We start from the raw sequence: 55,708 nt of genomic DNA on the forward strand, positions 1-55,708 counted from the left end.
AGGAGGTGCGCGCCGAGGTGCTGCGCGCGAGCCGCGCGCAGAAGATGCTGCTGACCGCCACCACCGCGAAGGAGCGCGACGACTTGGGCGCGGAGGTCGGCGCGGGGCTCGCGTCGATCGGCCAGGCGCTCGCGACGCTTCAGCGGTACGCGGATCCGGCCGATGCGGACGATTCCGCGCGACTGCGCGCATTCTCGATGGCGGTCGGCACGTGGAGCGGCCATTTGCGCGATTTCGTCGCGCTCGTGCAGGCGCAGCCGCTCGACCTGTCGCAGATGAACTGGCAGGTCGGCACGCAGGACGTGTCGCTGCTGGTCGAAACCGGCAAGCTCGAGAAACTCGTCGCGATGCTCGTGAAGACGCGCGGCGCGAAGTCGAAGGCGACGCTCGATGCGTCCGCAACGATCTTCTCGTCGTCGTTCGCGATGATCGCGGCGATGACGGCTGCGCTGATCGTGCTGGCGATCGCGATTGCCGAAGGGGTCGTGCGCCGCCTCGCGTCGCAGCTCGGCGGCGAGCCCGCGGAGGCGAAGGCGATCGCCGCCGACATCGCGCGCGGCGACCTCGCACGGCCGATATCGCTCGGCCGGCACGACCGCGACAGCATGGTGCGTGCGCTGTCCGACATGCAGACCGGGCTCGCGGCGACCGTTGGCGAGATCGCCGTCAGCGCCGAGGCGATCGCGGCCGCGTCCGGCGAGATATCGACCGGCAACCTCGACCTGTCGCGGCGCACCGAGCAGCAGGCCGTCGCGCTCGAGCGCACCGCGGCCAGCATGGAGGAACTCACGTCGACGGTGCGGCAGAACGCCGAGAACGCGCGGCAGGCGAGCGCGCTCGCGGCCAATGCGTCGGCCGTCGCGGAGGCGGGCGGCGAAGTCGTCGGACGCGTGGTCGCGACGATGAGCGAGATCGACGACAGCGCGAAGAACATTCGCGACATCATCGGCACGATCGAGGGGATCGCGTTCCAGACCAACATTCTCGCGTTGAACGCCGCGGTCGAGGCGGCGCGCGCGGGTGAGCAGGGACGCGGTTTTTCGGTGGTCGCGGGCGAGGTGCGGCTGCTCGCACAGCGCGCGGCGACCGCGGCGAAGGAGATCCGTGGGCTGATCGGCGCATCGGTCGAGCGCGTCGCGAACGGCGCCGCGCTCGCGCACGATGCGGGCCGCACGATGAACGACGTGGTGCGGGCGGTCAAGCGCGTGACCGACATCATCGGCGAAATTTCCGCGGCGTCGGACGAGCAGAGCGCGGGGATCGACGAGATCGGCCGCGCCGTCACGCAGATGGATGCCGGCACGCAGCAGAACGCGGCGCTCGTCGAACAGGCGGCCGCCGCAGCGAACGCGCTGGACGAGCAGGCGCAGGCGCTCAAGTCGCTGGTCGGACGCTTTCGGCTCGCGGCCTGAGCGTCGCATCGTCCCACTCCGTTGCGGGCCGTCCTGCCCGCGACGCGCAGGCCGGCGGGCTGCTGTCGATCGGTGACAAACCCGGCAGTCGGCCCGCGCGCAATCCCTTACAATGCGCCTCCACATAGCGGGGGGCCAGAACCCGCGGCGCATGCGCATCGTCTCCGGTGCGACCGCACGCCGAGCGGGTCACAACAATGACGATGACGATTTACCTGACGGGATACCTGTGGATGCTCGCGTCCGCGGCGATCGGCATGCGCACGCGCGTGGCCGCGTGGCGATGGCTCGCGGCGGGCATCGCGCCGGCCGCCGCGTTCGCCGTGCTGCGTGGCCGGACGGGCACCGACACGGCGATCTACCTCGACATCATTACCGGCATCTGGAGCGGCAACCTGAAGGTCGTGCCGCGCACGCTCGAACCGGGTTTCGTCTGGCTCGTGCGCGCGCTCGCGTGGCTCGGGCACGATCCGCACATCGCGATGGCGATCCTGTCGCTGCTGGTCGTCGTCGCGTGCGTCGCCGCGTTCGGCCGGAGCGCCGAGGACGCATGCGTGTTCGCCACGCTGATCTTTCCGCTGTTCTTCTACGACATGGCGATGAGCGGCGTGCGCTACGGCGTCGCGTTCTGTGTCGCGAAGCTCGCATCGGACGCATGGGCGCGCAGGCGGCACGGCGCGTCGTTCGCGTTCGCGGCCGCGGCGACCGCGATGCACGTGTCGGCGGCGCTGCTTGTCGTGCTGCTGCAGGTCCGACGGTTGCGCCTGCTGCGCTATGCGGGGCTGGCGGTCGCGATCGGCGGCGTGCTGTTCGCGATGCATCACGACGCGCTGCTCGCGAAGGTCGGCCTGTATGCGGCGTTCACGCCGCCCGCGCAGATGTCGGGCGGAGCACCGCTCGTGCTTGCGTTGCTGACGCTCGCCGCCGGCTGGATGCTGCTGGCGCGCATGCCGCGCACGCTCGTGTTCCTGTTCGTCTGCGAGATCGCGAGCTTCGCGCTCGCGCGGATCAGCTATGCGGGGCTGCGTTTCCAGTGGCTCGTGCTGTTCGCGATGGGCTGTCAGTTCGTGCCGCTGCAGCACGTGCCGGGGATCCGACGCCGGCACGTGATCGTCGCGTTGGTCGTCATCGGCGCCGTCGGCTTCGCGATGCGACTGCGCAACATGCTCGGCGAATACGGGCTCGGCCCGTCGCCGTTCCTGCCTTACCGGTTCTTCTGGGAATGACGCGGCCGGGCGGGGCGCCGCCCGGCCAGCGTTTCATCACGACTTTTTCTGCTTGTCCGGATCGATGATGACCGTGCAGGTCGTGCCCGCCGACAGCACCACGTCGGCCGGCACTTCGTCGATGCGGATGCGCACCGGCACGCGCTGCGCGAGGCGCACCCAGTTGAAGGTCGGATTCACGTCCGCGACGAGGTCGCGGCTTTGCGGGTTGTCGCGATCGTAGATGCCGCGCGAGATGCTCTCGACGTGGCCCTTCATCACGCCGCCGCTCATCAGCCGCATCTCGGCCGGTGCGCCGACCTTCACGCGCGGCAGCTTGGTTTCCTCGAAGTAGCCGTAGACCCAGAACGAATGGCTGTCGACGATCGCGAGCTTCGCCTGGCCGGCCACCGCGTAGTTGCCTTTGAACGTCTGCAGGTTCGTGATGTAGCCGTCGACCGGCGCGACCACGCGCGTGCGTTCGAGATTGAGCTTCGCGGCGTCGAGTGCGGCGATCGCCTGCTGGTACTGCGCGTCGGCGCTCGATGCGCTGTGCGCGGCGTTCTCGCGGTTTTCCTTCGACACGACGAGCGCGTCGAGGTCGGCACGGCGGGCCGCGTCGTCGCGGCGCATCTGCAGTTCCGCGCGGCGGGCGGCGACGGCCGCCTGCGCCTGCTCGACCGCGATCTGGTAGTGCGACGGGTCGATCTGCATGATCAGGTCGCCCTTTTTCACGAGCTGGTTGTCATGCACGGGCAGTTCGACGATCGCGCCCGACACGTCCGGCGCGACGTTGACGATCTCGGCACGGACGCGCCCGTCGCGCGTCCAGGGATCGTCCATGTAGTGCACCCACAGCGAGCGCCCGATCAGGATCGCGACGAGAAGGATGACGGCGGTCGCGACGAAGCCGAAGAGTTTTCTGAGAATCATGATGGTTCGGAATCAACGGTAAACGGCAAGACTCAGTCCGCCGCAAATGCAGACGAGAAGGCACGCGCGGAACAGCGACGGGTGCCAGACGAGACGGTAGAGGCCCGTGTAGGCGAGCAGGCGGTCGACGGCCCAGGTCGCCAGCGCGCCCAGGACGAACATCAGGACCACCGTGGGCATGTAGGCATCGAGAATGGCGATTTCACGCGGCATCATGACGAGGCTCCTTGTTGGGGACGCACGGGGCGGTTGCGGTTGAGCGGCTCGAGCGGCGATTCCGGATCGAGCAGCGCCGTGCGTACGAAATGCAGATGACTCAGGATGCGCTGCAGCCGATGGCGCTCCTCGCGCGACGGCGTGAACGCATCGAGCGTCTGCCGGGTCGCGTCGATCGCGGCGTTGACCGCGTCGAGCGTCGCGTCGAAGCGCGCCGCGTCCGGCTTGCGGAACAGCGCGGACAGCGCGGTGCGCATCGTCTCGATCGCGCGTCGCCACGGCGTCGTCGGCGCATAGCGCGGGTCGGACGGCAGCGTCGCCAGCTCGGTGCGCAGGTCGAGCGCCGCGTTGCCCGTCTCCAGCACCGCGAACATCCAGCGCAGCGCGTCGCGCTGCACGTCGGGCTGGTCGGCCGACAGCGTGTGCGCCTGATACATCAGGTCGCGCGCGCCGCTCTCGAAGCGCGTGCGCAGTCCGGCAAGCCGTGCGTGGCATGCGGCGACCACCTGATGGCGCAGGTCGGCGAACAGCCGCTTCTTGAGCCACGGCGCGGTCGGCGGAAACAGCACCGCGAACGCGATCGCCGAGACGAGCATCGACAGCACCAGCGCGAGCGCATCGTTCATGAAGCTCATCGGGTCGTAGTGCGTGATGTTGTCGGGGCCGGCGAGGAAGCTGAAGAAGATCAGGTAGCCCATCCCGTAGCCCGCGAGCTTCGGCTTCATCGTCATGAAGATGCCGATCGCGAGCAGCGGCGCGAGGGCCGCGCACAGCAGCGGGAAGCCGTCGATGTGCGGGTAGATGCCGAACGTCAGCAGGAAGCCCGTGCAGACGGCCAGCGCGGTACCCATGCCCATCTGCGCGGACATCGCGGTCGGCCGCGGTGTCGACGACGCGAGCGCGCAGGTGGCCGCGGCCGTCAGCGTCATCGTGACGCCGCTTGGCCACGCGGTCTCGATCCAGAACCAGCCGAGCACCAGGATCACGGTCGCGGTGCGAATCGCCGCGATCACCATCGCCGTCGCGTTGGTGCGCGGCTCGTAGCGCTCGATCCAGCGTTCGCGCTCGTGCGTCGCGGTCGACAGCGACGCATAGGTCGCCGCGTATTCGTGCAGGTCCGTGATGAAGCGGTACAGCAGCTCGGTGGCCGTGTCGAAGTCGAGCAGCGGAAAATCCGGCTGCGTCTCGAGCGCGGCGCGCGTCGCGCGAATGCGGCGCGGCAGCGCGTCGCGCCACGCGAGCAGCTGTTCGGCCGCGAGCGCGGCGTCGGCCGACGAGCGCACCGGTTCGCCATTGCGCGTCAGAAGCGGCGCGATCTCGCGGAAGTACGGCTCGATCGCATCGATTGCGGCCTGCGCGCCGGCCGCGCGCAGCCGGTTCATCAACTGATGCAGCGCGTGAAAGCGGCTCGATACGCTCATGAACTCGCTGTTCAGACGCGCGAGGCGGCCGCTGCGCATCCGCGTGTCCGGATCCTCGAACACGGCCATGCTGCGTGCCGCTTCGAAGCCCACCACGTCCGCGACGAAGCGCGTATGGATGGTTTCGATGTGCGCGCGGTCGAGCTGGCCCGACAGCGCCGCCGCGACGTAGTCGACGAAGCTGCTGAAGCGCTTGCGTACCGTCGTGCGCATCTGCTCGCCGGTGTACTGCGGAAACACCAGCGCGCTGACGACGCCTGCCGACACGATCCCGACCATGATCTCGGCGACCCGCGTCATCGCGCTCATGAACGCGCCGTCCGGGTGTTGCGATGCCGGCAGGCCGATCAGCGCGGTCGTGTAACCGGCGAGCAGGAAGCCGTAGCTGCGGAAGTTGCGGTTGCGCGCGGCGCCGGCCGTGCACAGCGCGACCCACAGCGCGACGGCCAGCAGGAACAGCTGCGGCTGCTGCGGGAACAGCCCGACGAACGTGAGCGTCGCGATCAGCCCGAAGATCGTGCCGGCGACCCGGTAGAAGCTCTTCGCGAGCACCGCGCCGCTTTGCGGCTGCATCACGATGAACACCGTGGTCATCGCCGTCTTCGGCGCCGGCAGGTCGAGCCGCATCGACACGCCGGTCGCGATGAACGCGGCAAGCAGTGCCTTGAACAGATAGAGCCACGCGGCGCCGTCGCTGCGGGCCCAGTCGCCGAACGCGGCGGACCAGGCCGCGAGCGGGCCGGCGGCATGTGTGGAAGCGGGGGAGGAGGCGGACATGGCGGTCGCTCCGCGTTACCGTGCGGCCGGCGCGGCGGTCGCGGCGGCGGTTGCGACCTGCGCGGGCCGGACGGCGGCCACGGCGGGCTTCGCACCCGATGCGGTGGCCGGCGCGGCGGCGCTCGCGGCGGATTCGTCGTGCGGCGGATGGCCGGCCTGAACGTCCGTTTCCGGCTCGACGCCGCCGCCGAGCGCAGCCATCAGCTGCGCGTGCGCGGCGAGGCGCTCCGCGTCGATGCGGGCTGCCGTCTCCTGCGCGCGCAGCAGCTGCTGTTGCGCGACCAGCACGTTCACGTAATCGGTCAGGCCGCGGCGGAAGCCTTCGCGCGACAGCTGGTAGCTGCGGTCGTTGGCGGCCACCGAGCGCGCGGCGTCCTTCTTCTGCGTATCGAGCGAGCGGATCCGCACGACCTGGTCGGCGATGTCCTTGAGCGCGCCGACGACTGTCTGGTTGTAGCGCTCGACGGCCTGGTCGTAGCCGGCGTCGGCCGCGCCGAGTTGCGCGCGCAGGCGACCGCCTTCGAAGATCGGCAGCGACAGCGCGGGGCCGGCCGTCCAGCCGCCGTTCATCGCGCGCAGGAAGTCGGTGAACGGCGCGGTCACGCCGAAGCCGCCGACCGTCGCGAGCAGATCGATGTTCGGGTAGAACGCGGCTTTCGCGACATCGATGCCCCGTGCCTGCGCGTCGACCGTCCAGCGGGCCGCGACGACGTCCGGGCGGCGGCCGAGCAGGTCGGCCGGCATCGCGGACGGCAAGCCGGCCGGCGCGTCGAGCGACAGGCTCGGCCGCTTGATCGCATCGCCGGCGCCCGGGCCCTTGCCCGCGAGCGCGGCGAGTTGGTGGCGCGCGAGCTGGATCGCTTCTTCATAGCTGTCGATCTGGCGCTCGTAGTCGGGCAGCGTCGATTCGGCCTGGCTGACTTCGAGCTGCGTGCCGAGGCCGGCCTGCAGGCGCTTGCGCGCGAGATCGGCCAGCGAGCGCTGGCGTTCGAACGTTTCGTGCGCGAGATCGAGCAGCGCGTAGTTCATCGACATGCCGACATACGCGCGCACGACGTTGACCTCGAGCTCGAGCTTGGCCGCCCGTGCGTCGGCCGCGGTTGCATGCGCGGTGTCGAGCGCGCGCTCGGTCGCGTTCTTGTCCTTGCCCCACAGGTCGAGGTGGTACGACAGGCCGAGCGTGCCGGTGTTGTTCCACGTGTCGGTGTCGGCGAGCGGTCCGGGCCCGTAGTACACGTTGTCGGGCCAGTGCTGGCGCATCAGCGACAGGTTGCCGTTGATCTGCGGCAGTTCCGCCGAACGGGCCACGCGGGCCATCGCCTGTGCTTCGCGCACGCGGGCCTCGGCGGCCGCGAGGGTGGGGTTGCCGGCCTGCGCGGCGGCGATCCACGCGTCGAGTTGCGGGTCGCGGTACGCGCGCCACCAGTCGGACGCGGGCCAGCCCGCGTCGTGGTCCGCCGCGCGGATGGCGGCACCGGCATCGAGCGTGTTCGCTTCGATGCGCGCGGACTGCGGCTTGTTGTCGCCCATGCTCGCGCATCCGGCCATTATTAATGAGACTGCAAGAACCGCCAGTGCCAGCGTCCCTTTTGTTGCCGGAGACCGCACGATTTTCTCCCTTTCGGATATAGATGAGTCGGATGCGATTATATTTTTCAGTGATTCCTGAATAAATGGACAAGGGTGCAAGTCATTTTTACGAATCCTGAGATAATATTTGTTCGCCCCTGTGCAACAATCCCTCCGGATTCAAACGGGTAATGGGATGGATACGTTACAAAACATGCGGGTATTCGTCCGTGTGGTCGACGCGGGAAGCTTTACCGCGGCCGCCCAGCAGATGAATTCGACTACCGCCTATGCATCGCGCGCCGTGTCGGATCTCGAGGCGCACCTCCGCACGCGCCTCCTGAACCGGACGACACGCCGGATCGCGCTGACCGAGGCAGGCGAGCGCTACCTGCAGCGCTGCGAGCAAATCCTCGCGTACGTCGACCAGGCCGAAGCCGAAGCGGGCGACGCGCACGCGCGCCCGTCGGGCAAGCTGAAGGTCCATTGCTTCACGAGCCTCGGGCAGCACTACCTGGTGCCGGCCATCGCCCGCTATCGGCAGCGCTATCCGGACGTGCACGTCGAACTGACGCTCGCGCAGCGGATGCCCGACCTGCTCGACGAGGGGTACGACGTCGCGATCGTCGTGGGCCGCGACCTGCCCGATTCGGGGCTGGTGTCGCAGCGGCTCGGCGAGAGCTACAGCGTCGTGTGTGCGTCGCCGGGCTATGTCGACGCGCACGGCGTGCCGCGGACGCCCGCGGATCTCAAGCAGCACGTCTGTCTCGGGATGGTCGCGCCGGGCTTTCACTTCGACGAGTGGTCGCTGTCGGGGCCGCACGGCGACGAGGTGATTCCGATCACGGCGCCACCGTTCCGCGTGAACGTCGCCGAGGCGCTCGCGGTGGCCGTGCGGGAAGGGATGGGGATCGGCGGGTTGCCGCTCTATTCGGCGATCGGCGGGCTGCGCAGCGGACACATCGTGCGCGTGATGCCCGAATACCGGTCGCACGTGATGAACATCTACGCGCTGTATCCGTCGCGCCAGTACCTCGACGCGAAAATCCGCACCTGGGTCGATTTTCTGCGCGATGAGTTGCCGGCCACGCTCGAAGCCGACGAAGCCGCGCTCGCGCAGTTCACGGCTGCGACATGAGCGCGCGGTCGAGCCCGATCTGACGAGATTTGTCCTTCGCGCAACATTTTTTTACCCTCGGACGGCGGACAGTTTGATACTGTTCAAATCAGAGAGATTTGGATCTGCCCATACCCGGAGTCGCAATGGATACGCAACTGATGATCGGCCTTGGAGTTCTGCTTGGTGCGGCTGCCGCCGCCGCGGCGACGCGCGATCTGCTGCGCGCGATGAAGGCACGGATGAAGCCGGCGCCGGTGCGGGTACGCCCGTCGGCGAACGGATCGCGCCGCGCCGATCGCTGATCGGGCGGCCTTTCGGATCGGGAGGGCCGCATCACGCGGCCGGATGGCCCGGCGCTCAGCCGAGCTCGACCACTCTGTCCCACGCAAACGCGGGATTTTCCAGTTCGCCGGTGCGCCGGTGGATATAGCCGCGCGGGTTGCACACCACGCGCGTGCCGCTGTCGGTCACGTAATCGAATGAAGTATGCGTGTGGCCGTGGATCCACAGGTCCACGGGCGGCCGCACGAGTTCCGCCATGTCCGTGACGAATCCCGCCGACGCCAGGTCTTCCGCGTAACGCTCGGCGAGCGAGCGCAGGTGCGGCGCATGATGGGTGACGACGATCGTGCGGCCGTCGAACGGCGTCGCGAGCCGTGCTTCCAGCCACGCGCGGCCTTGCCGGTGCAGCGCGATCGCGTCGGCCGGCGTGAAATCCCGCTCCGGCGCTTCCGCCGCATGCAGTGCCGCATTGTGCGGCCACGTCACCTGGATCAAGCCCTTGAAATCGAGCATCACACGCATGCCGGCGTCGATCGCGCGTGCGATGCTCGCCTCGTCGGCGCCGAACAGCGAGAAATCGGACCACAGCGTCGTCCCCAGCACGCGAAAGCGCTGTGCCGGATCGACGTACACGCCGTTGTTCAGGTAATGCACGTTGTCGATCGCCTGCGCGGCGTCGCGCATCGCGGTTTCGAGCGCGCCGAATTCCCCGTCGTAGTACTCGTGGTTGCCCGGCACGTAGATCACCGGCACGTCGGGGGCGAACGTTTCGGCGGCCCAGCGCAGGCCTTCCGCGTGATTGTGGATGTCGCCGGCCAGCACGACGAGATCCGCGTCGGCATGTGCGATCGTGTCGGGCTGGTTGCTTTCGAGATGCAGGTCGGACAGGACGCGGACTCTCATGAACATCGCTCCGGGGTGGGGGGCTTCAGCGCAGGACCTTGCCGGGATTCATCAGCCCGCGCGGGTCGAGCGCGGTCTTCAGCGTGCGCATGAGCGCCGTTTCGACCGGCGACTTGTAGCGCTGGGCGTCGTCGATCTTCAACTGGCCGATCCCGTGCTCCGCGCTGATCGTGCCGTGGTGACGGTGCACGTTGTCGTAGACGATGCGATTGATCGGTTTCTGGAATTCCGCGAGGAACGCCTTCGGGTCACCGCCTTCGGGCGTCTGCACGTTGTAGTGCAGGTTGCCGTCGCCGAGGTGGCCGAACGTGACCATCCGCGCGCCCGGCGCGGCTTGCTGGATTGCTGCGTCGGTTTCGTCGATGAAGCGCGCGATCGACGAGATCGGCACCGCGATGTCGTGCTTGATGTTCAGTCCTTCGTCGGCCTGCGCGAGCGGGATGTGTTCGCGCAGGTCCCAGAACGCACGCGACTGCGCGAGATTTTCCGCGACCACCGCGTCGACCACGAGCCCGGCCTCGAACGCCTCTTCCATCAGTTTCTCGAACAGCGCGCGCGCATGCGTTTCGCTCTCGTTGTCCGACAGTTCGAGCAGCACCGTCTGCGCATGCGTGCGGTCGAACGGGTAGCGCAGTTGCGGATAGTGCTTGCCGACGAGCTGCATGCAGAAGTCGGACATCAGCTCGAAGCCGGTCAGCAGCGGGCCGGCCGCGCGCTGCGCGAGCGCGAGGAAGTCGAGCGCCGCGTGCGGCGACTCCAGCGCGGCCAGCGCGGTGACCTGCGCGGCCGGCAGCGGATGCAGCTTCATCACGGCGGCCGTGATGATGCCGAGCGTGCCCTCCGCGCCGATGAACAGGTCGCGCAGGTCGTAGCCCGTGTTGTCCTTGCGCAGACCGCGCAGGCCATCCCAGATCTCGCCCTGCGCCGTCACGACCTCGAGCCCGAGGCACAGCTCGCGCGCGTTGCCGTAGCGCAGCACCGCGGTGCCGCCCGCGTTGGTCGACAGGTTGCCGCCGATCGTGCAGCTGCCTTCGGCGGCGAGGCTCAGCGCGAACAGTCGGCCGCCTTCGCGGGCGCGTGCCTGCACGTCGGCGAGGATCACGCCGGCTTCGACCGTGATCGTGTTGTTGTGCGGATCGAGCGCGCGCACGCGGTTCAGGCGCGCGAGGCTCAGCACGGCCTGGCCGCCGCTTGCGTCAGGCGTCGCACCGCCGGCGAGGCCCGTGTTGCCGCCCTGCGGCACGAGCGCGACGCCATGCGTGTTCGCGAGCCGGACGAGCGCGGCGACTTCGGCCGTATCGGCAGGTTTGAGCACCGCGCACGCGCTGCCTTTGTAGCGGCGGCGCCAGTCGGTCAGGAACGGCTCGGTGTCGTGCGGATCGGTCAGCACGTAGATGGCGCCGATCGCGTCGCGGCAGGCGGATACGAAGGCTTCGGAAGAAATCATCACGTTCGGTCGCGTAAGGGTCAGGACGCGGCGCGCTGCCGCTTCGCCGCGCGCTTGAACGGCGCGACGTACACGAGCGCTGCCACGAAGAAGCCGACGGCGAGCGCGGTCTCGCACCAGCCGAGCGTCGCGGACAACCCGCGGTCGGACATGCCGCGCACGATGCCTTCGGCGAAATAGACGAGGATCAGCATGCTCGCCCACTGCATCGTATAGATGTTACGCCGCCACACGCCGGGCAGCGCGAGCGCGAGCGGCACGGCCTTGAGCATCAGCGCCGAGCCGCCCGGGCGCAGCGGCGCGAGCCACAGTTCCCACGCGAGCGACAACGCGATCAGCGCGACGAGGCACGTGGCCGCGGCCAGCGCGTAGCGCGGCCGGGCGGTGACGGCGGGGCGGGCGGGCGCGTTCATGCGGCTTCGGTGGCCTGGGCGGCGGACAGGGCGGCCGCCGCGCGGGCGAGCCGCACGCCGAGCGCGGCCGCGAGTGCCTTTTCGTCGGCCGACAGCCCTTCGGCCGCGCTGCGATCGTGCTGCGACACGTGCGATGCGCCGTAAGGGGTGCCGCCGGTGCGCGTCGTGCTGAGCGCGGATTCCGTGTACGGGATCCCGACGATCATCATCCCGTGGTGCAGCAGCGGCAGCATCATCGACAGCAGCGTCGATTCCTGGCCGCCGTGCAGGCTGCCGGTCGACGTGAACACGCAGGCCGGCTTGCCGGTCAGCGCGCCCGACAGCCATTGCGGGGTCGTGCCGTCGAGGAAATACTTGAGCGAGGCGGCCATGTTGCCGAAGCGGGTCGGCGAGCCGAGCGCGAGGCCCGCGCATTCCTCGAGGTCGCGGAGTTCCGCGTAGGGCGGGCCGTCGTCGGGGATGTCGGGGGCGGTGGCTTCGCAGACCGTCGAGACGGGCGGCACCGTGCGGATGCGGGCCTGCATGCCGGGCACGCTGTCGATGCCGTTCGCGATCGCGAGCGCGAGATCGCGCGTGGCGCCGTGACGGCTGTAGTAGAGGACGAGAATGTCTTTCATGGGCGGCGGAGCCGCGTGCGGCCGCGCGCATGCCCGGTGCAGTCGGCCCCTGCTGGATCGAGCGGCTATTATAGGGGCTGAAGTCGTCGCGCAGCGCGGCGGCGGCGCGCCATCGCGCGCGCCATCGAGAAGGAGAAGCCGTTTGCCGAAGTTGAGCGTCGATCTCGACACCCTCAAGCGCCTCGCGCAGTTCGCGGCCCGGCGCAGCGCCGAGGATCGCATCCCGCAAGTGGCGGGCAGCCTCACGTTCACGACGATGCTGGCACTCGTGCCGCTCGTGACGGTCGCGTTCGCGCTGTTTACCGCGTTCCCGATGTTCGCATCGTTCCAGATCTCGCTGCAGGGGTTCCTCGCGGATCACCTGATGCCCGCGCAGTTCAACGTCCAGATCTTCAAGTACCTGAACCAGTTCGCGTCGAAGGCCAAGGGGCTGACGACGGCCGGCCTGATCGCGCTCGTCGTCACGTCGGTGATGACGATGATGACGATCGAGTCCGCGTTCAACCTGATCTGGCGGGTGCGCAAGCCGCGGCCGTTCGCGCAGCGCGTGCTCGCGTACTGGGCGCTGATCACGCTCGGGCCCTTGCTGTTTGGCGTGAGCCTGTCGATCTCGTCGTACTTGTTTACGCAGTCGCTGGCGTTCACCGGCGCCGCGCCGTCGACGTCGATCGTCGAATGGCTGCTCGCATTCGTGTCGCTGCCGCTGACCGTGCTCGCGTTCACGTTGCTGTACGTGTATTTGCCGAACTGCACGGTCGCATGGCGCGACGCGGTGATCGGCGGGCTGTTCGCGGCCATCGCGTTCGAGCTCGCGAAGCGCGGCTTCGGCTATTACGTGCGGCGCATTCCGACTTATACGGCCGTATACGGCGCGTTCGCGGCGCTGCCGGTGTTCCTGTTATGGGTGTACCTGAGCTGGTTCATCGCGCTGCTCGGTGCGATGGTGGCGTCCGCGCTGCCGGCGATTCGCGTCGGCCAGTTCCATCGCATCCACTATCCGGGCAGCGACCTGCTCGACGCGCTCGAACTGCTGGCGAGGCTGGCCGAGGCGCGCGCGGTCGGCAAGGCGGGCTATACGGCGATGCGGCTCGCGACCATGTTGCGCTGCGACATGGAAACCGCGCAGCGGCTGCTGCTGACGATGGAGGAGCGGGAATGGATCGCGCGGCTGGAAAGCGGCGAACTCGCGCCGAGCTACATCCTGCTGGCGAATCCGGAGCACCTGACGCTGGCTCAGCTGTTCGACGTGCTCGTGATCGACCGCACGGAGCTGACCTACCAGCTCCAGCGCCGCCGCAGCCACGTCGAAGGGGCGGCATTGCTCGAGGTGCTGTCGAACGACCGGTTCGACGTATCGCTTGCGTCGCTGATCGCCGAGCACCGGCTCGCCGGCGTGCCGCCGGCGGAGACCGTGCCGGGGCCCGTGCCCGGCGGGGCGCCCGACCCGCACGCGCGGCCGCCGAAAACGGCGTGACGCGCCACCGGGCGGGCGTTACAGCGGGATCTTCCCGGTGCAGATGTCCTTGAACATCACCCAGTCGCCCATCAGGCTGTAGATCGGGTGCCGGAACGTGGCGGGGCGGTTCTTCTCGAAGAAGAAGTGTCCGACCCACGCGAATCCGTAGCCGCACACGACCGCCGCCGGCAGCCACGGCCAGTGGCCCGTCGCGATCGCCATCGCGACGCAGCCGATCACGCCGAGCGAGCCGATGAAGTGCAGCCGCCGCGACGTGAGGTTCTGATGTTCGTTCAGGTAATACGGGTAGAAGTCAGCGAAGCTGGCGAATTGATCCGTATGCGTATGCGCCATGGCCGTCTCCTCGGGCCGCTGTCGATGGAGTCATTGTGCGGCGGGCGGCTCGCGTCCGCAAGCGGGGCGGCCGCGCCGCGCGGGCCCGCGCTTTCCTTTTGACAGGCTTTCCGATAGGATCGAAAGCGGATTTGCATTCAAGCATGAGGGGACTACGATGCGCGTCAGCGATATTCTGAAAGTGAAGGGCAACACGCTGTTTACGGTGACGCCCGATAAGCCGCTGCGCGAAGCGGTCGATACGATGGCCGAACACGATATCGGTTCGCTCGTCGTGATGGAGTACGGCGATCTCGTCGGGATGCTGACGTTCCGCGAGATCATCCTGCGCCTCCACGTGAACGGCGGCGCGATCGGCGACGTGCAGGTGCGCAAGGTGATGGACGAGCCGCTCACGTGCACGCCGGAAACCGACGTCAACGAAGTGCGCCGGATGATGCTCGAGCGCCACGCGCGCTACATGCCGGTGCTCGACAAGAAGGTGCTGATGGGTGTCATCTCGTTCTACGACGTTGCGAAGACGGTCGTCGAGGCGCAAAGCTTCGAGAACCGGATGCTGAAGGCGTACATCCGCGACTGGCCGGAATCCGAATCGGAAGCCGAAGCGCAGAAGCCGTGAAACACGTCGCGCCCGGTGCCATGACGCGCGGGCGCTGCCACTCGGCGCACGGCGGCGCAGGTTCAGCCTGCGCCGCCGTTTTTTCGACAACAACACAAGGCCCGCGCAGCTTCGCCCAGACGATGCGCGCGTATTCCGCATGAGCGATCACACGCAAGTCTCTTCCGCGTCGCGCGGCGAACGGCGCGCCCACGCGTCGCAGTTCGACCTGTTGCGCCAGCGCCGTTTCGCGCCGTTCTTCACGACCCAGTTCCTCGGGGCGCTGAACGACAACGTGTTCAAGATCGGATTCACATCGCTCGTCACCTATCACACCGCGCGTTTCTCCGGCGTCGACGCGAAGACGGCGGCGTTCCTGATTTCCGCGATCTTCATTCTGCCGTTCGTGCTGTTCTCGGCCACCTCCGGCCAGATCGCCGACAAATACGACAAGGCGACGCTCACGCGCTTCGTGAAGACCTTCGAGATCGTGCTGATGCTGGTCGGCGCGGCCGGCTTCGTCACGCACAGCGCGACGCTGCTGTATCTGTGCACGTTCATGATGGGGATGCACTCGACGCTGTTCGGCCCCGTCAAGTATTCGTATCTGCCGCAGCATCTCGGCGACCACGAACTGGTCGGCGGCAACGGCCTCGTCGAGATGGGCACGTTCATCGCGATCCTGATCGGTACGATCATCGGCGGAGCGGCCGCGGGCATCGAAGGCAACGGTGAACGTGTGCTGGCCGTCAGCGTCGTCGTCATCGCGCTCGCGGGACGGCTCGTCGCGCAGCGTGTGCCGTCGACGCCGGCGCCGCAGCCCGATCTCGTGATCAACTGGAACCCGTTCAGCGAGACGTGGCGCAACCTCGGGCTCGCGCGACAGAATCGCACCGTGTTCCTGAGCCTGCTCGGCATCTCGTGGCTGTGGTTCGTCGGCGCGACGTTCCTCACGTCGTTCTTCAATTTCGCGAAGGACGTGCTGTCCGCGAGCCCCGATGTCGTCACGGTCCTGCTCGCGACGTTCTCGGTCGGGATCGGCCTCGGCTCGCTGCTGTGCGAGCGGCTGTCGCAGCGGCGCGTCGAGATCGGCCTCGTGCCGCTCGGCTCGATCGGCATCAGCGTGTTCGCGATCGAGCTGTATTTCGCGAGCCGCTCGCTGCCGTCGCCCGGGCATCTGCTGTCGGTCGGGGAATTCCTGGCCGGCGCGCGCCACTGGCGCATCCTGGCCGACCTGTTCCTGCTCGCGATGTTCGGCGGCTTCTACAGCGTGCCGCTGTATGCGCTGATCCAGAGTCGCAGCGCGCCGACCCATCGTGCGCGGATCATCGCCGCGAACAACATCCTGAATGCGCTGTTCATGATCCTGTCGGCCCTGATGGCGATGGGGCTGACCAAGGCCGGCGTCGACATCCCGGGCCTGTTCCTCGTCACCGCGCTGTTGAACGTCGTGGTCGCGACGTACATCTACCTGCTCGTTCCGGAGTTCCTGCTGCGCTTCGTCGCGTGGGTGCTGGTGCACACGTTCTACCGGATTCGCCTCGTGCATGCGGAGCGGATCCCGGAAGACGGCGCGGCGGTGCTCGTATGCAACCACGTGAGCTACGTCGATGCGCTGGTGCTGGCGGCCGCGAGCCCGCGGCCGATCCGGTTCGTGATGGATCACCGGATCTTCAAGACGCGCTTCGCGAGCTGGGTGTTCCGGCATGCAAAGGCGATTCCGATCGCGCCGCGCCACGAGGATCCCGACATGCTCGCACGTGCGTACGACGCGTGCGAGGCCGCGCTGAAGGATGGAGAACTCGTGTGCATCTTCCCGGAAGGCAAGCTGACCAAGACGGGCGACATCAACACGTTCCACCACGGCATCACCGAAATCCTGAGCCGTACGCCGGCGCCCGTGATTCCGATGGCGTTGCGCGGGCTGTGGGGCAGCTATTTCTCTCGTCATACCGATGCGCGCATGCCGCGACCCATCAAGCGCGGCGTGATGAGCCGGCTGACGCTCGCGGTCGGCGAGCCGATCCCGGCCTCGGTCGCGACGCCCGAGGCGTTGCAAGCCGCGGTGACCGAGTTGCGCGGCGCGCGAAAGTGAGCAGGGGCGGGCCCGGCGGCTCGCGCCGGGCCGCCCGCGCGGCCGGCCCGTGTGGTCTGAACGGTTCACACGGCCCGCGGGCACGGGACGGCTGGCATAATAGCGGTTTACTTCTTTTTCTCGACCGGCAAACGATCGGCCTGCCAGCGGTCCCGGCAGCGCATCGGTTTGTCCAATTCTCTTTGGGCGGTTCCATCATGTCCGGCAATACCCTCGGCACGCTTTTCACTGTCACGACCTTCGGCGAATCGCACGGTCCCGCGATCGGCTGCGTGATCGACGGCTGCCCGCCGGGAATGGGGCTGACCGAAGCCGACATCCAGATCGAACTCGATCGCCGCAAGCCCGGCACGTCGCGGCACGTGACGCAGCGCCAGGAGGCCGACGAGGTCGAGATCCTGTCCGGCGTGTTCGAAGGCGTAACGACCGGCACGCCGATCGCGCTGCTGATCCGCAACACCGACCAGCGCAGCAAGGACTACGGCAACATCGTCGAGACGTTCCGACCCGGCCATGCCGACTACACCTACTGGCAGAAATACGGCATCCGCGACTACCGCGGCGGCGGTCGCTCATCCGCGCGCCTGACCGCGCCGATCGTCGGCGCGGGCGCGGTCGCGAAGAAATGGCTGCGCGAGCGTTTCGGCGTCGAGGTGCGCGGCTACATGAGCGGTCTCGGCGAGATCGACGTGCCGTTCGTCGACTGGTCGCACGTTCGCGAGAACCCGTTCTTTTCGCCGAACGCGGCGGTCGTTCCGGAGCTGGAAGCCTACATGGACGCGCTGCGCAAGGACGGTGATTCGATCGGCGCGCGCATCGACGTCGTTGCGTCCGGCGTGCCGGTCGGCTGGGGCGAGCCGGTATTCGACCGGCTCGACGCGGACATCGCGAAGGCGATGATGAGCATCAACGCGGTGAAGGGCGTCGAGATCGGCGCGGGCTTCGACAGCGTCGCGCAGCGCGGCTCGGTGCACGGCGACGAACTGACGCCGGCCGGTTTCGTCGGCAACCATGCGGGCGGCGTGCTCGGCGGGATCTCGACGGGGCAGGACATCACCGTGTCGATCGCGATCAAGCCGACGTCGAGCATCCGCACGCCGCGCCGTTCGATCACGAAGTCCGGCGAAGAGGCGACGGTCGAAACCTTCGGTCGTCACGACCCGTGCGTCGGCATTCGCGCGACGCCGATCGCCGAGTCGATGCTCGCGCTGGTGCTGATCGACCATGCGCTGCGCCATCGCGCGCAGTGCGGCGACGTCGAGACGCCGACGCCGAAGATCGCGGGCAGCGCGACCTGAGGCAGCGGGGCCGGCAAGCGCCGGCTCGATCGATTCGATGCGAAACGGGGCGCCTGAGGCGCCCCGTTTTCATTGAGCCGCCGAATTCGGCGGCGCGGCCGATTCGCGCACCCGCAGCTCCGGCAGTATCGCGTAACCGGGCCCGGTTTCGCCGTGCTCGAGTGCGTCGAGCAACGCGCGGGCGGCCTTGCGGCCGATTGCGTCGGTGTCGACCCACATCGTCGTCAGCGCGGGCCGGATCTCGCGAGCCAGCGCGACATCGTCGAAGCCGGTGATCGACAATTGCGACGGCACATCGAGGCCGATCGCCTGCGCTTCCAGCAGGGCGCCGAGCGCGAGTGCGTCGTTGCCGCAGATCACGGCCGTCGGGCGCGTCGCCCCGCTGTCGGCGATCGCGCGCAGGCTCGCGCGCCCGAACGCGATCGTGGCGGGGCCCTCATGCTGGTGGATCGGCCGGACCGCGAGCCCGCGCGCGGCGAGCGTGTCGTGGATGCCGCGCAGGCGGGCCTGCACACGGTCGTTGTCCGCCGAAGGCTGCATGATGATCGCGAAATCGCGATGCCCGAGGTCGAGCAGGTGCGTGGTCAGTCGTGCGAATGCCGCACGGTTGTCGAAGCCGATGCAGCAGTGCGGGCTGTCGTCGCGGTAAGCATAGGTGACGACATACGGCACCCGATGCAGGTCGAGCAGTTCGAATACTTCCGGCGGATAGGCTTCGCCGACCAGCGACACGGCTTCGACGCCGCGCGACAGCATCGCGCGCACCTGCGCGAGCGCCTGTGCCGGGTCGTAATTCGAGCAGCCCAGGAACAGCGTGATGCCGTGCTCGGCCATGACCGCCTGCATGCCCGCTACCTGCGACGCGAACACCTGGTCGTCGAGCGTCGGGATGATCGCACCCGTGATGTGAGTGCGCGTGGAGGCGAGTGCTCGGCCGGCCGCGTTGGGAATCCAGTTCAGCGCGCGTGCCGCGTCGCGCACGCGCTGCTGCACGTCGGCCGAGACCTTGCCGGGGTCGTTGTAGACACGCGAAACGGTCGCGGTCGACACGCCGGCGAGTTTCGCGACATCCCCAAGCACCGATCGGCCACTGCCGCGGCGTGCGCGAGTCGTGCCGCCGCTGGATGAGGGCATACTCATCGGTCATCCTCGGGCGCGGCTGCCTCGCAGGCGTCGCGCGTGGTCAAAAACGCCATCGTTTACCCTCGATTCATCGTGGTCCCGCTTGCATTCCCGGTGACGCCTGTGCGAATGTAAGCGCTATCTTGATGCCATTCCGTATTATGTCAGACACAGGTTGCATCCGCATTGTGAAATTTTCGTCGACGATGGCCGCTCCGGCTATTTTGTTTGTCGTGAATGTAAGCGGTTACATCGAATGAAGAGCCACGCAAAATCCCCTCGAATCGCGGTCGTCGGCAGCATCAACGTCGACCTCGTCACGCATGCGCCACGGCTGCCCGTGCCGGGCGAAACGCTGCTCGGCACGACGTTCCGGACCGTTCACGGCGGCAAGGGGGCGAACCAGGCGGTGGCGGCGGCCCGTCTGGGTGCATCGGTCGCGATGATCGGCTGCGTCGGCGACGACGCGTTCGGGGCGCGCCTGCACGACGCGCTGGTGGCCGAACGCATCGACGTGACGCACCTGCACCGGATCGACGGCGAGGCAACCGGCGTCGCGACGATCACGGTCGATGCGCACGGGGCGAACAGCATCGTGGTCGTGCCCGGTGCGAACGCGCGCCTCGATGCCGAATTGATCGACGAAGCGCGCGACGCGATCGCCGGTGCGGCGCTGATGGTGTGCCAGCTCGAGGTGCCGATCGAGACCGTCGCGCGCGCGATCGGCAGTGCGATCGCGCATCGCACGCCAGTGCTGCTCAATCCGGCGCCTGCACGGCCGCTGTTCGACGCATTGCTGGCGCGGATCGACTACCTCGTCGTCAACGAAACGGAAGCAGAATCGCTGACCGGCATCGCCGTCGGCGACGACGTCTCGGCGGTGCGCGCCGCCGAGGCGCTGCGCGCGAAAGGCGTCGACAACGTGCTGGTCACGCTGGGCGCGCGCGGCGTCTGCTGGCGCGGCAGCGCGGGGAACGGCCGCCATCGGGCCATGGCGGTGGTCGCCGTCGATACGACGGCGGCCGGCGACACCTTCGTCGGCGGATTCGCGGCCGCCCGGGCGAGCGGTGCGTCGATGGACGACGCGATCGCGTTCGGCCAGCGTGCTGCCGCGATCAGCGTCACGCGCCACGGCGCGCAGACGTCGATTCCGACACGCGAGGAAGTGGAGAGCATGGCGGTATAGATTCCGCGACGACGGAAGGCGCGGGCAGACACCCGCCTATGACATGGAGACATTCGAAATGAACGAAGACCAGGCTGTTCCGACTGCGCCGCCACGTATCCGGCGCGGACAACGTATCGCGCTCGCGCTGCTGATGGCGAGCGGAATCGTCAACTATCTCGATCGCGGCACGCTGGCCGTCGCGAGTTCGGCAATCCGGAACGATCTCGGGCTGTCGCTCTCGCAGATGGGGTTGCTGCTGTCGGCGTTCTCGTGGAGCTATGCGCTGTGCCAGTTTCCGGTCGGCGGGCTCGTCGATCGCATCGGGCCGCGCCGGCTGCTCGGCATCGGGCTGATTGTGTGGTCGTTCGCGCAGATGGCGGGCGGCCTCGTGTCCACCTTCGGCTGGTTCATCGTCGCGCGCATCGTGCTCGGCATCGGCGAGGCGCCGCAGTTCCCGTCGGCGGCGCGGGTGGTGAGCAACTGGTTTCCGTTGCGCGCACGCGGTACGCCGACCGGGATCTTCAACGCGGCATCGCCGCTCGGTACCGCGCTCGCGCCGTTGCTGCTGTCGGTGCTCGTCGCCTCGTTTGACTGGCGCTGGGCGTTCTTCATCACGGGGGCACTCGGTCTCGTGGTCGCCGTCGTCTGGTTTGCGTCGTATCGCGATCCGGCGCGTGCGCAATTGACCGCGGCGGAACGAGGGTATCTCGATGCCGATGCGCAGACGACCGTCGCGGCCCCCAAGCTGACCTTCGCCGACTGGCGCAGCCTGTTTTCGCACGGCACGACCTGGGGCATGCTGATCGGTTTCTTCGGTTCGGTGTATCTGAACTGGGTCTACCTGACCTGGCTGCCGGGATATCTGACGATGGAGCGTCACATGAGCCTCATTCGCACCGGGTTTGCGGCATCCGTGCCGTTCCTGTGCGGGTTCGTCGGTTCGCTCGTTGCCGGCTGGCTGTCGGATCTGGTGACGCGCCGCAGCCGCTCGCCGGTCGTGAGCCGGCGCAATGCGGTGGTCGTCGCGATGCTCGGGATGGTCGCGTTCACGATTCCGGCTGCGCTCGTGCAGAGCAATACGGTCGCGCTCGCATGCATTTCGGTCGTGATCTTTCTCGCCAATGCGGCATCGGCATGTTCGTGGGCGCTCGCGACGGCTGCCGCACCGCCAAGCCGTGTCGCATCGCTCGGCGCGATCCAGAATTTCGGCGGCTTCATCGGCGGTGCGCTCGCGCCGATCCTGACGGGTGTCATCGCGCAGAAGTGGTCGTTCGTGCCGGCGCTGCTGACGGCGGCGGCAATCGCCTTCGCCGGCGCGATGGCTTACCTGCTGCTGGTGCGCAAGCCGATTCCCGAGCAGTCCGCGAGTGCCGCGCGCGGAGCGCTGCCGGCCTGAGGCCGCCGGCTACCCCCTGTATTCACTGAAGGAAGGAGAAACAGATGCAATCACATCAGCAGGCGAGCACGACCATAGAAGGGATCGTGCCGGTGATGCTGACGCCGTTCGACGATGCCGGCGCAATCGACTACGCGGGCCTCGAACGACTCATCGAATGGTATCTGGCGCACGGCTCGGATGCGCTGTTCGCGGTCGCGCAATCGAGCGAGATGCAATTCCTGAGTCTCGCAGAACGTGCGGAACTTGCGCGTTTCGTGGTCGAGCGGGTGGCCGGGCGTGTGCCTGTCGTCGCGTCAGGGCACGTCAGCGAAGATCTGGACGCGCAGGTCGCCGAGCTGTGTGCCGCGGCGGAATCGGGTGCGCAGGGCGTCGTGCTCGTGACCAACCGCCTCGATCCACAGCGCAAGGGCAGCGCCGCGTTTCTCGATCATCTTCACAAATTGCTCGCCCGATTGCCGACGGATCTGCCGCTCGGCTTGTATGAATGTCCGGCGCCTTATCGGCGATTGCTGTCCGATGACGAACTGCGCGCGTGCATCGACACGGGCCGCTTCGTGATGTTGAAGGACGTGAGCTGCGACCTGGAGACGGTGAAGCGGCGCGTTGCGCTGGCCGCGGGCTCGCCGATGAAGATCCTGAATGCGAACGCCGCGATCGCATGGGATGCGATGAAGGCGGGCTCCGCCGGATTCAACGGCGTGTTCACCAACTTCCATCCCGATCTGTATCGATGGCTGCGCACGCAGGGCGACTCGGATCCGGCGCTTGCCGACGAGTTGTCGACGTTCCTGGTGCTCTCGGCGGTGTCGGAAGCGCTTGGCTACCCGGCGCTCGCGAAGATCTACCATCAACGGATCGGCACGTTCGGATCGATTCGCTGCCGTGCGATCGACTACGACGTGCGCGAGCGGTTCTGGGCACTCGACGCGGTGCTCGACAAGATCGTGTCCGGCACCGAGCATTTCCGTCGGCGGATTGCGGCGCGTTAGCGCCTCCGGTTCGGGGCGCGGTTCGGTGCGGCAATCGCGCGCCCGGTGGCGGGCAGGGCGGCGTCGAATGCTGACGGGACGAAAAAAACGCCGCGCAAGGCGGCGTTTTCCGGCAGGTTACATGTTCGGGTAATTCGGCCCGCCGCCGCCTTCCGGCGTGACCCACACGATGTTCTGCGTCGGGTCCTTGATGTCGCAGGTCTTGCAGTGCACGCAGTTCTGCGCGTTGATCACCAGCCGGTCGCTGCCGTCGTCGTTCTTCACGAACTCGTACACCGCCGCCGGGCAGAAGCGTCCCTCGGGCCCCGCGTACGTACGCAGGTTCACGTTCACCGGCACGTTCGCGTCCTTCAGCGTCAGGTGCGCCGGCTGGTTCTCCTCGTGGTTCGTGTTCGAGATGAACACCGACGACAGCCGGTCGAACGTCAGCTTGCCGTCCGGCTTCGGATACTCGATCGGCGTGCATTGCGACGCCGGCTTCAGCATCTCGTGGTCCGCATGCTTGTGATGCAGCGTCCACGGCACGTTGCCGCCCATCACCTTCTGCTCGAGCCCGACCATCAGCGTGCCGAGGTACAGGCCCTTGGCCATCCACTGCTTGAAGTTGCGCGCGCGGTACAACTCCGTATGCAGCCACGATTGCTTGAAGGCGTCCGGATACGCGTTGAGCTCGTCGCTCTGACGGCCGGCCTGCAGCGCGTCGAACGCGGCGTCCGCCGCCAGCATGCCGGTCTTGATCGCCGCGTGGCTGCCCTTGATCCGCGATGCGTTCAGGAAGCCCGCGTCGTCGCCGATCAGCGCGCCGCCCGGAAACACCGTCTTCGGCAACGACAGCAGGCCGCCGGCCGTGATCGCCCGCGCGCCGTACGACACGCGCTTGCCGCCTTCGAGAAACGCGCGGATCGACGGATGCGTCTTGTAGCGCTGGAATTCCTCGAACGGCGACAGGTACGGGTTCGTGTAGCCCAGGCCCACCACGAAGCCGACCACGACCTGGTTGTTGTCCATGTGATACAGGAACGAGCCGCCGTACGTATCGGACTTCAGCGGCCAGCCGGCCGTGTGGATCACGAGGCCCGGCTTGTGTTTCGCCGGATCGATTTCCCACAGTTCCTTGATGCCGATCCCGTACGCCTGCGGATCGGCGTTCGCGTCGAGCTTGAACTTCGAGATCAGCTGACGGCCGAGGTGGCCGCGGCAGCCTTCGGCGAACAACGTGTACTTCGCGTGCAACTCCATGCCGAGCTGGAAGTTCTCGGTCGGCTCGCCGTCCTTGCCCACGCCCATGTTGCCAGTGGCGACGCCCTTCACCGAGCCGTCGTCGTTGTAGAGAATCTCGGCTGCGGGGAAACCCGGGAAGATCTCGACGCCCAAGGCTTCCGCCTGCTGACCGAGCCAACGCGTGACGTTGCCCAGCGAAATCACGTAGTTGCCGTGATTCTTGAAGTTGTCGGGCAGCGCCCAGTTGGGCGTCGTGACCGCGCTGTTCTCGGACAGGAACAGGAAGCGGTCTTCCGTCACCTCGACGTTCAAGGGCGCGCCCTGTTCCTTCCAGTCGGGAAACAGCTCGGTGATCGCGCGCGGATCCATCACCGCGCCCGACAGGATGTGCGCGCCGATCTCGGAACCCTTCTCGAGCACACACACGCCGATCTCGGTGCCTTTCTCGGCGGCCAGTTGCTTGAGCCGGATCGCCGCCGACAGCCCGGCGGGGCCGCCGCCGACGATCACGACGTCGTATTCCATTGATTCGCGCGGGCCGTATTGCTCGATGAGGCTTGCGGGGGTCATTGGCGTTCCTCTAACCGTTAGAATGCTTTTATTCGGGAGCGTATTGTCTGCGAAACGAAACGCTTGCCGCAACAGCATGCGCGTAGATTAGCACGATCGTTCTATTTTTTGTGCTAGGGTTATGCTGCGTGGGACAGGGCGCCCGCGGCGGCGAAACGACATCGAAAGGGGATGTGCAATGGGTCGATCGATCAATCTGGAAGGCAAGGTCGCGCTGGTCACGGGCGCATCGAGCGGCCTCGGGCAACGCTTCGCACAGGTGCTGTCGCAGGCCGGCGCGAAGGTCGTGCTCGCGAGCCGCCGCGTCGAGCGCTTGAAGGAATTGCGCGCGGAAATCGAGGCGGCGGGCGGTGCCGCGCACGTCGTGTCGCTCGACGTCACCGACGTGCAGAGCATCAAGGCGGCCATCGCGCACGCGGAAACGGAAGCCGGCACGATCGACATCCTGGTGAACAATTCGGGCGTCTCGACGATGCAGAAGCTCGTCGACGTGACGCCGGCCGATTTCGAGTTCGTGTTCGACACCAACACGCGCGGCGCGTTTTTCGTCGCGCAGGAAGTCGCGAAGCGGATGATCATGCGCGGGAACGGCAACGGCAAGCCGCCTTACCGGATCATCAACATCGCTTCGGTGGCCGGGCTGCGCGTGTTTCCGCAGATCGGGCTGTATGCGATGAGCAAGTCGGCGGTCGTGCAGATGACGCGTGCGATGGCGCTCGAATGGGGCCGCCACGGAATCAACGTCAACGCGATCTGTCCGGGCTATATCGATACCGAAATCAATCATTACCTGTGGGAAACCGAGCAGGGCCAGAAGCTGCAGTCGATGCTGCCGCGCCGGCGCGTCGGCAAGCCGCAGGATCTCGACGGGCTGTTGTTGCTGCTCGCGGCCGACGAGTCGCAGTTCATCAACGGCTCGATTATCTCCGCCGACGACGGCTTCGGCCTCGCCTGAGTGGATGGCATTCAGCAACAAAGAAGACTGCAATGAGCGAATATTCCCCCGTATTTGAAATGTCGATGCCGATCCGCTGGGGCGACATGGATGCGTTCGGCCACGTGAACAACACGGTCTATTTCCGCTACATGGAACAGGCCCGGATCTCGTGGTTCGAGCAACTCGGCATCGCGGGCGGCAACGGTGAGGGGCAGGGGCCCGTGATCGTCACGGCGTCGATGGAGTTCCTGAAGCAACTGCACTATCCGGGCGACGTGATCGCGAGGATGTCGGCCGCGAAGCCCGGCCGCAGCAGCTTCGACACCGGTTTCGAGCTGACGCGCGCGGACGATCCGGAGCACGTCTATGCGCGCGGCAACGCGCGCTGCGTATGGGTCGACTACGCGCTCGGCAAGTCGGTGCCGTTGCCGCAACTGCTGCGCGACACCATCGAGCGCGCGCTCGCGGCGAAGGTCGGCTGAGCGCGGCGGCACCGAAGCCGGCGCCCGGGCGCCGGTGTGTCGCCATTTCCCGTTGAAAATCTCCGCAATCGGCCGCTTCACGCGGCCGATTGCCATTCCGGGGGGGCTTTTACTGGCCGAGCAGGCGCTGCAGCAGTTCCGGCGTATTGTTGGTGCCGTACTTGCGCATCAGCCGCGCCCGATAGATGTCGACCGTGCGCGAACTGATGTCGAGCACGCGCCCGATCTGCTTGCTGGTCTTGCCGGTCGCGAGCTGCGCGGCGATCTCGCGCTCGCGCGGCGTCAGCTCGACGGCGACGCGGCGCGTCGCGCTCAGGTCCTCGAACGTCCAGACGCCGGCTGCGAGCGGTGCGGTGCGGTCGAGCGCGCGGCCCGTCACGTGGCACCAGAACAGCTCGCCGTCGGCTCGTTTCATGATTCTGTCATCGGCGTAGGTGCCGTTCGCGATCATCACGCGCGAGATGCGCTCGCCGATGCGCTGGAATTCGTCCGGCGACGGATAGAGCACTTCGTACGACTTTCCGATCAGGTCGGCCCGCGCGCAGCGGAAGATCGACGCGAGCGCGTCGTTGCAGTCCTCGATCACGCGGTCGCGCGACATCACGAGGCCGAGCGGCGCGAGGTGAAAGGCAGTCTGGTAATCGAGAGCGGGCATGGCGCAGGCAAGCGGAGGCAAACGCTTATGTATTTTTGCGTATTGTGCCGCATCCGCGCCGCATCGTACCCTTTCAGGCATCTCGCGGCGCCTTGTCGCGATATAAAAACAGCGCGCTTCGACGCAGGTATCGCCGTGCATGCATAGAATGATGCGGCGGGCTTGCGGCCCAGTGGGCGCGTGAACCGGTTTTGCTGGTTTCCATAGAGGAAGGGACATACAGATGAACAAAGTCTATCCAAGCGCGGCTGCCGCGCTGGAAGGGATCGTCCGCGACGGACAGACCTTCGCGGTGGGCGGCTTCGGCCTGTGCGGGATTCCCGAGGCGCTGATCGCGGCGCTGCGCGACTCCGCCGTCAAGGGCATCACCTGCATCAGCAACAACGCGGGCGTCGACGGCTTCGGTCTCGGCCTGCTGCTGGAAACGCGCCAGATCAAGAAGATGATCTCGTCGTACGTCGGCGAGAACAAGGAGTTCGAGCGCCAGTACCTGGCCGGCGAACTCGAGCTCGAATTCACGCCGCAGGGCACGCTCGCCGAGAAGCTGCGCGCGGGCGGCGCCGGCATCCCCGCGTTTTTCACGAACACCGGCTACGGCACCGTGATCGCGGAAGGCAAGGAAACGCGCCAATTCGGCGATCGTCATTACGTGCTCGAGCCGTCGCTGACGGCCGACGTCGCGCTTGTGAAGGCGTGGAAGGCCGACAAATCCGGCAACCTGATCTATCGCCGCACCGCGCGCAACTTCAACCCGATGTGCGCGATGGCGGGCAAGATCACCGTGGCGGAAGTCGAGGAGATCGTCGAGAACGGCACGCTCGATCCGGATCAGATCCATACGCCGGGGATCTTCGTGCAGCGCATCGTGTTGAACGCGACGCCCGAAAAACGCATCGAACAACGCGTCGTACGCGCGAAAGGAGACTGACATGGCCTGGAATCGTGACCAGATGGCCGCGCGCGCGGCGAAGGAACTGCAGGACGGCTTCTATGTGAACCTGGGCATCGGGCTGCCGACGCTCGTCGCGAACCACGTGCCGGCGGGCGTCGAGGTGTGGCTGCAGTCGGAAAACGGCCTGCTCGGCATCGGCCCGTCGCCGACCGAGGACGAAGTCGACGCCGACCTGATCAACGCCGGCAAGCAGACCGTCACGACGCTGCCGGGTTCGTCGATCTTCTCGTCGGCCGATTCGTTCGCGATGATCCGCGGCGGCCACATCAACCTCGCGATCCTCGGCGCAATGCAGGTCAGCAAGACGGGCGACCTCGCGAACTGGATGATCCCGGGCAAGATGATCAAGGGGATGGGCGGCGCGATGGACCTCGTCGCGGGTGTGAAGCGCGTCGTCGTGCTGATGGAGCACGTCGCGAAGGGCGACCAGCACAAGATCCTCGACGAATGCAATCTGCCGCTGACGGGCGTCGGCGTGGTCGACCTGATCATCACCGATCTCGGTGTGATCGAAGTGACGCCGAATGGCCTGAAGGTGCTCGAGCTCGCCGACGGCGTGAGCGTGGAAGAGATCCAGACGAAGACGGGCGCGCCGCTCGATGTGAGCGCGGTCGCGTAAGCCCTGGCTTACCGGCGCGACTCTCGACGCCCCGCGTTCCGCGATGGAACGCGGGGCGTTTTGTCATGGCCGCATACGCTACGCGATTGCACCGCCGCCGTCGATCAGCACCGTCGAGCCGGTCGCATAAGGCGTTGTCGCCAGATACACGATCGCATTCGCGACGTCCTCCGGCTGGCCCACGCGGCGTGCCGGAAGGCGCTGCGCGGCGCCCGCGTACATCGCGTCGCGCGCATCGGGCGCGAGCTTGTCCCACAATGGCGTCGCGATCAGGCCGGGCGACACGGCATTCACTCGAACGGGTGCCAGCTCGAGTGCAAGGCCGCGGGCGAGCGCCTCGAGCGCCGCGTTGATCGCGCCCTGCAGGACCGACGATGCGTTCGGCCGTACGCTGAGGTAACCCGACACGAACGTCAGCGAGCCGCCGGGTGCGATATCGATCGAGCGTGCCACGCGGTATGCGCCCCAGAATTTGCTGTCCATCGCGGCTTGCGCGTCGGCAAGCGGTAGCGCGCGGACCGGGCCCGTCGCCGTCTTCGCGGCCGAAATCACGACGTGGTCGAACTGGCCGACGCGCGCGCAGAACGCATCGACGGCCGCCGTATCGGTGATGTCGAGCGCTTCGGCGCGGACTTGCGCGCCCGGCGCGACATCTGCATTGAACCGGGCCGGGTCGCGCGATGCAATCGTCACGACAGCGCCACGTTGTGCGAATGCTTTCGCGGCGGCGGCACCGATGCCGGAACTGCCGCCGACGACGAGTACCTTCTTTCCAGGGAGTGAATCGTTCATGGTGGTCCTTCCGAAGTGATGAGGTGAGCGCAATCCGGTCAGATCGTTTCGGCTTCGCGCAACGTCGACGGGCTGTGCAGGGCAAAGCGGGCAATGTCGTCCTTGCGCATGAAGGCAACGCCCGGATGCGATCGAGCGTAGTGCAGGAATGCGTCCCACGCACGGACCATCTGCGGCGTGCCGCTGATCCGGTCGTGCGCGCTGATCGACATCAATCGCCGCCGCTGTCCGGCTTCCGCGTACAACTGGTCGAAATCGAGCTTGATCTGATCGAGGAACATCGTCGGCGAATAGTTGCGGCCTTCGATCAGCAGGATGTCGTTGTTGCGCAACGTGTACGGAACGACCGCGAAATCGCGACCGTCGACGGTTTCGATGAAGGGCTCGTCGCGGCTGACGTCGTCGATGTGATACACGTAGCCGAGTTCCTGCAGCAGCGGCAGCGTGTTCGGTCCGCGCCGCAGCCAGTTGCAGTTGTAGCCGATCGGGCGCCTGCCCGTCACTGCTTCGACCATGTCGCGGGCTTCGGTGAGGAAGCGGCGCTCGTCGTCGCGATTCATCGCGAACTGCGATCGCCAGGTCGGGCCGTGCGCGGCCGCTTCGTGGCCGCGCGACACGATCTCGCGTGCCAGTTCGGGATGCCGGCGCGCGGCCTCTCCGATCATGTGCGACGTGACTTTCACGCCATGCCGGTCCCACAGGTCGAGAAGGCGCGGAATGCCTTCGCGGTAGCCATATGCGAACCACGTGGCCGAGGCCAGATCGACCGGCACCGATGACGGGAATTCGACGGACGGGAACGGACTGTCCGCGCCCTTGGGCGGTTGTCCGCTGGCCTCGAACTGCATCGAGATCGAGATGACGAGGCGCGTGTCGTCCTGCCAGAACCCGCCGGTACCTGCCGATGCGGGGCCCGGTGTCGGGGCGGCCGTTGCCGACCCGGAGGCGCCCGCGGCCATCGCGATGCCGGCTGCCAGCCCGGCGCCCGCTTGTGCAAGAAACGTGCGGCGAGCCGGATGCGTTGTCGAACCGTGATTGCGGTGAGTCATCGTTTCCTCCGTCAGCCGACGAGCCCGAGCTGACGCATCAGCGTCAAGTTGTCCTCGATGTGCCAGTTTTCCGCTATCCGGCCGTGGTCGATCCGGTAGATGTCGGTCGCGATGAAGTCGATCGCCTGTCCGTTTCCGGTCGTTCCATTGAACGTGCCGGTGAAATGTCCGCGAAAGTGCAGGTGCACGACGACACGGTCGCCCGCCACGATCATCTGGTCGATGTCGCAGCGCAGGTCCGGGATGGCCGTGCGCATCGTGCCGGACGCAGCGAGTGGTCCCGCTACACCTTGCTCACGACCGGCCGGCAACGTTCGGTCGACGAAATCGGCCGCGAGTGCGGCGCGGGCGAGGGCGGCATCACCGGTATTCCAGAAGGTGCCGTAGCGACGCGCGGCGAGGATTTGCGCACGTGCCTGCGTAGCCGGCACGTCGGCCGCGACCGTCAGGCTGTGCGCATCGAGAAGGTTGGCGGCGCGGGATACCGCAGGCGACAGCGCAACGACGCAGGCCGCTGCAACGATGACGCGGCTAATCGGGCGTGCGATCGAAGGAAAGGGGATCGGCATGGTTTCGGGTGTCCTCTGGATGGCGTCGTGGGGCGACGCGGTACAGGTATGGTAGGTTTCCGTTTCGAGCTGAAATACGGGGAAAAGGCGAATGGATTATTCGAAAAAAGGAAAGGTCGACGCAGGGCAGGTGCCGCGATGCTGATCGACGATCTCCCGGCGCTCGATACGTTCGCGAGAATCGTGTCGGCCGGCAGCCTGTCCGCAGCGGCGCGCGAGCTTGACTTGTCGCTGTCCGTCGTCAGCAAGCGGCTCGCGCATCTCGAGTCGCAACTGGGCGTGCGTCTGCTGCACCGGACGACGCGGCAGCAGGCGCTGACCGACGACGGGGCGCAGTTCCATGCGCAGGTGCTGCGCATCCTGGCCGAGGTCGATCGCGCCGAAACGCTGATGAGCGACCGTCGCGGCACGGTCAGCGGCGTGCTGCGCCTGACGGCGCCCGGCGAGCTCGGCCGGCTGCGGATCGCGCCGCTCGTCGCGGCGTTTCAACGGCAACATCCGGAGTTGATCGTGCAACTGATGCTGACCGACGCGATCGTCGATCTGCTCGCGCAGGACGTCGACGTTGCCGTGCGGATCGGCAGCCTTGCCGATTCGACGATGATCGCGCGCGAACTGGCGCCGAATCATCGCGTGCTATGCGCGTCGTCGAGCTATCTCGCCGTGCACGGGCTGCCGGCTCATCCGGCCGAACTTCGTGCACATCGATGCATCGTGATGGGCGACCAGCCTCGTACGGAGTGGCGGTTCGACGGCGCACAGGGCGCAGTGACGGTCGAAGTGACGGCCGCGCTGCTGACGAACGACGGCGGTGCAGCTCGTACGTTGGCATTGGAGGGCGCGGGCATTGCGCTGAAGTCGATCTGGGACGTCGGTGCCGATCTCGAGGCCGGCCGGCTCGTGCGTGTGTTGCCGACATTCGCGGCGCCTGCGGCACCGCTCCATGCCGTCTATCCCGGCGGCCGTCACGTGCCGCTGCGCGTGCGGGCGTTCGTCGATTTCCTGCGCGACCAGCTGCGCGAGACGTGGCGCCGCAGTGCGTGAGCGGTCGGGAAGATGCGTCGGATGACCGCGGCCGCGTCACGGCCCGTCGTTGCGAAGCGGTTTACAATCGTTTGCATCAGGCGGCGCGAGTGTTGCCCGTCGCACCGCCCCCGTTCGACAGGATGCCAACGATGCCAACAACCTCAGCGAATCCTCCGGTTCCCCGTCAGCGACGGGTGCAGTGTGCGAGCGCCGCCGGCCTTCACCATGTCGCCTATACCGAATGGGGCGACCCCGCCAATCCTCGGGTGCTGGTCTGCGTGCACGGCCTGACCCGTTCGGGGCGCGACTTCGACCGGCTTGCCGCCGCGTTGTCCGACACGTATCGCGTCGTCTGCCCCGACGTCGTCGGGCGCGGACGCTCCGACTGGCTCGCCGATCCGCGGCTTTATGCGATTCCGCAATATGTGGCCGACATGGTCACGCTGATCGCGCGGCTCGACGTCGAGTCGGTCGACTGGTTCGGCACGTCGATGGGCGGCCTGATCGGCATGGCGCTCGCGGGGCTTCCCGGTTCGCCGCTGCGCCGGATGATCGTCAACGACGTCGGCCCGCGCATCGAGCCCGATTCGCTGACGCGCATCGGCGAATACCTCGGCGTGCAGCCGCGTTTCGCGACCGAACAGGAGGGCATCGACTATCTGACGTCGCTATCGCTGCCGTTTGGCGCGTTGACCGACGACGAATGGCGCGAGATTAACGGGCCGTTGCTGCGCGAGCTACCCGACGGGGGGTGGACGATGCGCTACGATCCGCGCATCGCCGAGCCGTTCAAGGCGACGACGCCCGAGCTGGCCGCGCTCGGCGAGGCCGCGCTGTGGCGCGCGATCGAGACCACCGACGCGTCGCTGCTCGTCGTGCGCGGCGAGCGTTCCGACCTGCTGTCGCGCGACACGTTGGCGGAGATGGTGCGTCGCGGCCGGCACGTGACGCAGGCCGAGATCCAGGGCGCGGGCCATGCGCCAGCGTTCATCGGCGATGACCAGATTGCGCTTGCCCGTCGGTTTTTCGTCGAAAGCGACGCATAAACGCGTCATAATATGCGGTTCGGCGGCACGCGGGCCGCGTCGTCGCCGATTCTCACCCACTCATACGACCGGAACATTCCATGGCAGTCATTCGTCACCACGTCGGAGCGCGTCTCTCCGAAACCGCGATCCACAACGGTACCGTGTATCTGGCCGGCCAGATCGCCGAAGACACCACCCAGGACATCAAGGGCCAGACGCGCGAAGTGCTCGGCCACATCGACCGCCTGCTCGCCGAAGCGAACAGCGACAAGGCACATCTGCTGTCGGTGCAGATCTACATTTCGGATCTCGCGAACTTCGAGGGCATGAACGCGGAGTGGGACGCGTGGGTCGCGCAGGGCAATACGCCGCCGCGCGCGACCGTCGAGGCGAAGCTCGCGGATCCGGCGCTGCTCGTCGAGATCGTCGTCGTCGCCGCGCAACGGAGCTGAGCGAAGCGTTCCGATGACAGCAATGCGCCAGGCCGTGCGATGACCGAATCCGTTTCCGCTTCTTCCGTCGCGGCACCGTCGTTCGACGACGTGCTCGCGTTCGTGCGCGAGCGTGCCGGTGACGCACGCCTGTCGTCGGGCGAGCTGCTGGCCGATCACTCGGCGGGCACGGCGTCGATCATGCGCACGCTGAACGTCGATCCGCACGCGATGCAGGCGGCCGCGCTGTTCGTGCTGACGCCGCACCTGAGCGATCCCGAGCGGGAGCTGACCGAACGTTTCGGCGAAGAGGTCGCGCGGCTCGTATCCGACGTGCGCAAGCTGCTGCGGCTCGGCACCGTGAGCCTGCGCGCGGCGCAGAACGCAATGCCGGACGCCGGGCGCGACGCCGCGCAAGAGCGGCGCACGCAGATCGAGGCGTTGCGCAAGATGCTGCTTGCGTTCGCGCAGGACATCCGCGTGGTGCTGATCCGGCTGGCGTCGCGGTTGCAGTCGCTGCGCTACTACGCGGCGGCGAAGATCGATCCGCCGCCCGACGTCGCGCGCGAGACGCTCGAGATCTATGCGCCGCTCGCGAACCGTCTCGGTATCTGGCAACTGAAGTGGGAGCTCGAGGACCTCGCGTTCCGCTTCGAGGATCCGGTCACGTACAAGCGCATCGCCAAGCTGCTCGATGAAAAGCGCATTGAACGCGAGGCGTACGTCGCGCAGGCGATCGAGCGGCTGCAGCACGAGCTGGCGGAAGCGCACATCCCGGCCGACGTGAGCGGGCGGCCGAAGCACATCTACAGCATCTGGCGCAAGATGCGCGGCAAGGAGCTCGATTTCTCCGAGCTGTACGATGTGCGCGCGTTCCGCGTGATCGTGCCGGACATCAAGGATTGCTACGCGGTGCTCGGCATCGTGCATCACCTGTGGCAGCCGGTGCCGAAGGAATTCGACGATTACATCTCGCGTCCGAAGCCGAACGGCTACAAGTCGCTGCATACGGTCGTGATCGGTGACGACGGCCGCGCGTTCGAAGTGCAGATCCGCACGCAGGAAATGCACCGTTTCGCGGAGTACGGTGTCGCCGCGCACTGGCGCTACAAGGAGGCCGGCGCGCGCGGCTATGGCGGCCAGTTCTCGGCGAGCGACAAGTACGACGAGAAGATCGCGTGGCTGCGCCAGCTGCTCGCGTGGAAGGACGACGTCGAGGACGGCACGGAAGTATCTGGCGACCAGGCGTGGGCCCAACTGCGCGAGACGTCGCTCGACGACGACCACATTTACGTGCTGACGCCGCAGGCGCGGGTGATTGCGTTGCCGCAGGGCGCGACGCCGGTCGATTTCGCGTACCACCTGCACAGCGAGCTCGGCCATCGCTGCCGCGGCGCGCGCGTCGACGGTGTGATGGTGCCGCTGAACACGGCGCTCGCGAACGGCCAGACGGTCGAGATCGTCGCGGTGAAGGAGGGTGGGCCGTCGCGCGACTGGCTGAACCTGCAGCTCGGCTACCTGAAGAGTCCGCGTGCGCGGCAGAAGGTGCGTGCGTGGTTCAACTCGATCGAGCAGGAAGAGAACATCGCGCATGGTCGCGCGCTCGTCGAAAAGACGCTGCAGCGCGAGGGCAAGACGTCGGTCAATCTCGACAACCTCGCCGCGAAGCTCGGCTTCAAGTCGCCCGACGAGCTGTTCTCGGTCGTCGGCAAGGAAGAATTCAGCCTGCGCAACGTCGAGCACGCGCTGTCCGATGCGCCGCCGCCCGAGCATGCACCCGAGGCGCCCGCCGATTTCGAGAAACGCAGCAGCGGCGCGAGTGTCGCGCACGGCGCGTCGACCGGCGTGCTGGTGGTCGGCGTCGATGCGCTGCTGACCCAGCTTGCGCGCTGCTGCCGTCCGGCGCCGCCGGACCCGATCAGCGGCTTCGTGACGCGCGGCAAGGGGATGTCGATTCACCGCAGCGACTGCCCGACGTTCCGGCGCATGGCCGAACGGGCGCCGGAGCGCGTGTTGCAGACAACCTGGTCGGCCGACGTGCTGGGCGGCCGTGGCGTGTCCGTCTATCCGGTCGATCTGATGATCGAGGCGAGCGACCGGCAAGGCTTGCTGCGCGACATCTCCGAAGTGTTCGCACGCGAGAAGATGAACGTGGTGGGCGTGAAGACGCAGAGTCGCCGGAATGCGGCATTCATGCAGTTCACGGTCGAGGTGTCCAATTCCGCGCAGGTGCAGCGCGCGTGCACGCTGCTCGGCGAAGTGCCGGGTGTCGTGCGGGCGGGGCGCAAGACGTGACGCCCCTGTAAATGGGGTTGGAGCGCGATCATTTTGCTGCGACCGCATAAAAACGCTTGCCAAATGAACGATAGCTCCATATAATTTCAGCTTCTCTAGGCTCGTAGCTCAGCTGGTTAGAGCACCACCTTGACATGGTGGGGGTCGTTGGTTCGAGTCCAATCGAGCCTACCAACGAATTGAGAATGCCCGGTTTCCGGGTGTTCGATGCAGTAAATAACTCAACGCGAACAAGGCGAATACGGTTATGACACCGCGAACGTTGACCGAAACCTTTTCGGAGCGACGCTAGTCGAGGAACCCTTTCGCCCTTTCAGTTTGAGTGAAGTATCGAATGCGGCCCCTCGAAAGCGGGGCCGCATTTTTTTTGTCGCGAAATTTTCGCGCGTGACTTTGATATCGCGTGCTTGGTCTGCCGCCCACTGTCGGCATCACGGAGATTGCTATGGTTTCGATACGCTTGCCTGACGGCTCAGTTCGACAATACGAGCATCCGGTGACAGTTGCCGAGGTTGCAGCCTCGATCGGTCCCGGCCTTGCGAAGGCTGCGCTTGGGGGCAAGCTCGACGGCGAGCTGGTCGATACGTCCACGGTGATCGATCGCGATGCATCGCTCGCAATCGTCACGGACAAGGATGCCGACGGTCTCGACATCATCCGTCACTCGACCGCGCACTTGCTTGCCTACGCGGTGAAGGATCTGTATCCGGATGCGCAGGTGACGATCGGTCCGGTGATCGACAACGGCTTCTACTACGACTTCTCGTATAACCGCCCGTTTACGCCCGAAGATCTGGAAAAGATCGAAAAGCGCATGCAGGAGCTCGCGAAGAAGGACGAGCCGGTGACGCGCCGCGTCGTGTCGCGCGACGAGGCGGCCGGCTATTTCCGCAGCCTCGGCGAGAAGTACAAGGCCGAAATCATCGAATCGATTCCGCAAAGCGACGAAATCAAACTGTACTCGCACGGCGGCTTCACGGATCTCTGCCGCGGCCCGCACGTGCCGTCGACCGGCAAGCTGAAGGTCTTCAAGCTGATGAAGGTCGCGGGCGCGTACTGGCGCGGCGACTCGAAGAACGAGCAGTTGCAGCGCATCTACGGTACGGCCTGGACGAAGAAGGAAGATCAGGATCAGTACCTGCACATGCTCGAGGAAGCGGAAAAGCGCGACCACCGCAAGCTCGGCAAGCAGCTCGACCTGTTTCACATGCAGGAAGAGTCGCCGGGCATGGTGTTCTGGCATCCGAAGGGCTGGGCGCTGTGGCAGCAGGTCGAGCAGTACATGCGCCGCCGCGTGAATGAAGCCGGGTACCAGGAGATCAAGACCCCGATGATCATGGACCGCTCGCTGTGGGAGGCGTCGGGCCACTGGCAGAACTACCGCGAGAACATGTTCACGACGGAGTCGGAGAAGCGCGACTACGCGATCAAGCCGATGAACTGTCCGGGTCACGTTCAGGTGTTCAAGCACGGCCTGCGCTCGTACCGCGACCTGCCGCTGCGCTACGCGGAATTCGGTTCGTGCCATCGCAACGAGGCATCGGGCGCGCTGCATGGCCTGATGCGCGTGCGCGGCTTCGTGCAGGACGATGCGCACATCTTCTGTACGGAAGACCAGATCATTGCCGAGTCGATCGCGTTCAACAAGCTCGCGATGAGCGTGTACAGCGATTTCGGCTTCGAGCACATCGATATCAAGCTGTCGCTGCGTCCCGAGCAGCGCATGGGTTCCGACGAAACGTGGGACCGTGCCGAGCAGGGGCTGCGCGAAGCGCTGACGGCCTGCGGCCTGTCGTGGGAAGAACTGCCGGGCGAAGGTGCGTTCTATGGACCGAAGATCGAGTACCACATCAAGGATGCGCTCGGCCGTTCGTGGCAATGCGGCACGCTGCAGCTCGACATGATGCTGCCGGAACGCCTCGGTGCCGAGTACGTCGCGGAAGACAACAGCCGCCGCCGGCCCGTGATGCTGCACCGTGCGATCGTCGGTTCGATGGAGCGATTCCTCGGCATTCTGATCGAGCACCACGCTGGTGCAATGCCGGTCTGGCTCGCGCCGTTCCAGGCAATTGTGCTCAATATCGCCGAAAGTCAGGCGGAATACGCACAATCTCTGGCCCAAACGTTGCAAAAACAAGGGGTTAGAGTGGCGGCCGATTTGCGCAACGAGAAGATTAGCTATAAAATACGCGAGCACACGCTGGAAAAGGTGCCTTATCTCCTCGTCGTGGGCGATAAGGAGCGTGATGCGCAAACGGTAGCCGTGCGTGCCCGTGGCGGCGTCGATCTTGGCGTTATGCCGATCGAAGCCTTCGTTGAGCGTCTGCAGGAAGACCTGCGCTCGTTCAAGTAACCGCCCTGGCAGCGCGGCTCGTTTTTTTAATTTTTAGAGGAAACGTAACATCGCTACTGATAAGTCGTCGCATCGCATCAACGGTGAAATCACTGCGCCGGAAGTGCGTCTGGTCGGGATCGAGAACGAACCGCTCGGTATCGTAAAACTCGCTGATGCTTTCCGTAAATCGGAAGAGCTGGATGTTGACCTGGTGGAAATCGCGCCGCAAGCGGTTCCGCCGGTCTGCCGTCTGATGGACTACGGCAAGTTCAAGTATCAGGAGTCCAAGAAGCAGCACGAAGCCAAGCTGAAGCAGAAGGTCATCCAGGTGAAGGAAGTCAAATTCCGCCCGGGTACCGATGACGGTGACTACAACGTCAAGCTTCGCAATCTCGTGCGCTTCCTCGAAGAGGGCGACAAGACGAAGATCACGTTGCGTTTCCGCGGCCGTGAAATGGCTCACCAGGAGATCGGCATGCGGATGCTTGAGCGTCTGCGCACGGATCTCGAGGAAGTCGGCCAGGTCGAGCAGATGCCGAAGATGGAAGGGCGCCAGATGATCATGGTGCTCTCGCCGAAGAAAAAGAAGTAACGGGCCCGCGCGCATGCCGCGCAGGTTCGAAAGTGGTTCGGTGCGTTGCCCGGTCAGGGCGGCGCGCCAACAATGACGGCGGCTGCGCAAGTGGTTCGCCGTACACAAGTGGACTGGGTTTCGAAGGGCGGGTCAAGGGCGCAAGCCAACCGCACACCCATCGCCATCAAATAAACTGGAGTTGTTCGTCATGCCTAAGATGAAGACCAAGAAGAGTGCTGCAAAGCGCTTCGTGGTGCGTCCGGGCGGTACCGTCAAGCGCGGTCAAGCCTTCAAGCGTCACATCCTGACCAAGAAAACCACGAAGAACAAGCGTCACCTGCGCGGCGCAACGGCAGTTCATGATTCCGATCTGAACTCCGTCCGCGCAATGCTGCCGTTCGCGTAACCCCTCAACTGATACTCCAAGGAGAGAAACATGCCTCGAGTCAAACGTGGGGTAACCGCACGGGCCCGCCACAAGAAGATCATCAACCTGGCCAAGGGTTATCGCGGCCGTCGCAATAACGTCTACCGCATCGCCAAGCAGGCGGTGATGCGCGCTGGTCAGTACGCGTACCGCGATCGCCGCAACAAGAAGCGTGTGTTCCGCGCACTGTGGATCACGCGTATCAACGCGGCAGTTCGCCAGCACGACATGACCTACAGCGTGTTCATCAACGGCCTGAAGAAGGCGTCGATCGAACTCGACCGTAAGGTCTTGGCCGACATGGCGGTGTTCGACAAGGCTGCTTTTGCTGCGATCGTCAAGCAGGTGAAAGCCGCCGTTGCAGCCTAATTGCGAAATTAGCACTGCGTGGTTAGTTGCAGCGATGTTCCGGTAGTTTCGGCCGCTGCAGCGAAAACGGGGCTCTTCCGAGCCCCTTTTTTGTTTGGCGGGCAGTTTCGCTCGCCAAGACCGAATGACGTTGGAAATGATGGGATCTATGGATCTGGACCAGATTGTCGCCGACGCGCAGCAGTCCTTTGAACAGGCTGCCGACATCACCACGCTCGAAAACGAGAAAGCACGATTTCTCGGCAAGTCGGGTGCGCTGACCGAGTTGCTCAAGGGCCTCGGCAAGCTCGATCCCGAAGCACGCAAGACCGAAGGCGCACGCATCAACGTCGTGAAGCAGCAGGTGGAAGCCGCGCTGACCGCACGCCGCCAGGCGCTCGCCGATGCGCTGCTGAACCAGCGCCTTGCCGCCGAGGCGATCGACGTCACGCTGCCGGGTCGCGGCGCCGGTGCAGGCAGCCTGCACCCCGTGATGCGCACGTGGGAGCGCGTCGAACAGATTTTCCGCTCGATCGGCTTCGACGTAGCCGACGGTCCCGAAATCGAGACCGACTGGTACAACTTCACGTCGTTGAACAGCCCGGAGAATCATCCGGCGCGTTCGATGCAGGACACCTTCTACGTCGAAGGCAAGGACGCCGACGGCCGCCAGTTGCTGCTGCGCACGCACACGAGCCCGATGCAGGTGCGTTACGCGCGCATGAACCGCCCGCCGATCAAGGTGATCGCACCGGGCCGTACGTATCGCGTCGACAGCGATGCGACCCACTCGCCGATGTTCAATCAGGTCGAGGGGCTGTGGATCGACGAAAACATCAGCTTCGCCGACCTCAAGGGCGTCTATACCGACTTCCTGAAGAAATTCTTCGAGCGCGACGACATCCTCGTGCGCTTCCGTCCGTCGTATTTCCCGTTCACGGAACCGTCGGCCGAGATCGACATGATGTTCGAGCACGGCAAGAACGCCGGCAAATGGCTCGAGATCTCGGGCTCGGGGCAGGTGCATCCGACCGTGATCCGCAACATGGGCCTCGATCCCGAGCGCTACATCGGCTTTGCGTTCGGCAGCGGCCTCGAGCGCCTGACGATGCTGCGCTACGGCGTGCAGGATCTCCGGCTGTTCTTCGAGAACGACCTGCGTTTCCTGCGCCAGTTCGCATAACGCACGCGCCGCGCCGCCATGTGCCCGCGCATGCCCGCCGGACGTTTCCGACGGGGGCCGGGCGCCGATCTAACCTGTTTCGAACGTAGACATCCATGCAATTCCCTGAATCCTGGTTGAGAACCTTTGTCGACCCGCAGCTGACGACCGACGAACTGTCGCACGCGCTGACGATGGCGGGGCTCGAAGTCGAATCGCTGAGCAAGGCTGCGCCGCCGACGTCGAAGATCGTCGTCGGCCGCGTGCTCGAAGTCGTCAAGCATCCGGATGCGGACAAGCTCAATGTCTGCCAGGTCGACGCCGGCACCGGCGCGACGCTGAATATCGTGTGCGGCGCACCGAACGTGGCGCCCGGCATCAAGGTGCCGGTCGCGCTGGTCGGCGCGGAATTGCCGCCGGCGGAAGAGGGCGGCAAGCCGTTCGCGATCAAGCTGTCGAAGCTGCGCGGCGTGGAGAGCCAGGGGATGCTGTGCTCGGCGCGTGAGCTGAAGCTGTCCGAGGATCACAGCGGCCTGTTGATCCTGCCGGAAGACACGCCGGTTGGCCAGGACATCCGCGATACGCTCAATCTCGACGACACGATCTTCGAAATCAAGCTGACGCCGAACAAGGCCGACTGCCTGTCGGTGTTCGGCATCGCGCGCGAGACGGCCGCAATCACCGGCGCGCCGCTGACGTCGGTGGACATCCGTCCGGTGCGCGTCGAGCTCGACGAAACGCTGCCCGTGCGCATCGCCGCCCCCGATCTGTGCGGCCGCTTCTCGGGTCGCGTGATCCGCGGCGTGAACGCACATGCGAAGACCCCGCAATGGATGGTCGAGCGCCTCGAGCGTTCGGGCCAGCGCAGCGTGTCGGTGCTCGTCGACATCTCGAACTACGTGATGTTCGAGCTCGGCCGCCCGTCGCACGTGTTCGATCTGGACAAGATCCACGGCGGTATCGAGGTGCGCTGGGGTAAGCGCGGCGAGTCGCTGAAGCTGCTGAACGGCAATACGGTCGAGCTCGACGAAACGGTCGGTGTAATTGCGGACGACCGTCAGGTCGAAAGCCTCGCGGGCATCATGGGCGGCGACAGCACGGCCGTCACGCTCGACACGACCAACATTTACCTGGAGGCCGCGTTCTGGTGGCCGGACAGCATCCGTGGCCGCGCGCGCAAGTACAACTTCTCGACCGATGCGGCCCATCGCTTCGAGCGCGGCGTCGACTACGCGACGACCGTCGAACACGTCGAGCGCATCACGCAGCTGATTCTCGAGATCTGCGGCGGCAAGGCCGGCCCGGTCGACGACCAAGCAGTGAACCTGCCGCAGCGCGCGCCGGTGAAGATGCGCGTGTCGCGCGCGAACCGCATCATCGGCGTGAAGATCGACGCCGACGAGATCGCCAACATCTTCACGCGCCTGCGCCTGCCGTTCGAGCGTGACGACGACGCATTCCTGGTCACGCCGCCGTCGCATCGCTTCGACATCGAGATCGAGGAAGATCTGATCGAGGAAGTGGCGCGCATCTACGGCTTCGAGAAAATCCCGGCACGTCCGCCGGTCGCGACGAGCGAGATGCGCGCGACCAACGAGACGCGGCGTTCGATCCATGACATCCGTCACGCGCTTGCGGCGCGCGACTACGCCGAAACGGTCAACTTCAGCTTCGTCGATGCGGAGTGGGAGCACGACTTCGCCGGCAACGACAACCCGATCCGCCTGCTGAACCCGATCGCGAGCCAGCTGTCGGTGATGCGTACGACGCTGTTCGGCAGCCTGATCTCGGTACTGCGCCACAACCTGAACCGCCGCGCGGATCGCGTTCGCGTGTTCGAGACGGGCCGCGTGTTCCTCGCCGATCCGTCGGTGAAGGCCGGCGAACTGACCGTCGAAGGCTACACGCAGCCGAAGCGTATCGGCGCGCTCGCGTACGGCCCGGCGGTCGACGAGCAGTGGGGCGTCGCGACCCGCGCAGTCGATTTCTTCGACGTGAAGGGCGATCTCGAGGCGCTGCTCGCGCCGGCCGCCGCGCGCTTCGTGAAGGCCGAGCATCCGGCCCTCCATCCGGGTCGCAGCGCGCGCATCGAGGTCGATGGCCGCGCGGTCGGCTGGATCGGCGAGCTCCATCCGCGCCTGATGCAGAAGTACGAGCTGCCGCACGCGCCGGTGATGTTCGAAATCGACGCGGATGCGTTGATCGCACGTGCGCTGCCGGCGCCGACCGACGTGTCGAAATTCCCGCCGGTGCGGCGCGATATCGCGGTCGTGGTCGATCAGGCGGTCGAGGTTCAGGCGCTTTTCGACGAAATGAAGAAGGCGCTGGCCGAAGACGCCTGCCGATTCGTTCAGAAGGTTGTACTCTTCGACGAATTTCGTGCAAAATCAAATACTTCCGGTGGTCTCGCCGCGCACGAGAAGAGCCTTGCCTTCCGCGTGACGCTGCAGGACGCGGCTGGCACGCTACAGGACGAGGTCGTCGATCAGGCGATCCAGACGCTGGTCGAGCGGATGGCTCGTGCTGGTGCCCGCCTGCGCGGCTAAGGAGAGGGGCCGTCCGTTTGAGGGCGGCACTTCCCCATCGTGAGTTTTGGTTTAACGCGCTGTATGGCAGATATGAACGACATGACCTCGAGTGAATTCGAAGCCCTCCTGACGGCGCAACGCAGTGCCATGAACCGCGACGCTTCGGCGCCGGCGTCCACCGAGACGCCGACGCTGACGAAAGCGGAACTGGCGGAGCTGCTGTTCGACAGCGTCGGGCTGAACAAGCGTGAAGCGAAGGACATGGTCGAGGCGTTTTTCGAAGTGATCCGCGACGCGCTCGAGAACGGTGAAAGCGTCAAGCTGTCGGGGTTCGGCAACTTCCAGTTGCGCGACAAGCCGCAGCGTCCGGGCCGCAATCCGAAGACGGGCGAGGCGATTCCGATCGCGGCTCGCCGGGTGGTAACCTTCCACGCGAGCCAGAAGCTGAAGGCGCTGGTCGAAAACGGCGCGGAGTAACGCCCGCGCGCTGACGTCTCCGCGCGGCCGCCGCGCACCCTTTACCGACGGTTAACCGACGATGACCACTACGGTTGAGAAAGTCGTCTTGCCTCCGATTCCCGCGAAGCGCTACTTCACGATCGGTGAAGTCAGTGAGCTGTGCGGGGTCAAGCCGCACGTACTGCGTTACTGGGAGCAGGAATTCACGCAGTTGCGACCGGTGAAGCGACGTGGCAATCGCCGGTACTACCAGCATCACGAAGTGCTGCTGATCCGGCGGATTCGCGAGTTGCTGTACGAACAGGGGTTCACGATCAACGGGGCGCGCAACCGGCTCGATTCACCGGCCGGCGAGCGTGCTGCAGGCGCCCCGGTCGAGCCCGACGTGCCGGCCGCCGATGCGCGTGCATCGGGCAAGCCGGGGGCAACCGTCGACGTGATCGCGCTGCGGCAGGCGCTCCTCGACGTGATCGACGGACTGAAGGACGACTGAGCGCGACGCTCGGATCGACACGAAGCCCGGTTGGCGAAGCGCCACCGGGCTTTTTTCATGCACGCGTGCCTGCCCGGATCAGCGCGATGCGAGCGGATTCGGCTTGCCCATGTCGACGACCAGCGTGCCGTCCGGCAGCATCCGCACCGAGCCTTGCGCGACCTGGCTGCGGTAGCTGTACAGGTCGAAGCGCATCGGGCCTGCCTCGGCCGAGTTCCGGATCAACGCGCGCACGTTCAGTTCCAGCACGTTGAACATCTTCATGTCGCCGCCTTCCATCCACATGTAGCTCGGCGCGTCGATCTGCGGCCGCTTCGGCATGGGTGCGTCGGCAACGCGCCGGAACGTGAGGCGCAGTCCGTCGCGTTCGACGGTGGCCTGGCCGAGCTTGCCGTTCAGCACCGGCGGCGGAAAGACGGTGTACTGGTCGAGCACGAGCGTGTCGCCGCGCAGTTCCGCGCCGCGGCGCTGCAGCGGCGTCAACGACGCGAGCTCGATGCCGAGCGAGCGTAGCAGCTTCGCCTGCGGGATGCCGAGCACCGATACCTGCGACGGCCGGAACGCGAGGTGCCGGTCGTCGAGCACCGAAAGCGAGCCCTTCATGTCGGTCGGCAGCCACACGCCGGGCACGTGATTCCAGAGCTTGATGCCGCCCTGGACGCGCAGGTCCTGACCGTCCGCGCTCAACTGCAGGTCGTTCAGCGAGCGCGGCGAGTAGTCGAGCAGGTAGTTGTTGAAGAGCGCCGACATCGCCTTCCACGATTCGACGACCGTGCCGCCGAGGATGCGGATGTCGTACTGGTTCGGATCGTCGAGGTCGACCGGTTCGCCCGGCCGTTTCGCCACGAGCTGGACGTCGAGCTCCTCGACGTGGAAGCCGATGTCGCCGGACAGGTTGAAGTCGACATTGTGCAGATGGATCGTCGGGTTGCGGTTCGACACGTGCCGTTCGTTGAACGGGATGGCCGACGAGCGCCGCATCGCAACTTTCTGCATGCCGGGCTGCGCCGTGCCGGCCGCGAGTGCAAACGCTTCCCAATGCTGGCGCGAGTCGTGCAACGCGGTCTGCTGCGCGGCGAGGAAGCTGTCGTTCAGGCGAGCGGCCGCGTTGCCGAGCGCGGCACCGCTCGCGGGGCCAGTGTACGACGGCATCCGGATCGCCATCGCGCCGCTTTCGTCGAAATTGAAATAGCCGGCCGATACCTGGTCGCGATAGTGATACAGGTCGAAGACGAAATGCTGGTCACGCTTGGTCGGATCGACGGGGCCGATCAGGATGTCGGCATTCATCGGCATCGAGCGCATGAACTTCACGTCGCCGCCGCGGATGTACATCGCCTGTTGCGGCGCGTTCGCGGGCAGCGCGAAGCCGGCGTGCGAGCCGTCGTCGAGCGTCAGGTCGAGGCCGGTCGGCGTCACGCGCAGCGCGGTGATCCTGATCTTCAGCCGCGGCGGCGGCATCAGCTTGTCGACCGACATCACGAGGTCGTCACCGGCGAGCCGCGCGATCGGCGTCTCGACCTTCAGCAAATCGGCCATCTTCACGTTGGCCGCGCGCATCACCGGCTGCGCGTTGATGCCCGACACAAGTACGCCGGTCGGGTGGAATACGAGCTGGCTGCCGTCGCGGATCGTGAGCGTGCCGGTCAGCGAGAACGGCACCCAGCCGTCGCGCTGCATCTCGCCCTGCAGATGGATCACGCCGTCGCCTGCCGACACCGCGAGCTTGCGCAGCGGCGCGTTGCGGTAACCGAAGATGTACGTGTTGAAGAGGGCGGTCAGCTTCGCGTTGTCGAGCGTGACCGTGCCTTCGTGCACGTCGATCTCGAAACTCGTCGGATCGTCGAACACGATCGGCGCGCCGACCTGCGTCGGCACGAGTGTCGCGGACAGTTGATGGATGAAGAAGCCGAGGTTGTTGACGATGCGGAAATCGACGTCGCGCAGGAACGTCATCGCACCGTTCTGGCCCGAGTCGCGCAGCGTGAGCGGGCGCGGCTGAGTGAGGCTGAGCGATGCGAGCGACGGCACCGTGCGCGCGATCTGCTGTTCGCGGGCGAGGCGTTCGGCCTTGGCGCGCTCGATCTTCGTCGATGCGACAGACGTGTTGCCGTCGCGCTGCGCGGCTGGTTCCGCGCAGCCGGCGCAGAGCAGCGCGAGCGCAAGCGCGCCAAGGCCGAACACACGAGAGGTGCCCGGTGAAACCGACGCGGCCGCGCGTCGCGGGCCGGCCATCCAGTCGAGAAATGCCAAAGGCGTGCGATGGCCGCGCCGGACCGCATTCCGCATCGTCTGTCTCCATGTCTTGTCGTGATCGGCGAGGGCGCACGGCCGTTGCGCGGCGCGGACGTCGATGCCGTGCAGTGTGGCATAGCGCGCTAGAGCGGCGTAACCAAACAGCGGGCGTCCGGGCAGGACCGGCCGGCGCGCGACGGGACAATGGATTCGCGGCGGCGGGGCGGAAAGATCAAACGGTCGTTTGGTTTTGCGGTCGAGGCGGGCGGCGCGCGTTGCGCCGGATCGACAAACCCGGCGTCGGCGTTGGCTGGCGCGGAGTGACATGCCGGATGAAGGCGATGTCCGATCCGGGGTGCAGGCGGCGGGCGGGAGTGGCTGACGCGCCACCGCTTTCGCCGCCTGCACGACTGATCAGACCAGCATGCTCCGCCGGATTGCATTCTGCGTCGTCTGGTCCAGCTGCAGGCCGTTATCGATGTACGACGTCATCGAGCCGTACGATGCGACAACCTGGTCGAATGCCGCCTGCAGATAGGTCGCTTGCGCGCTCTGCAACGCGGCCATCATGTCGGCCGCATCCTGCCCGCCGCTTTTGCGCGCCTGTGCGACATAAGCGGCGATCTCCGACGCGCTGTAGACGTTGGTCAGCAGATAGTCGGCGAGGATCGTCTGCCGTGGGACACCGAGGATCGTGTGCAGAATGGCCGTCGCCCAGCCGGTGCGATCCTTTCCGGCCGTGCAGTGGAAGACCAGGTTGCCACCGGACGCGGCAAAGCCGGCGAATAGCGTGTGGTAACTCGTCCGTGCCGTTTCCGACGTCACGAACGCCCGATACATGCTTTGCATGAAGGCCGCGGCAGTCGCACCGTCGGTCGGGAGCGCACCGATACTGGCGACGCCGAGCACGTTGAGGTTCTGCCAGGTGGCGCCGGCCAGCGGCACATCCGGCTGCGCGTGGATCTCCGCGGTCGTGCGCAGGTCGCATACGTGCGTGATGCCGAGCGTATCGACCGTTGCGAGGTCGGCCGCCGACAGCGCGAGCGCGGACGACCGGTAGATCGCGCCTTTCTTCATCGCTGCACCACTCGCGGTGGCATAGCCCGTTCCGTCCGGTCCCCCGGTGTCACGAAAGTTCGCTGCCGAACCGAGCCTGGGCGTCGTGACGGGGGCGACCGCGATCGAATCGCCGCCGCACGCGGACAGAAGAGGCGTGCCTCCCAGCATGATGCCGATCGTGCCGGCACCCAGCCGGAGAAAGTGTCGACGGGAAATGTCGCTTTTCTGAGTCATTCACTGGCCTTTGTCTGAGACGGTGACGGGACGTCGCGACCGCCGTTGCGATCGAAACCGCCGCCGGCGTGCCGCGCAGCGCGGCGAAGCGGAGACGTGCCATATCGATCGGCATGGAGTCGGACGATGTGCCGTGCGCGTTGATCTCGCACCGGGCAAGCGCACGGTAGCGATCCGCGACGAATCGGCCATCGTCCTTTTCGATTAAGGCGCGACACAGATTGCCCGTGCGAATCGCGCAACTTGCCGTACGTGCGACGGCGGCGGCGCGGTAAGATCGGCGTCAGTGGCTGGATGGATCAAAGCATGGTGGCCGACACGGGGGAGGCGTCATGGATCTGAAGGAGCTCGACGTATTGGGAGCGGATGTAGGCGATCACTGGTACTACGCGTCGAAGGCGAGCGCGATCCGTCGGTTTCTGGGCACGTCGGACGCGAACCGCATACTCGACGTCGGTGCTGGCTCGGGTTTCTTTTCGAAGCATTTGCTCGAGCGCACGCAGGCGACGGAAGCATGGTGTGTCGATACGAGCTACGCCGACGACACCGACGGGGAGGCGGCCGGCAAGCCCGTCCATTTTCGCCGGGCCGTCGATCGGTTCGATGCCGATCTCGTGTTGCTGATGGATGTCCTCGAGCACGTCGACGACGATGTCGGCTTGCTTGCCCGCTACGTGGCGGGTGCGCCGAAGGGCAGCCGGTTCCTGATCACGGTTCCCGCGTTTCAGTTCCTCTGGAGCGCGCATGACGATTTTCTCGAGCACAAGCGCAGGTATACGCTCGACGGTCTCGAGGATGTCGCGCGTCGCGCGGGGCTGGAGGTCGAGCGCGGCGCCTACTACTTCGGCCTCACGTTCCCGCTCGCGGCGGCATTGCGACTGAGCGAGCGGGTGCGTCGGCAACCGCGCGAACCGGCGTCGCAGTTGCGCCGGCACCGTCCGGTCGTCAACGGTTTGCTCAAGCTGATCTGCCGCGCCGAGTTGCCGATGTTCCGGTTCAACCGGATGGCGGGCCTCACGGTCATCTGTGTCGCACGCCGGCCGTGAGCATGGGGCGGATCGCATGGCCGGACCGTGGCATGGCGGGATGCGCGTTGTCGCCCGTGTCGAAGCCGGCTTGCCCCGTTGGCTCATGTCGCAAAAAATTTCGCAGGAACATGCACAAAATGCATGCGACCCGTTCTAAAGCGGCCAACTGTCTGTTATAATTTTTTTCTTTCGGGGCGTAGCGCAGCCTGGTAGCGTACCTGCATGGGGTGCAGGTGGTCGGAGGTTCAAATCCTCTCGCCCCGACCAGACAAAGAACCCGCGTCAGTTCAGGCTGACGCGGGTTTTTTCTTGTCGGTCGCTTTTTTGCACATCCCGGCGCGGCCCCGGTAAAATGCAAGGTTGATCCACGGAAAGCGCCGTGATTTAGCGGAAGAGGATTCCCCGAACATGACTGATCTTCGTCTTACCATGCGGTTCGCTGCAGTGCTCGCCACCGGCGCGCTCGTTGCCGGTTGCGGTACGTCGTCGCCCACGAAAGTGGACTACAAGAGCGATTCGAAATCGAAGGAAGCGTCGCTCGCAGTGCCGCCCAACATGCTCGACGAGACGGCCGATCAGCGTTCGCTGCCGCCACAGGGCGGTGCGACTTCCCTGTCCGCGCTTCAGCAGGTCCAGCACGCGGCGCCCACGACGGACACCGTCGCGCCCGCCGTGGCCGGCATGCATATTCAGCGCGACGGCACCGAGAGCTGGCTCGTGATCGACGGCAAGAAGCCCGCCGACATCTGGCCGCAAGTTCGCCGTTTCTGGCAGGAGCAGGGCTTCCTGCTCGTCGTCGACCAGCGCGATAAAGGCGTGATGGAAACCGACTGGAACGAAACCCATCCGCAGATCAACGACGGCCTGATCCGCAGCGTGATCTCCAAGGCGATGGGCAATTCGTACGTGACGGCCGAGCGCAACAAGTACCGCACCCGCCTCGATTCGGCGCCGAACGGCGGCACCTACGTGTTCATTAGCCAGAAGGGCATGCGCGAGGCGATCACCGGCGCGAACAACGATTCGAGCAAGTGGGAAGCGAAACCCAACGATCCAGCGCTCGAGACCGAATACCTGAAGCGGCTGATGGCGGTGCTCGCACAGAACGAGCAGCGCGCGAAGAACGGTGAGCCGCCGATCGCGAACATCAACGACAACACGGTGCCGAAGGACAAGAAGGCGGATACCGACGCATCGAAGGCCGCCGCCGCGGCGATCGCTGCGCAGAACGTCGCGCGTACGTCGTCGCAAGCGAACGACGTCGATTCAGCCGCGGTGCCGTCCGAAGTCACGCTCGGCGAACCGTACGACCGGTCGTGGCTGCATGTCGGCCTCGCACTCGATCGCGCGAACTTCACGGTCGACGATCGCGATCGCACGAAGGGGCTGTATTTCGTGCGTTATGTCGATCCGAAGGATCTGAGCTCGGCCGAGCAGGGCTTCTGGAGCCAACTGTTCCACGGCAAGAAGGAAAAACAGGCGAAGCAGTATCGCGTTAACGTGAAGGCGCTGACGCCCGACCAGACGCGTGTGGCAATCGTCGACGACTCGGGCGCGATCGATACGTCGGGGCCGGCCCGGCAGATCATGGGGCTGCTCGTGAATCAGCTGCGCTGATCGCGGTTCGCTCCCGCTCTTCGAAAGAGCCCGCCTTCCGGCGGGCTTTTTTCATGGTCGCGCGCGTCTGCCGATTCTGGCATGTGCGGGACGTTCGCGTCCCTCCGTCGTGACGTTACGTAACATTCGCGCGTTACGGCGGAAGAACGGGTGTTACATCACCGTGGCCTCGGAAAATATCCTTATGGATCAATGGCATATTTTCGAAAGTGCGCCTGGCACGAAAACTGCTTTATAAGTGCGAATCGTTAGGACAGGGAGGATGGCGTCAGAGACCGGGCAGGCGTCGCGAGCGCCCGATCAACGGTTTCGACGCCTCAGACGCCGGCGCTGCGAGCGTTGGCGTAACCGATGACGATCCGCGCCTCGCGCGGATCTCGATGGCCCCGTCGCCTATCCTCGTAGGGCGACGGTTTCGCCCGCGCTTCTTCTGAAGCGCGGGCAATTTTTTTGGTGGGGCCGCAATGCGACACATGGCGATCCGGCGCGTGCTGGATTCGCTGATTCGCAATCTTTTCTGAATGGAGAGCTGGCGCGATTCGCCGAGCGCCGGGACGGCCAGGTGGCTTTGGCTGTGCATGCGCGTGCCGCCGCGCACTGAGTCGATCGGCCCGGGATCCGCGTGCTGTCGAAGCCCGCGTGAGCAGGGTGGTGCGGCCGGACACGTTGCCGGCCGCTGCGGCGCGTCAGTGCGACGCGCTGGGTACGTCGAGAATCAGGATGATCGTCCAGTCGGCGTCGCCGTCATGGTGATACTGACGTTCGGCGACGATAAACGGTTGCTGCTTGCCTTGCGGACCGAGGAAAATCACATCGCCCTCCATCGGCAGGCACTCGATCGGCGGCAGCGCGAGGAAGGCGTCGTCCGAGCCGCGCGGCATCAGTTGCTTGATCTTGCGAGTGGCTGCGTCGGTCCACTCGATGTCGAGTTGAATGTTGCTCATGCTGTCCTCCGCACCGGGGTGCGCACGGGTGGAAAATTTCGGTGCGCGACTTTAGCACAGCGCGCAGGCGCCGCAACCAAAAAAGCCGAACCCGGTTGCCCGGATTCGGCTTTTCGCTTGTGCGGTGCCGCCGAACTTACTGGCTGGCAGCGTCTGCCGGAGCGGCCTTGGCGGCCTTCTTGCCAGCCTTCTTCGCTGCCTTGTGGTGAGCAGCCTTCTTGCCGTGGTGCTCTTCCTGCATCGCCGGCTGTGCAGCCTCGGCTGCTTGCTGCTGTTGCAGTGCCTGTGCGCGCTGCTCGATCTCGGCGATCTTGGCCGGGTCGGTGATGGTCTGGATTTGCGTGCTCTCTTGCGCATACGCTGCGCCAGTCAGCGCCGACATCGCGACCAGAATAGCCAGGGACGTCTTCTTCATTGCTTTACCTCCGCTAAGTGGTGATGAACCCGAATGTTGCCGTTTTGTCTGGCGACTGCAATCGAGTGCGTGTCGAGTGTAACAAAAGTGACGGATCAATGTGCACCGGATCGGTGTGCAGCGCAAGGCCCCGTTGAAGTCGCGCAACACTTCCTGCATTCCGTCATGCGCATGCCATCCCGCGCGGCGCAGTCGTTTTCGCCTTCGCTGCACGCGTCGCCATCAAAACCAGCCGAGCCATCGGTAGACGTGGAACTGCGCGATGCCGATCAGTTCGTGCAATGCCTGATTCGCATCTTCCAGGTTGTGCCAGCGGGGCAGCCAGCCCGTTTGCGCGCGCCGGCGATTGGAATAAACGGGCTGCGGATCGATGCCGAAGCGGCGGAAATCGAGCAATGCGCGACGCATCTGGTAGGACGATGCGACGAGAATGCGCGAGTCGTCATGTTGTGAGCGTAGTATAGAAGCGGTGAATTTCGCATTTTCGTAGGTGGTACGGCTGTCCGGCTCGAGAACGAGGTCGCCGGGAGCGACGCCTTCCGCGATCAGGCGGCGCCCGTAGACCGCCGCCTCGGTTTCGCCGTGATGTTGAGGGTCGCCGCCCGACATCACCACGGTGCAGCGGGTGGCCTGCTCGCGGCACGTGCGATAGAGCGCCGCGGTCGTACGGATGCGTGCTTCCCCGTCGGGCGGCGGCCGCAGGCCGGTGTCGCTGCGCCGTGTGCCGATGCCGATGATGATCAGTGTGGTGCGGCCGTGCATGTCGGGGTGCTCGACCGGCGTCACGCCCGCCTCGGTCCATGCGATGAGTGACGCGGTGAGCCAGCCTGTCGCGAGCAGCCAGAGCAGCGCGACGCTCGCGATCGCGATGAGTCTCCGCCGCTTGCGGAAGAGCATGAAACCGATGAAGAGAAGTACAAATGAATCGAACAGAATCAATTTGATTGGGGTATGGTGTCTTTTTATGGACGGCTGACGATCCGGCCCTGACGCGACGCCGAACGTCGGCCCCCAGAATCGGTGGCGGTATCGGCGGGTGGAGCTCCCGCCCGGCGCGCCGCTTCGCATTGTCGCTGCACTTTAAGAAAGAATCGAGATGGCCACGTATTCCAACGAAGCGGTGCTCGACGCATTGAGACGAGTGCAGTACCGCCAGGTACCGTGGGCGCGCCGCCCGGGCGTGTTCGAGTATCTTCGGTCGCTGGGGCTGATGGACACGGTCAGGCAGAAGACGGTTGCCCCCGCGCCGGGTTTCCATGCGCCGGTCGACATCGCGGTGCTGACCGATAGTGGTCGGGCCGAATGCGCGCGCCTCGAGCGCGACGAGAAATTACTCTCCTGGACCGATCGCCGTATGGACGACTACGCGTTAAGCGAAGCGAGCGCCGTGGCGATTCTCGAAAGCCGCCTGTAGCGGCGCACTCCTGACCTCGCGCCGTCGCCGGCGGCATTCAAAAAAAAGCCCGTATCGCGAGGATACGGGCGTACCGGATACTTTTGCTGTTGCCACGCTGTGCTCATGGCAACGGATGTGACTCGTCGTATGTCGAGCAGTTCCCGGATTCGGGAATTTTCTTTGACGAAATCCTGTGGACTACGGATGACGCGGCAGATCTGTCGGCTGCGAGCCGATGCGCGCGCGTGCGTTGCTGGCGATGTCGCCGCGCAAATCGCCGCGCGGCACGGTCTGTCGATTGAGCGACGTGGCGGGCGGTTGCTGGCGAAGGGTGTTTCGGTGATCCTGCTGGCGGTGAGGCGGCTTCGTGCGATCGTCGGCGTGAGCGTGAGCGGGGGCGGTCAGCGCCAGCGAAATGACAATGCCGCATGCGACGAGCAGTGACATTGTTTTCATGGCGGGGCTCCCTTCAAGCCATCGGCGCGGCTTGTTGATATGACGCTAAGGTAAGCGCGGGAGTGCAGGCTTGCTGTAAATAATAGTAAATAGTTGTATCGCGGCACGACAGCGGTAATCGACGACGACGCGGGCGCCGCGCAAAGCGCGTGGCGCCGAAAGAAACCGGGCGGCCTAAGCCGCCCGATCGAGCATGCGTTACGCCATCTTCACGGGGGCGCGCCAGGATTCCGGATTGGTCCAGAAGGCGCCGCGCAACCGGTCGCGGCTCGGCGGTGCAGGCGGCTTCGCCGCGCTTGCCCCGATGCGCCCGCGCAGCGAGATCTGGCGGCCGCTTGTGCCGAGGCGCTTGACGATTTCGGCGAGCGTCCCGTCTGCCTGCCATTCGTCGAAGCGACGGCGGCAGGTCGGCGGCGACGGATAGCGACCCGGCAGCTTCGACCAGCCTTCACCGGTCGACAGTACCCACAGCACGGCGTTTACCACCGAGCGGGCCTCCACGCGGGGGCGGCCGCGCCGTTCACTGCGTGCGGGTTCCGAGCAAAACAGACCTTCGACCAGCGCCCACTCGTTATCTCTCAAATCGTCGAACAGCATCATGTCCTCACCTCAGCGAAGCTAACTCCGGTGCGCTGCCCTGCGCCGCGCACTCTTCAAGCACTCGAGCGTCGAGTGCCGGGTGGGGGCGTCCGGTTGACCGGCAGCGGCGTTTCTGCCTTCCGTCCGACTCGACCTGCGCCCTGTGCGTCAGGTAAAGCACGATACGTGCCATGTCGGAGGCGATTCCCTCGAGAGCCGCTTGGCAGCGGGCTAACGGCTAAGTCAGCTAGGGGCGTATAAGACGCCAAAATAACCCGTCAGCAAATCAGGACAATCACCAATCTTGTGCAATTCGCCCGCGCCACGTGCGTTTCCGTGGATATTGCACCGCAGCGAAACATGTGCGGCCGGTGCGGCATTCGTTAATCGACGCTGATTTCGTGCATTAAAATCGTGCATCGATATCGACGATTGATGAGGTGAGGGGATGAACGTTACGCTGCGCCAGCTTCGCGTATTCATCGAGGTTGCGCGGCTCCGGAGCTTCAGTCGCGCGGGTGACGAGATCGGACTCACGCAGTCTGCGGTCAGTCGTTGCGTGCGCGAACTCGAGGCCGAGCTCGGACTGAAGCTGATCGACCGGACGACCCGCGACGTGCAGTTGACCGACGTCGGGGGGAACCTGATCTCGAGCGTGTCCCGCCTGATCGACGATCTCGACGACACGCTGCGCGAGATTCGCGAGATCGGCGAGCAGCGGCGGGGGCGCGTGATCGTCGCCGCGAGCCCGACGATTGCGTGCCGGCTGATGCCGCGCGTCGTCGCGGCCTGCGAGCGCCAGTTTCCGTTCGTCACGCTCGGCCTGCGCGACGACGTGCAGAGCGACGTGCTGCGAAAGGTGAAGTCGAGCGAGGTCGATTTCGGTGTCGTCATCGGGCCGCTTACCGTTGCCGATCTCGTGTGCGAACCGTTGATGACCGACTCGTTCTGCCTGGTCGCGCGCGCCGATCACCCGCTCGCGGCGCGGGCCGAGGTGCCCTGGACGGCGCTCGATGGCGAGCGCCTCGTCCTGCTCGACCATGCGTCCGGAAGCCGGCCATTGATCGACGCCGCGCTGGCAGCCCATCGCGTGAACGCGACGGTCATGCAGGAGCTCGGGCATTCGGCGACGGTATTCGGGCTCGTCGAGGCCGGTGTCGGCGTGAGTGTGCAGCCGTGGCTGTCGCTGCCGCTGCCGGCGGGATCGTCGCTGGTCGCGCGGCCGCTGACGCCGCGTACCGAGCGCACCGTCGAGCTGGTGCGCCGCCGCGACCGGTCGCTGTCGCCGGCCGCGCAGGCGATCTGGGAACTCGTGCGCCAGATGCCTGCGCGGGCGGAAGACCTCGACTGAGGGTGCCGATGCGGCGCGCACGCCGGTACACTACGCGGATCGTGTTCCTCGGTGGCGGTTCTCGATGACGTATTCCGCAGATGTCGGCCCGGCGACGGGCGAGCCGACGGCGCGCAGCGCGGTCCGCGCGCTGCGTCCGTCGCTGATCAGGGAAGTCGCGAACGCCGGCTTCGGCGTGCCCGACGTGCTGCCATTCTGGTTCGGCGAATCCGATCGCGTGACGCCGGCATTCATTCGCGACGCGGCTGCCGCGGCGCTGCGCGACGGCGCAACCTTCTACACGCACAACCTCGGCACGGTATCGTTGCGCAACGCAATTGCGGCCTATGTGAGCGCGCGTCACGGCGCGACCGGGGCCGATGCGATCGCCGTGACGAGTTCGGGCGTGAGCGCGCTGATGCTGGCCGCGCAGCTGCTGGTCGGTCCGGGCGATCGCGTCGTCGCGGTCACGCCGCTCTGGCCGAACCTCGTTGAAATCCCGAAGATTCTCGGTGCACAGGTCGAGTGCATGCCGCTCCGCCATGGCGATGAGGGCTGGGGGCTCGACATCGACCGGCTACTCGCGGCGCTGACGCCCGGCACGCGAATGCTGTTCGTGAACTCGCCGAACAATCCGACCGGCTGGACGATGTCCCGCGACGACCAGCG

Annotated in this window: 53 protein-coding genes, 2 tRNA genes and 1 pseudogene (2 of these 56 only partly in view); 34 read left to right on the top strand and 22 right to left on the bottom strand. The window is 66.0% G+C overall.

Features of this window, described 5'->3' with window-relative positions; translation table 11 throughout:
* Together HWX25_RS08610 and HWX25_RS08615 are read left to right on the top strand one after the other, a co-directional pair.
* On the top strand, positions 1-1,412 hold the 3' portion of the coding sequence (locus HWX25_RS08610) for a methyl-accepting chemotaxis protein (RefSeq protein WP_175908204.1). Its footprint begins 262 nt before the window's first position; 1,412 of the gene's 1,674 nt are visible here — the last part of the coding sequence; its start codon lies beyond the left edge, outside the window; its stop codon occupies positions 1,410-1,412.
* Positions 1,413-1,609: 197 nt separating this feature from the next.
* Positions 1,610-2,638 carry an EpsG family protein gene (locus tag HWX25_RS08615; RefSeq protein WP_175908206.1) on the top strand — a complete coding sequence of 343 codons (1,029 nt, stop codon included), beginning with the start codon at positions 1,610-1,612 and terminating at the stop codon, positions 2,636-2,638.
* Between the two features lie 36 nt (positions 2,639-2,674).
* Here HWX25_RS08615 and HWX25_RS08620 read toward each other — a convergent pair whose 3' ends face one another.
* From HWX25_RS08620 to HWX25_RS08635, 4 genes are read right to left on the bottom strand one after another with little or no spacing between them, the layout of a single operon-like run.
* Positions 2,675-3,550, bottom strand: a complete 876-nt coding sequence (locus tag HWX25_RS08620) for an HlyD family secretion protein (RefSeq protein ID WP_047900486.1) — start codon at positions 3,548-3,550, stop codon at positions 2,675-2,677.
* A 12-nt stretch (positions 3,551-3,562) separates the two neighbouring features.
* Complete coding sequence (locus HWX25_RS08625; RefSeq protein ID WP_011351756.1) at positions 3,563-3,766, bottom strand: DUF1656 domain-containing protein; 204 nt, start codon at positions 3,764-3,766, stop codon at positions 3,563-3,565.
* Positions 3,763-5,964, bottom strand: coding sequence for an FUSC family protein (locus HWX25_RS08630; protein WP_175908208.1), 2,202 nt, complete (start codon positions 5,962-5,964; stop codon positions 3,763-3,765). The genes HWX25_RS08625 and HWX25_RS08630 overlap by 4 nt, the downstream gene beginning before the upstream one ends.
* A gap of 15 nt (positions 5,965-5,979) precedes the next feature.
* On the bottom strand, positions 5,980-7,572 hold the full coding sequence (locus tag HWX25_RS08635) for an efflux transporter outer membrane subunit (RefSeq protein WP_175908210.1): 1,593 nt from the start codon (positions 7,570-7,572) through the stop codon (positions 5,980-5,982).
* 157 nt (positions 7,573-7,729) lie between these two features.
* Between HWX25_RS08635 and HWX25_RS08640 the strand changes: the two genes are divergently transcribed.
* Both HWX25_RS08640 and HWX25_RS08645 read left to right on the top strand, forming a co-directional pair.
* Positions 7,730-8,671: a LysR family transcriptional regulator gene (locus HWX25_RS08640; protein ID WP_175908212.1), complete on the top strand. Its 942-nt coding sequence runs from the start codon at positions 7,730-7,732 to the stop codon at positions 8,669-8,671.
* A 125-nt stretch (positions 8,672-8,796) separates the two neighbouring features.
* On the top strand, positions 8,797-8,955 hold the full coding sequence (locus HWX25_RS08645; RefSeq protein WP_175908214.1) for a hypothetical protein: 159 nt from the start codon (positions 8,797-8,799) through the stop codon (positions 8,953-8,955).
* Positions 8,956-9,010: 55 nt separating this feature from the next.
* On the opposite strand, the gene HWX25_RS08650 is transcribed toward HWX25_RS08645, so the two are convergent.
* From HWX25_RS08650 to wrbA, 4 genes are read right to left on the bottom strand one after another with little or no spacing between them, the layout of a single operon-like run.
* The gene (locus HWX25_RS08650; RefSeq protein ID WP_175908216.1) at positions 9,011-9,838 is read right to left on the bottom strand and encodes a metallophosphoesterase; all 828 of its coding nucleotides are present in this window, start codon (positions 9,836-9,838) and stop codon (positions 9,011-9,013) included.
* Between the two features lie 25 nt (positions 9,839-9,863).
* Positions 9,864-11,285, bottom strand: a complete 1,422-nt coding sequence (locus tag HWX25_RS08655) for an FAD-binding oxidoreductase (protein WP_175908363.1) — start codon at positions 11,283-11,285, stop codon at positions 9,864-9,866.
* A 20-nt stretch (positions 11,286-11,305) separates the two neighbouring features.
* A complete protein-coding gene (locus tag HWX25_RS08660) occupies positions 11,306-11,698 on the bottom strand; it encodes a DUF2069 domain-containing protein (RefSeq protein ID WP_059818024.1) in 393 nt (130 codons plus the stop codon).
* Positions 11,695-12,315, bottom strand: coding sequence for an NAD(P)H:quinone oxidoreductase (gene wrbA / locus HWX25_RS08665; protein ID WP_175908218.1), 621 nt, complete (start codon positions 12,313-12,315; stop codon positions 11,695-11,697). The genes HWX25_RS08660 and wrbA overlap by 4 nt, the downstream gene beginning before the upstream one ends.
* A 142-nt stretch (positions 12,316-12,457) precedes the next feature.
* Between wrbA and HWX25_RS08670 the strand changes: the two genes are divergently transcribed.
* Positions 12,458-13,789 carry a YihY family inner membrane protein gene (locus tag HWX25_RS08670; RefSeq protein WP_059818028.1) on the top strand — a complete coding sequence of 444 codons (1,332 nt, stop codon included), beginning with the start codon at positions 12,458-12,460 and terminating at the stop codon, positions 13,787-13,789.
* An 18-nt stretch (positions 13,790-13,807) separates the two neighbouring features.
* Here the strand turns inward: HWX25_RS08670 and HWX25_RS08675 are convergent, their stop codons facing one another.
* The gene (locus tag HWX25_RS08675) at positions 13,808-14,125 is read right to left on the bottom strand and encodes an Mpo1-like protein (RefSeq protein ID WP_059524162.1); all 318 of its coding nucleotides are present in this window, start codon (positions 14,123-14,125) and stop codon (positions 13,808-13,810) included.
* Positions 14,126-14,282: 157 nt separating this feature from the next.
* On the opposite strand from HWX25_RS08675, the gene HWX25_RS08680 reads away from it, so the two are divergent.
* The 3 genes from HWX25_RS08680 (at position 14,283) to aroC (ending at position 18,116) form a co-directional block, all read left to right on the top strand.
* Positions 14,283-14,744, top strand: coding sequence for a CBS domain-containing protein (locus HWX25_RS08680; protein ID WP_059524164.1), 462 nt, complete (start codon positions 14,283-14,285; stop codon positions 14,742-14,744).
* Between the two features lie 139 nt (positions 14,745-14,883).
* Positions 14,884-16,818 carry an MFS transporter gene (locus tag HWX25_RS08685; protein WP_175908220.1) on the top strand — a complete coding sequence of 645 codons (1,935 nt, stop codon included), beginning with the start codon at positions 14,884-14,886 and terminating at the stop codon, positions 16,816-16,818.
* Positions 16,819-17,015: 197 nt separating this feature from the next.
* A complete protein-coding gene (gene aroC, locus HWX25_RS08690; protein WP_059524168.1) occupies positions 17,016-18,116 on the top strand; it encodes a chorismate synthase in 1,101 nt (366 codons plus the stop codon).
* Between the two features lie 69 nt (positions 18,117-18,185).
* On the opposite strand, the gene HWX25_RS08695 is transcribed toward aroC, so the two are convergent.
* Entirely contained in the window at positions 18,186-19,256 is a 1,071-nt protein-coding gene (locus tag HWX25_RS08695; protein ID WP_059818029.1) for a LacI family DNA-binding transcriptional regulator, read from the bottom strand.
* A gap of 238 nt (positions 19,257-19,494) precedes the next feature.
* Here HWX25_RS08695 and rbsK point away from each other — a divergent pair, with 238 nt between their 5' ends.
* The 3 genes from rbsK to HWX25_RS08710 are packed head-to-tail and all read left to right on the top strand — an operon-like array spanning position 19,495 to position 22,794.
* On the top strand, positions 19,495-20,424 hold the full coding sequence (gene rbsK / locus HWX25_RS08700; protein WP_175908222.1) for a ribokinase: 930 nt from the start codon (positions 19,495-19,497) through the stop codon (positions 20,422-20,424).
* A 58-nt stretch (positions 20,425-20,482) separates the two neighbouring features.
* Positions 20,483-21,802 carry an MFS transporter gene (locus HWX25_RS08705; protein WP_175908224.1) on the top strand — a complete coding sequence of 440 codons (1,320 nt, stop codon included), beginning with the start codon at positions 20,483-20,485 and terminating at the stop codon, positions 21,800-21,802.
* Between the two features lie 44 nt (positions 21,803-21,846).
* Complete coding sequence (locus tag HWX25_RS08710) at positions 21,847-22,794, top strand: dihydrodipicolinate synthase family protein (protein WP_059524174.1); 948 nt, start codon at positions 21,847-21,849, stop codon at positions 22,792-22,794.
* 117 nt (positions 22,795-22,911) lie between these two features.
* Here the strand turns inward: HWX25_RS08710 and HWX25_RS08715 are convergent, their stop codons facing one another.
* Positions 22,912-24,585, bottom strand: a complete 1,674-nt coding sequence (locus HWX25_RS08715; protein WP_175908226.1) for an electron transfer flavoprotein-ubiquinone oxidoreductase — start codon at positions 24,583-24,585, stop codon at positions 22,912-22,914.
* Between the two features lie 178 nt (positions 24,586-24,763).
* Between HWX25_RS08715 and HWX25_RS08720 the strand changes: the two genes are divergently transcribed.
* Together HWX25_RS08720 and HWX25_RS08725 are read left to right on the top strand one after the other, a co-directional pair.
* On the top strand, positions 24,764-25,540 hold the full coding sequence (locus HWX25_RS08720) for an SDR family oxidoreductase (protein ID WP_059533114.1): 777 nt from the start codon (positions 24,764-24,766) through the stop codon (positions 25,538-25,540).
* A gap of 32 nt (positions 25,541-25,572) precedes the next feature.
* Positions 25,573-26,004, top strand: coding sequence for a thioesterase family protein (locus HWX25_RS08725; protein ID WP_059533112.1), 432 nt, complete (start codon positions 25,573-25,575; stop codon positions 26,002-26,004).
* Positions 26,005-26,113: 109 nt separating this feature from the next.
* On the opposite strand, the gene HWX25_RS08730 is transcribed toward HWX25_RS08725, so the two are convergent.
* The gene (locus HWX25_RS08730; protein ID WP_059447349.1) at positions 26,114-26,659 is read right to left on the bottom strand and encodes a LuxR C-terminal-related transcriptional regulator; all 546 of its coding nucleotides are present in this window, start codon (positions 26,657-26,659) and stop codon (positions 26,114-26,116) included.
* A gap of 223 nt (positions 26,660-26,882) precedes the next feature.
* Between HWX25_RS08730 and HWX25_RS08735 the strand changes: the two genes are divergently transcribed.
* Both HWX25_RS08735 and HWX25_RS08740 read left to right on the top strand, forming a co-directional pair.
* Positions 26,883-27,587, top strand: coding sequence for a CoA transferase subunit A (locus HWX25_RS08735; RefSeq protein WP_059533110.1), 705 nt, complete (start codon positions 26,883-26,885; stop codon positions 27,585-27,587).
* A 1-nt stretch (position 27,588) separates the two neighbouring features.
* Positions 27,589-28,230, top strand: coding sequence for a CoA transferase subunit B (locus HWX25_RS08740; protein WP_059533109.1), 642 nt, complete (start codon positions 27,589-27,591; stop codon positions 28,228-28,230).
* 78 nt (positions 28,231-28,308) lie between these two features.
* Here HWX25_RS08740 and HWX25_RS08745 read toward each other — a convergent pair whose 3' ends face one another.
* From HWX25_RS08745 to HWX25_RS08755, 3 genes are read right to left on the bottom strand one after another with little or no spacing between them, the layout of a single operon-like run.
* On the bottom strand, positions 28,309-29,022 hold the full coding sequence (locus tag HWX25_RS08745) for an SDR family oxidoreductase (RefSeq protein WP_175908228.1): 714 nt from the start codon (positions 29,020-29,022) through the stop codon (positions 28,309-28,311).
* A 38-nt stretch (positions 29,023-29,060) separates the two neighbouring features.
* Positions 29,061-30,071, bottom strand: coding sequence for a polysaccharide deacetylase family protein (locus HWX25_RS08750; protein ID WP_175908230.1), 1,011 nt, complete (start codon positions 30,069-30,071; stop codon positions 29,061-29,063).
* Between the two features lie 11 nt (positions 30,072-30,082).
* Positions 30,083-30,640, bottom strand: a complete 558-nt coding sequence (locus HWX25_RS08755) for an ester cyclase (protein ID WP_175908232.1) — start codon at positions 30,638-30,640, stop codon at positions 30,083-30,085.
* Positions 30,641-30,778: 138 nt separating this feature from the next.
* Here HWX25_RS08755 and HWX25_RS08760 point away from each other — a divergent pair, with 138 nt between their 5' ends.
* From HWX25_RS08760 to HWX25_RS08820, 13 genes are all read left to right on the top strand, one after another.
* Positions 30,779-31,684 (top strand): LysR family transcriptional regulator, encoded by a 906-nt coding sequence (locus HWX25_RS08760; protein WP_175908234.1) that lies wholly within the window; start codon positions 30,779-30,781, stop codon positions 31,682-31,684.
* A gap of 131 nt (positions 31,685-31,815) precedes the next feature.
* Positions 31,816-32,712, top strand: coding sequence for an alpha/beta hydrolase (locus tag HWX25_RS08765; RefSeq protein WP_059818044.1), 897 nt, complete (start codon positions 31,816-31,818; stop codon positions 32,710-32,712).
* A gap of 80 nt (positions 32,713-32,792) precedes the next feature.
* Complete coding sequence (locus HWX25_RS08770; RefSeq protein ID WP_014897238.1) at positions 32,793-33,146, top strand: RidA family protein; 354 nt, start codon at positions 32,793-32,795, stop codon at positions 33,144-33,146.
* Between the two features lie 39 nt (positions 33,147-33,185).
* Positions 33,186-35,420, top strand: coding sequence for a bifunctional (p)ppGpp synthetase/guanosine-3',5'-bis(diphosphate) 3'-pyrophosphohydrolase (locus tag HWX25_RS08775; protein WP_175908236.1), 2,235 nt, complete (start codon positions 33,186-33,188; stop codon positions 35,418-35,420).
* A 97-nt stretch (positions 35,421-35,517) separates the two neighbouring features.
* Positions 35,518-35,594 (top strand) — tRNA-Val (locus tag HWX25_RS08780).
* Positions 35,595-35,865: 271 nt separating this feature from the next.
* Positions 35,866-37,773 (top strand): threonine--tRNA ligase, encoded by a 1,908-nt coding sequence (gene thrS, locus HWX25_RS08785; protein ID WP_175908238.1) that lies wholly within the window; start codon positions 35,866-35,868, stop codon positions 37,771-37,773.
* Positions 37,774-37,822: 49 nt separating this feature from the next.
* Positions 37,823-38,347 (top strand): translation initiation factor IF-3, encoded by a 525-nt coding sequence (infC, locus tag HWX25_RS08790; RefSeq protein ID WP_071734130.1) that lies wholly within the window; start codon positions 37,823-37,825, stop codon positions 38,345-38,347.
* 190 nt (positions 38,348-38,537) lie between these two features.
* Complete coding sequence (gene rpmI / locus HWX25_RS08795; protein ID WP_004191477.1) at positions 38,538-38,735, top strand: 50S ribosomal protein L35; 198 nt, start codon at positions 38,538-38,540, stop codon at positions 38,733-38,735.
* Between the two features lie 30 nt (positions 38,736-38,765).
* A complete protein-coding gene (rplT, locus tag HWX25_RS08800) occupies positions 38,766-39,125 on the top strand; it encodes a 50S ribosomal protein L20 (RefSeq protein WP_004192938.1) in 360 nt (119 codons plus the stop codon).
* Between the two features lie 148 nt (positions 39,126-39,273).
* Positions 39,274-40,287, top strand: coding sequence for a phenylalanine--tRNA ligase subunit alpha (gene pheS, locus HWX25_RS08805; protein ID WP_014897235.1), 1,014 nt, complete (start codon positions 39,274-39,276; stop codon positions 40,285-40,287).
* A 95-nt stretch (positions 40,288-40,382) separates the two neighbouring features.
* Positions 40,383-42,812 carry a phenylalanine--tRNA ligase subunit beta gene (pheT, locus tag HWX25_RS08810; RefSeq protein ID WP_175908240.1) on the top strand — a complete coding sequence of 810 codons (2,430 nt, stop codon included), beginning with the start codon at positions 40,383-40,385 and terminating at the stop codon, positions 42,810-42,812.
* Between the two features lie 72 nt (positions 42,813-42,884).
* The gene (locus HWX25_RS08815) at positions 42,885-43,271 is read left to right on the top strand and encodes an integration host factor subunit alpha (protein WP_006486093.1); all 387 of its coding nucleotides are present in this window, start codon (positions 42,885-42,887) and stop codon (positions 43,269-43,271) included.
* 61 nt (positions 43,272-43,332) lie between these two features.
* Positions 43,333-43,746 carry a MerR family transcriptional regulator gene (locus tag HWX25_RS08820; protein ID WP_175908242.1) on the top strand — a complete coding sequence of 138 codons (414 nt, stop codon included), beginning with the start codon at positions 43,333-43,335 and terminating at the stop codon, positions 43,744-43,746.
* 78 nt (positions 43,747-43,824) lie between these two features.
* Here the strand turns inward: HWX25_RS08820 and HWX25_RS08825 are convergent, their stop codons facing one another.
* Together HWX25_RS08825 and HWX25_RS08830 are read right to left on the bottom strand one after the other, a co-directional pair.
* Positions 43,825-46,035 (bottom strand): hypothetical protein, encoded by a 2,211-nt coding sequence (locus HWX25_RS08825; protein WP_175908245.1) that lies wholly within the window; start codon positions 46,033-46,035, stop codon positions 43,825-43,827.
* 360 nt (positions 46,036-46,395) lie between these two features.
* Entirely contained in the window at positions 46,396-47,274 is an 879-nt protein-coding gene (locus HWX25_RS08830; RefSeq protein ID WP_175908247.1) for a tyrosine-protein phosphatase, read from the bottom strand.
* Between the two features lie 332 nt (positions 47,275-47,606).
* On the opposite strand from HWX25_RS08830, the gene HWX25_RS08835 reads away from it, so the two are divergent.
* The 3 genes from HWX25_RS08835 to bamC all read left to right on the top strand — a co-directional run bounded on the left by HWX25_RS08835 (position 47,607) and on the right by bamC (position 49,919).
* Positions 47,607-48,320: a methyltransferase domain-containing protein gene (locus tag HWX25_RS08835; RefSeq protein WP_059818059.1), complete on the top strand. Its 714-nt coding sequence runs from the start codon at positions 47,607-47,609 to the stop codon at positions 48,318-48,320.
* 172 nt (positions 48,321-48,492) lie between these two features.
* Positions 48,493-48,569 (top strand) — tRNA-Pro (locus HWX25_RS08840).
* A 141-nt stretch (positions 48,570-48,710) separates the two neighbouring features.
* Entirely contained in the window at positions 48,711-49,919 is a 1,209-nt protein-coding gene (gene bamC / locus HWX25_RS08845) for an outer membrane protein assembly factor BamC (protein WP_059691819.1), read from the top strand.
* 686 nt (positions 49,920-50,605) lie between these two features.
* Here bamC and HWX25_RS08850 read toward each other — a convergent pair.
* The 3 genes from HWX25_RS08850 to HWX25_RS08860 all read right to left on the bottom strand — a co-directional run bounded on the left by HWX25_RS08850 (position 50,606) and on the right by HWX25_RS08860 (position 52,217).
* Complete coding sequence (locus HWX25_RS08850; RefSeq protein WP_059533081.1) at positions 50,606-50,863, bottom strand: hypothetical protein; 258 nt, start codon at positions 50,861-50,863, stop codon at positions 50,606-50,608.
* A 136-nt stretch (positions 50,864-50,999) separates the two neighbouring features.
* Positions 51,000-51,278 (bottom strand): hypothetical protein, encoded by a 279-nt coding sequence (locus HWX25_RS08855; RefSeq protein WP_059701473.1) that lies wholly within the window; start codon positions 51,276-51,278, stop codon positions 51,000-51,002.
* A 222-nt stretch (positions 51,279-51,500) separates the two neighbouring features.
* Positions 51,501-52,217: a YdcF family protein gene (locus HWX25_RS08860; protein ID WP_244138746.1), complete on the bottom strand. Its 717-nt coding sequence runs from the start codon at positions 52,215-52,217 to the stop codon at positions 51,501-51,503.
* Between the two features lie 157 nt (positions 52,218-52,374).
* On the opposite strand from HWX25_RS08860, the gene HWX25_RS08865 reads away from it, so the two are divergent.
* The gene (locus HWX25_RS08865; RefSeq protein WP_059510817.1) at positions 52,375-52,692 is read left to right on the top strand and encodes a hypothetical protein; all 318 of its coding nucleotides are present in this window, start codon (positions 52,375-52,377) and stop codon (positions 52,690-52,692) included.
* Positions 52,693-52,872: 180 nt separating this feature from the next.
* Here HWX25_RS08865 and HWX25_RS33390 read toward each other — a convergent pair whose 3' ends face one another.
* Together HWX25_RS33390 and HWX25_RS08875 are read right to left on the bottom strand one after the other, a co-directional pair.
* Complete coding sequence (locus tag HWX25_RS33390; protein WP_244138747.1) at positions 52,873-53,130, bottom strand: hypothetical protein; 258 nt, start codon at positions 53,128-53,130, stop codon at positions 52,873-52,875.
* A 210-nt stretch (positions 53,131-53,340) separates the two neighbouring features.
* Positions 53,341-53,727 (bottom strand): annotated as a pseudogene (locus HWX25_RS08875) (transposase); the annotation flags it as partial.
* A 430-nt stretch (positions 53,728-54,157) separates the two neighbouring features.
* Between HWX25_RS08875 and HWX25_RS08880 the strand changes: the two are divergent.
* On the top strand, positions 54,158-55,060 hold the full coding sequence (locus HWX25_RS08880; protein ID WP_175908253.1) for a LysR family transcriptional regulator: 903 nt from the start codon (positions 54,158-54,160) through the stop codon (positions 55,058-55,060).
* Positions 55,061-55,124: 64 nt separating this feature from the next.
* A protein-coding gene (locus HWX25_RS08885) for a pyridoxal phosphate-dependent aminotransferase (RefSeq protein ID WP_175908254.1) crosses the window boundary here: on the top strand, positions 55,125-55,708 show its beginning. The gene runs 619 nt beyond the window's last position; the window shows 584 of its 1,203 coding nt (coding positions 1-584); the start codon lies at positions 55,125-55,127; its stop codon lies beyond the right edge, outside the window.

The sequence above is a fragment of the Burkholderia sp. BCC1640 genome, assembly GCF_902833125.1.
In the GTDB taxonomy this organism is placed as follows: Bacteria; Pseudomonadota; Gammaproteobacteria; order Burkholderiales; family Burkholderiaceae; genus Burkholderia; species Burkholderia diffusa.

Excerpts from the sequence above, each read along its gene's own strand:
- rpmI (WP_004191477.1), top strand. The coding sequence starts at position 38,538 with ATGCCTAAGATGAAGACCAAGAAGAGTGCTGCAAAGCGCTTCGTGGTG.
- HWX25_RS08855 (WP_059701473.1), bottom strand. The coding sequence starts at position 51,278 with ATGAAGAAGACGTCCCTGGCTATTCTGGTCGCGATGTCGGCGCTGACT.
- wrbA (WP_175908218.1), bottom strand. The coding sequence starts at position 12,315 with ATGAAAGACATTCTCGTCCTCTACTACAGCCGTCACGGCGCCACGCGC.
- HWX25_RS08615 (WP_175908206.1), top strand. The coding sequence starts at position 1,610 with ATGACGATGACGATTTACCTGACGGGATACCTGTGGATGCTCGCGTCC.
- HWX25_RS08770 (WP_014897238.1), top strand. The coding sequence starts at position 32,793 with ATGGCAGTCATTCGTCACCACGTCGGAGCGCGTCTCTCCGAAACCGCG.
- HWX25_RS08815 (WP_006486093.1), top strand. The coding sequence starts at position 42,885 with ATGAACGACATGACCTCGAGTGAATTCGAAGCCCTCCTGACGGCGCAA.
- HWX25_RS08655 (WP_175908363.1), bottom strand. The coding sequence starts at position 11,285 with ATGATTTCTTCCGAAGCCTTCGTATCCGCCTGCCGCGACGCGATCGGC.
- HWX25_RS08825 (WP_175908245.1), bottom strand. The coding sequence starts at position 46,035 with ATGCGGAATGCGGTCCGGCGCGGCCATCGCACGCCTTTGGCATTTCTC.
- bamC (WP_059691819.1), top strand. The coding sequence starts at position 48,711 with ATGACTGATCTTCGTCTTACCATGCGGTTCGCTGCAGTGCTCGCCACC.
- rplT (WP_004192938.1), top strand. The coding sequence starts at position 38,766 with ATGCCTCGAGTCAAACGTGGGGTAACCGCACGGGCCCGCCACAAGAAG.
- HWX25_RS08750 (WP_175908230.1), bottom strand. The coding sequence starts at position 30,071 with ATGACTCACCGCAATCACGGTTCGACAACGCATCCGGCTCGCCGCACG.
- HWX25_RS08630 (WP_175908208.1), bottom strand. The coding sequence starts at position 5,964 with ATGTCCGCCTCCTCCCCCGCTTCCACACATGCCGCCGGCCCGCTCGCG.
- HWX25_RS08730 (WP_059447349.1), bottom strand. The coding sequence starts at position 26,659 with ATGCCCGCTCTCGATTACCAGACTGCCTTTCACCTCGCGCCGCTCGGC.
- HWX25_RS08745 (WP_175908228.1), bottom strand. The coding sequence starts at position 29,022 with ATGAACGATTCACTCCCTGGAAAGAAGGTACTCGTCGTCGGCGGCAGT.
- pheS (WP_014897235.1), top strand. The coding sequence starts at position 39,274 with ATGGATCTGGACCAGATTGTCGCCGACGCGCAGCAGTCCTTTGAACAG.
- HWX25_RS08760 (WP_175908234.1), top strand. The coding sequence starts at position 30,779 with ATGCTGATCGACGATCTCCCGGCGCTCGATACGTTCGCGAGAATCGTG.
- HWX25_RS08695 (WP_059818029.1), bottom strand. The coding sequence starts at position 19,256 with ATGAGTATGCCCTCATCCAGCGGCGGCACGACTCGCGCACGCCGCGGC.
- HWX25_RS08680 (WP_059524164.1), top strand. The coding sequence starts at position 14,283 with ATGCGCGTCAGCGATATTCTGAAAGTGAAGGGCAACACGCTGTTTACG.
- HWX25_RS08645 (WP_175908214.1), top strand. The coding sequence starts at position 8,797 with ATGGATACGCAACTGATGATCGGCCTTGGAGTTCTGCTTGGTGCGGCT.
- HWX25_RS08675 (WP_059524162.1), bottom strand. The coding sequence starts at position 14,125 with ATGGCGCATACGCATACGGATCAATTCGCCAGCTTCGCTGACTTCTAC.
- rbsK (WP_175908222.1), top strand. The coding sequence starts at position 19,495 with ATGAAGAGCCACGCAAAATCCCCTCGAATCGCGGTCGTCGGCAGCATC.
- HWX25_RS33390 (WP_244138747.1), bottom strand. The coding sequence starts at position 53,130 with ATGAAAACAATGTCACTGCTCGTCGCATGCGGCATTGTCATTTCGCTG.
- HWX25_RS08720 (WP_059533114.1), top strand. The coding sequence starts at position 24,764 with ATGGGTCGATCGATCAATCTGGAAGGCAAGGTCGCGCTGGTCACGGGC.
- HWX25_RS08880 (WP_175908253.1), top strand. The coding sequence starts at position 54,158 with ATGAACGTTACGCTGCGCCAGCTTCGCGTATTCATCGAGGTTGCGCGG.
- pheT (WP_175908240.1), top strand. The coding sequence starts at position 40,383 with ATGCAATTCCCTGAATCCTGGTTGAGAACCTTTGTCGACCCGCAGCTG.
- HWX25_RS08725 (WP_059533112.1), top strand. The coding sequence starts at position 25,573 with ATGAGCGAATATTCCCCCGTATTTGAAATGTCGATGCCGATCCGCTGG.
- HWX25_RS08755 (WP_175908232.1), bottom strand. The coding sequence starts at position 30,640 with ATGCCGATCCCCTTTCCTTCGATCGCACGCCCGATTAGCCGCGTCATC.
- HWX25_RS08710 (WP_059524174.1), top strand. The coding sequence starts at position 21,847 with ATGCAATCACATCAGCAGGCGAGCACGACCATAGAAGGGATCGTGCCG.
- HWX25_RS08620 (WP_047900486.1), bottom strand. The coding sequence starts at position 3,550 with ATGATTCTCAGAAAACTCTTCGGCTTCGTCGCGACCGCCGTCATCCTT.
- HWX25_RS08715 (WP_175908226.1), bottom strand. The coding sequence starts at position 24,585 with ATGACCCCCGCAAGCCTCATCGAGCAATACGGCCCGCGCGAATCAATG.
- HWX25_RS08775 (WP_175908236.1), top strand. The coding sequence starts at position 33,186 with ATGACCGAATCCGTTTCCGCTTCTTCCGTCGCGGCACCGTCGTTCGAC.
- HWX25_RS08865 (WP_059510817.1), top strand. The coding sequence starts at position 52,375 with ATGGCCACGTATTCCAACGAAGCGGTGCTCGACGCATTGAGACGAGTG.
- HWX25_RS08830 (WP_175908247.1), bottom strand. The coding sequence starts at position 47,274 with ATGACTCAGAAAAGCGACATTTCCCGTCGACACTTTCTCCGGCTGGGT.
- HWX25_RS08740 (WP_059533109.1), top strand. The coding sequence starts at position 27,589 with ATGGCCTGGAATCGTGACCAGATGGCCGCGCGCGCGGCGAAGGAACTG.
- HWX25_RS08765 (WP_059818044.1), top strand. The coding sequence starts at position 31,816 with ATGCCAACAACCTCAGCGAATCCTCCGGTTCCCCGTCAGCGACGGGTG.
- HWX25_RS08660 (WP_059818024.1), bottom strand. The coding sequence starts at position 11,698 with ATGAACGCGCCCGCCCGCCCCGCCGTCACCGCCCGGCCGCGCTACGCG.
- aroC (WP_059524168.1), top strand. The coding sequence starts at position 17,016 with ATGTCCGGCAATACCCTCGGCACGCTTTTCACTGTCACGACCTTCGGC.
- HWX25_RS08820 (WP_175908242.1), top strand. The coding sequence starts at position 43,333 with ATGACCACTACGGTTGAGAAAGTCGTCTTGCCTCCGATTCCCGCGAAG.
- HWX25_RS08835 (WP_059818059.1), top strand. The coding sequence starts at position 47,607 with ATGGATCTGAAGGAGCTCGACGTATTGGGAGCGGATGTAGGCGATCAC.
- HWX25_RS08640 (WP_175908212.1), top strand. The coding sequence starts at position 7,730 with ATGGATACGTTACAAAACATGCGGGTATTCGTCCGTGTGGTCGACGCG.
- HWX25_RS08650 (WP_175908216.1), bottom strand. The coding sequence starts at position 9,838 with ATGAGAGTCCGCGTCCTGTCCGACCTGCATCTCGAAAGCAACCAGCCC.
- HWX25_RS08735 (WP_059533110.1), top strand. The coding sequence starts at position 26,883 with ATGAACAAAGTCTATCCAAGCGCGGCTGCCGCGCTGGAAGGGATCGTC.
- HWX25_RS08705 (WP_175908224.1), top strand. The coding sequence starts at position 20,483 with ATGAACGAAGACCAGGCTGTTCCGACTGCGCCGCCACGTATCCGGCGC.
- HWX25_RS08685 (WP_175908220.1), top strand. The coding sequence starts at position 14,884 with ATGAGCGATCACACGCAAGTCTCTTCCGCGTCGCGCGGCGAACGGCGC.
- HWX25_RS08850 (WP_059533081.1), bottom strand. The coding sequence starts at position 50,863 with ATGAGCAACATTCAACTCGACATCGAGTGGACCGACGCAGCCACTCGC.
- HWX25_RS08625 (WP_011351756.1), bottom strand. The coding sequence starts at position 3,766 with ATGATGCCGCGTGAAATCGCCATTCTCGATGCCTACATGCCCACGGTG.
- thrS (WP_175908238.1), top strand. The coding sequence starts at position 35,866 with ATGGTTTCGATACGCTTGCCTGACGGCTCAGTTCGACAATACGAGCAT.